This is a genomic window from Nocardia sp. NPDC057455, assembly GCF_042802775.1.
GTDB lineage: Bacteria > Actinomycetota > Actinomycetes > Mycobacteriales > Mycobacteriaceae > Nocardia.
This window is the reverse complement of the sequence record NZ_JBHVDM010000038.1, coordinates 1-56461: the sequence shown is the minus strand read 5'-3', so window position 1 is coordinate 56461 and position 56461 is coordinate 1. Positions and strand designations below refer to the sequence as shown.

Genomic DNA, 56461 nt, shown 5'->3' with positions numbered 1-56461 from the left:
GGAGAACGAGTTGCCGCGCCGCATTCCCGACGATCCGGCCCAGGAGGCCCACCGCAGATTGCTCACCACCGCCGTAGCCGCCATCGCCGCCGACCATCCCCTCTCCGTCGCCGAGCTGGCCACGCACCTCTCGGTGAGCGAACGACAGCTCCGTAACCTTTTCACCAGCGGAATCGGCGTCTCCCCCAAGCACTTCGCGCGCATCGACCGCGTCCGCCGAGTCTTGTCCCAGGCCGAAGACACACCATTGGCCGACATCGCCACCGGCACGGGCTACTACGACCAGTCCCACATGACGGCCGATTTCCGCAGCCTGATGGGCGTCCCACCTGCCTCCTTCCTCCGAGGTGAGCTGCCCACTCCTTCCCCGTGCCGCGCCCTCACCCGTCTCCGCTGATCGACGTTCCGTCAGCCGAACCCCTGCCCTCCCCCAGCCGCCACCACGAACGCTCGCAATACAGGCGTTCGCAAGGGAGACGGGGCAAACCCTCCGCACCGTCCGGGAGGATTTCGACCGCGTCTGGGTAATGGGTGTGCCGCCATTCCCGCGCGAACGTCATCGCTGCCGTGACGCACGCGGCGAAATCCATCCGCAGGCCATGTAGGAACACACTCACGTGAACGTCGTCCGAGGGATTCATGGAGCGATCGCCGCACATCATGCACCTGATCCCGAAGTTGTGAAATCGTCTCGACCCCCTGCGTCGTTCATTCCGGCGCGGCGAAAGTATCGGTAGTCCTCGCGGCTGACAATCACCGCCGCGACGAGCGTGGCGCAGGACAAAAAGTCGCAGGCGTAGTGCAATTCGACTGCTTTCCTCGCGTTTTCGGGGTCGGAGACCGCCCAGTGCGGGTTGTCATGCGCTCGCCGGGACCGCCACTCGTCGACACGGGGGATCCGACGGGCGCCCGAGTCGTCATCCGGCATGAGTCATTCCCGACCTACGCCGAGTGCGCGGCATCTGGTCCGCCCACGCCCGGACGGCTTCGACGACGGCTGCGCCGGACGGACGGAAGCTATTGCGCGGCGGCACTATCCAACGCCTGATCGCTCCGACCGACGCGGTGGGCGACGGCAGCGCGATCGTCGCTCCGGATCGCGCGACTGCCACGTCGTGCCGGAACAATTCCGCGAACAACCGCACGTCATCGGGCAGGTCCGGCCGGATGAGGAACGTCCATCGGCCCGAACGTGGATGCGCCACAATCGGTCCGAGCGGAACTCCCCTGTTCTGCATATGCGCCTTCACTGCCTGCCCCAAACGAGCGGGCATGGTCATCGCCCACACCGATCCGGCCCGCATGACGATCCGCCCGAGTTCCGGCGGGTCGACCACGGCGGGCAGATCGCACTCCCGCCGATAGAACAGGCAGCGCGATCGGGGCGTATCCCCACACGTTTCCATCTTTAACCCCCACTGTCAGTCGAAGACGTTCGGTCGTTTACTCGGTTCGGCCGGGCCGCTCGATCAGCCCAGCCGGTCCGAGGCCGGGAATTGGCCTCCGGGCACAAACGCCGCTACCGGGTGCTACGGAGTAGTCTCGAATGAAAGGCGCAGGTGGGGTTTCGATTTGCTGTCCACAAGGATCCACAGAATCGGGAGTGCGTTGGTTCGATGGAGAATCCCGGATCTCTGCTCAGGGACGCCCGGCGAAGCCGAGGGGTCAGCCTGGCCGCACTCGCGGTGAAGACGAACTACAGCAAGTCGTTGCTCGGGATGCTGGAAAACGGGCAGCGCACTGTGAAGCAAGAGCACATCATCGGCTACTCCCGCGCTCTGAATATCCCGGTGAACGCCCTCATGGCACCGTCGCCGGACCCGGTCCGCGTCGCACACGAATGGTTGGTGTCAGACCGGGCACCCAGGACGCACGCCTCCGCCGGTCGGAAGGTCGGCGATTCGCTGGCGACCGAGATGGAACAGCGCGTAATCGAACTGCGGCACCTGGACGACAGCATCGGCGGCGGCGAATTGTTTCCGCTGGTTGTGCGCGAGTTCGAAAGCGCGCGAAACGTCATCACGGAATGCAGCTATTCCGAACGAGTGGGCAAGCGACTGTTGATCGTCGCCGGTGAGCTCGCACAACTCGCCGGCTGGGTGGCGAGCGACGCAGGCAGGTACGACGACGCACAACGTCTGTATCTGAGTGGCGCGGCGGCGGCCGACGATGCCGGAGACCGCGTCTTGACGGCGCAGCTTCTGTCCTGCCTGAGCTACCAGATCGCCAACGTCGGCAACCCCGGCGAGGCAGCGCTGCTGGCTCGCACCGCAGTCAAGGGAGCAACCCACGCGCCTCCGATAGTGCGGTCCTTGCTCACAGATCGCTTGGCATGGGCATGCGCACGTTCGCGCGACCGCGACGAAGCGGAGCGCGCACTCGATGCGGTGGACGAGGCGTACGAGTGCCGCTCCCCTGACATTCCCGAGCCCGAATGGGTGTATTGGTTGGACCGCACGGAAATCGACGTGATGGCAGGGCGATGCTTCGTCGAAATGGACGAGCCCGCAAAGGCAAGCCTGCTGCTGTCGGGCGCGATCGACCAACTCTCCCCCGACCGAGTCCGTGAAGTAGCCCTGTATCGCACCTGGCTCGCGGAGTCGTACCTGAAGACCCGCAACCTGGACGCGGCACGCGCCACCATCCGGGAGGCGAAGACCGCAGCCGAAACCGCGCACTCGGCACGCCTCGACCGTCGCATTTCCGAAATCCAAGGAATGCTGGCCTGAGCACCCATGAGCAATCGACGCGACTACTACCCGATGACCACACGCCTTACACCACCGCGTGCGGGCGGGTCTCAACCGGTCGCGTCGATCAGCAGTTTCGCAGCCACCGTCGCCCCGTCGGAGCGGATCATGCCGGCCACTACGTTCGCGCGCTCGCGGGTGGTTGAGGCCAATGCGATGTCGAGAGCGGCAGACAATGACGCTGTGCTGGGATCCGCGTCCTCGCATGCCGCGCCGATGCCGAGATCGACCACCCTGCGCGCCCAGTACGGCTGGTCCATCATCTGGGGTACCACCACTTGCGGCGTGCCGGCCCGGGCGGCGGCCGTCGTCGTGCCCGCGCCGCCGTGGTGGATGACGGTGGCGACCCGGGCGAACAGCGCTTGATGATTGACGTCACCGATGGCCATGCAGTCGGCGAAGTCGTCGATCAAGGCCAGCTCGGCCCAACCACGAGAAAGGAGCACACGGCGGTTACGCGCGCGAATCGCTTCGATCGCCGTCCGGGCGATGCCGGGGCGCATCGGCATACTGCCGAACCCGACGTACACCGGTGCTGTGCCCGCGTCCAAGAACGCCGACAGCGCGGCGGGCAAGGGACGTTCGTCGGGCACGATCCAGGCGCCGGTCTGCACGACGTCCAGACCCGGCGATTGCGACCATGGACCCAGAACCGGGTCCGCGGCCAGCCATGGGCTCTCGGTGATCACGTGGTCGCGTACATCGGCTACCGGCGGTAGGCCGAGCGCTGCCCGGCCGGAGTTGAGCGCGAGGCCGAACTCCGCGTTCCAACCGTGGGTATCGATTTCCCACAGCAGCTGGTTGCCGATCCCGTCCGGTGCGGGTCGATCGCCCGGCAACGGCATCGGTGGATGGTGTGGCGAGGGCAGAGTGGTCGGCTGGTAGCTCACGTACTGGTAGTGGCTGCCCAGCTGCTCGGCGACGGACCGGGCCGCGAATTGCGTCACGCCGGTCGCTACTACGACGTCGCATCCTGCGGCCGCTGTGGAGATCGTGCCGAACTGAATCGCGGGCCAGTCGGTTACGTACTGCGACAGCTCGGCCCGCGACAGTCTTCCGGCTCGCGAGGCGGTCTTCAGCGGCTCCAGCGGCAGGCCGAGGTCAGCGCAACGCGGGGCGATGTCCGGTGGCGCGCACACCTGCACGTGGGCTCCGAATTCCCGCAACCGCACGGCGAGGCCCAACATCGGCTCGATGTCGCCGCGCGACCCGCTCGCCGTCAGCAGCACCCTCAAGTCGTCACCGACGCTCGACTGATCCACCCGGCCTGAACGAGGTCATCGATGCCGCCCATACCGACCATCATCGAGCCGAACCACCCCCTGCGACGCCACCGCCGTTCCCACTCCGGAGAACTTCCCGGTCACCGCCGCGCTCTGCTGATCTGCGGCGAGCGTCGTTTCAACGCGCCTTCGCCCGCCGCCGCCGCTCCATCTCCTCCCGCTCCAGCACAGCCGCCTCCGCAAGGGTCGGGGCGGTCCCGCCGAGTCGCGCGGGCACCCAGCGCGCACCCTTGTCCATCGGGTAGTCCTGTTGCGCGCGGTCCAGTAGTTCGCTCATCCGGGTGCGGAGGGTGGCCGTCAGTTCCTCCGTCGGTGCGTCGGGGGGTATGGGTGCGCCGATGCGGATGTCGATCGGGAAATGATGACGGCCCAGCTGTCTCGGGATGTCTTTGGTCCAGATCCGATGCGCGCCCCAGATGATCAGGGGAACGATCGGGACGCCGGCTTCCACGGCCATGCGCGCCGCGCCGGACTTGAATTCCTTCAGCTCGAAGCTGCGGCTGATCGTCGCCTCGGGGTAGACCACCACCAGTTCGCCGTCGCGCAGCGCGGTCACCGCGTGGGCGTACGACTCGGCTCCCGCCGTGCGATCGACGCCGATCGCCTTGCAGCGCTTCATGAGGAAGCCGACGATGCCGTGCTCGAGTTCGGCTTTCATCATGAACCGGACGTTGCGGCCGGACTTCCGCCCGACCAGTCCGACCTCCATGAAATCGAGGTAGGCCGTGTGATTCACGGCCAGCACCGCGCCGCCGGAGCGCGGAATGTGCTCCTGTCCTCCGACATCGAAGCGCAGACCCTGTGCGAAGAAGATGGCGCGGGCCAAGCCGGTGAGGACGTCGTAGACCGGTTCCCGCGCCATAACAGCTCCCGTTACTGCCCCGCCGCGTTCTTGCGCGCGGCCTTGGCCTCGGCTTCGGCGGCATCCATCGCGTCCGCCTCTTCCAGGGTAGGAGCGCTGCCGCCGAGCCGCGCCGGGACCCAGTACGCGCCCGGCTCGTGCACGTAGTCCTTCTGCAGATCCAGCAGCATGTCCTGCATGGTCGAGCGCAACTCGGCGGTGAGTTCGGCGGCGGGCTCGTACGGCTGGATCGGTTCGCCGACCGCGATCGAGATGGGCGTGTTGGTACGGCCGAGGCGCTTCGGGAAACCCTTGGTCCAGACTCGCTGCGCTCCCCAGATGACGATCGGGATGATCGGCACCTCCGCCTCGATGGCCATGCGTGCCGCGCCGGACTTGAATTCCTTGATCTCGAAACTGCGGCTGATCGTCGCCTCGGGGTACACGCCGACCAGCTCGCCCCGGCGCAGGTATTCCACAGCGGCCTTGTAGGAGTCGGCGCCCGCCGAACGGTTCACTGGGATGTGCTTGAGCGCACGCATGATCGGGCCGGAGATCTTGTTGTCGAAGACGTCTTTCTTGGCCATGAACCGGACGTAGCGCTTCGGGGTGCGCACCGGCAGGCCCGCGTAGGTGAAGTCCATGTAGCCGGTGTGGTTCACCGCCAGCACGGCGCCACCTCGGGCGGGGATGTGTTCATCGCCCTTGACGGTGAACTTCAGACCTTCGACGAAGAAGACGGTACGGGCCAGCCCGATGATCGTCCGGTAGACGGGTTCCACAAGTCCGCTAGCGTAGTCGCTGCTCGTCCCCATCGGCAGTGCGCGCCACCGCGCGCCGCACCGGAGCGAGGACGCACGAGCAGTCCCGACCACACGCCTGAGAGAAGAGGATCGCCGAAGTGGAACGCGCCCGATCGGCACCGCGCGAGTACGACCGCAGTGCAGCACGCGAGCGGAATCGGGCCTCGGGTGGGCGAGTGACCCGCGCCGCGCTGGTCGGCGGCTCGGTCCTGCTCGCAGCGATCGCGCTGTCCGGTTGCGACTCGGTCGTCGGCATTCCGGAGGAGAGCGCGCCGCAGGCGGCGGTGCGCACGACGCTCCCGGCCGCCGTCGCGGCCACGCCGCCACCCAGCACCTCCGCCCTGCCACCGGTCCCCGCGGACGCTCCGCCGGTCGGCGTGGTCGCCGGGCTGCCCGCCGCCGCCCCGGTGATGCAGCGCTGGGCCGCCGACCTGCGCTCGCACACCGTCGCCGAGATGCAGGACAAGTGCTGGACCATCGCGCCGAAGAACGTGGCCGACATGTACGCAGACCAGCAAGCTGTCCTCACCGCCTTGGCCCAGCCGGGCACGACCACCGAAGACGCCGTCGTCTGGAAGAGCCAGGACACCACGGTCGCCGTCCAGCGCGCCGAGATCGCGAGCGGTTACGCCTGCCCACGCGTCGCCGCGGAGGGCGCGGAGATCGCCTACAACGACGCCGATGCCCGCCACACCGTGCGCCGGTACCTGTCCCGGTTCGTCGGCACACCGCTCGACCCTGCCGACAAGGAGGGCGACTACCCTCTGATCTGTAAGGCGTCCCCGGCGACCTGGGACCCCAAAGGCACCGGGCGTCCGAGCGTCGCGCCGCTGGCCAACAACCAGGGCGTGCTCACCGGGGTCACCGAGTTCGCCGACCAGCAGATCCGGTCGGAGCAGGTGAACACCGACTACATCGCGGTGCTCGTACCGGTGACCAACTCCTCCGGTGTGACGCAGACCCGCACCTTCACCTTGCACTCCGGGCCGGACGGCTACTGCATCGGCGACATCTCGCCGTAACTACTACCCTGGTTGGCTGGTAAACAGCAGGAGGAGCAGCTAGTGCAGATCACCAGCGTCGGACACGCCGGATTCCACATCCGCACCGCGGCCGGGTCGATCCTTTGCGATCCCTGGGTGAACCCCGCGTACTTCGGTTCCTGGTTCCCCTTCCCCGACAACACCGGGCTGGACTGGGACGAGCTGGGCGCGTGCGACTTCCTGTACGTCTCGCACCTGCACCGCGACCATTTCGACGCTCAGACGCTGACCGAGCACGTCAACAAGGACGCGACCGTCCTGCTGCCGGACTACCCCGTGCCGGACCTGCGGCGCGAGCTCGAACAACTCGGCTTCCACAAGTTCTTCGAGACCGAGGACTCGGTCAAGCACACGGTGACCGGCCCCGGCGGGGATCTGGACATCATGATCATCGCCCTGCGCGCGCCCGCCGACGGTCCGATCGGCGACTCCGGGCTGGTCGTCTCCGACGGCTCGACCACCTGCTTCAACATGAACGACGCCCGGCCGGTCGACATGGACGTGCTGCACGACGCGTTCGGCCACGTCGACATCCACCTGCTGCAGTACTCGGGCGCGATCTGGTACCCGATGGTCTACGACATCCCGGCCCGCACCAAGTCGAACTTCGGCAAGCAGAAGCGTCAGCGCGGCATGGACCGCGCGCGTAGCTACATCGAGCAGGTCGCCGCGACCTGGGTGGTGCCTTCGGCCGGTCCGCCGGTGTTCCTGGACGACGAGTTGCGCTACCTCAACGACGATCGCGGTGACGAGGGCAACATCTTCCCCGACCAGAAGGTGTTCCTGGAACAGATGGAGATCCACGGCAACGCCGGCGGCATCCTGATGATCCCCGGTTCGGTCGCCGACGTGCGCGGCGCCGAGCTGACGTTGACCCATCCCAGCGACCCCGCCGAGATCTACGACAACAAGGCCGAGTACATCGAGCGGATGGCCCGGCGCCTGGCGCCGGTGCTGGAGGCCGAGAAAGCGACCTGGGAACGCGGCGACGGCTCCCTGCTGGAACCGCTGCGCAAGCTGTTCGAGCCGATCATGGCGCAGAGCGACGTGATCTGCGACGGCATCGGCTACCCGGTCGGGCTGGTGATCGGGGAGGAAACCGTCGTGCTGGACTTCCCCAAGCGCACGGTGCGCGAGCCGATCGAGGGCGAGGGCCGCTACCGCTACGGTTTCCGCATCGCCCCGGAACTGGTGCGCACAGTGCTGCGCGACCGGGAGCCCGACTGGGTGAACACCATCTTCCTGTCCACCCGGTTCCAGGCCTGGCGGATCGGCGGGTACAACGAGTTCCTCTACACGTTCTTCAAGTGCCTCACCGACGAGCGGATCGCCTACGCCGACGGCTGGTTCGCCGAGGCGCACGACGATTCCGCCTCCACCGAGCTCAGCGGCTGGGAGGTGCAGCGGCGCTGCCCGCACCTGAAGGCGGACCTGTCGAAGTTCGGTGTAGTGGAAGGCAACACGCTCACCTGCAACCTGCACGGCTGGCAGTGGGACCTGGAGTCGGGACGGTGCAAGACCTCCAAGGGGCACGAACTGCGCTCACGCAAGCTGGACTGACCGCGACTTCCGGCCGGCGCGTCCACGCCGGCCGGAAGCAGTTGCCAACTAATTGCTATCGGTCGGCAACCTCACGGGTCAGCTTCGACGACCACGGGCACCACATACAGCCGGGCAGGAACGCGCCGCACGCCTCGTCCAAGTGGTCGTTGACGTACATGATGCTGGCGTCGCAGACCTCGATCGCCATGGTGAAGAAGGTGATGGTGTCAGGGTCCAGGTGGAAGTCCCAGCCCGGGTTGTAGGGCGCCGGAAGCTTCCGGATCCGGCCCATGACGTGCACAGACATCTGCTCGTCACCCGACAGGATGCGGCGGGCTTCGTCGATCCGCTGTTGATTGTTCAGCTGGATGATGAACTCTTTGCCCGAGTAATCGGTGAACGCGAAGAGCGCCATGTGTTTCCCCTCTTGTCGATGGGTCCTCTGGTCGATGGATGGCGAACTCGCACCGGTGCGACTCGATCCTATCGGCGGAATCCAGTCGATTTGCTGAGAATTCGCTAACCAGTGCATAACCAGATGCCAGTCGGTCTCGGAGGCGGAAAAGAGGTACGCCCCGAAACTAACGGGAGGCCCCGGCCGGGATCCGATCGCGCGCTGGCACGCGCGGCGCTTTTCGCACTGCGCTGATCAACTCGCGAATCGCGATACCGCCTCTGGCCACCGGCGCTGCGACACGCCCCTCGGAGTCGATCAGCACGGCGGACGGCGTACCGCGCACCCGGTAACGCAAGGCTGCTTCGTTGCCCTGCTGCACGAGCGCTGGTATGTCACCCAACCCGTGTTCGAAACCCCAGGCGGCTTGCTCGGCGGCGTCGCCGTTGCCGACCGCCACGATGGCCAGGGCGTCACCCGTCCGCGCCCGCCAGCGGGGCAATTCGCGGGCCAGCGCCGCGCACAGTTCGCAGCCCGGGTGCACGAAGACCAGCAGGACCGACTTCGCTCCGGTCAGCAGATCCTCGAGCGTGGTCTTCGCTCCCTGCGGGTCGAACAGTTCGAACTCCGGCGCTACCGCGCCCACCGGCAAGCCCTCGGCGCCCAGCGTGGACAGCGCCTGCTCGTCCACACGCCTGCGCAGAGCACGCAGCTGCCCCGCCAACCACACCAGCACCGCGACCAGCGCGGCCACCACCGCGCAGCCGATCGCGTTATCGGCGGGCAGGTCCATCGGCACGCGCGGATGCGTCTGCGCGCCGATACCGGCCAAGACGGCGAGCACTGCGAAAAGACCGTTGCGCATCAAAATCTTCGGCCCGATCGGCGTCGCGCTCGCAGCGCCGAAGCAGGAACAGGAGGGATGCTCGCCACGCCGCAGCAAGCGCACGATCACCGCCGTGAACACGGCGAGCAACAACAGCGTCGCCAGCGCGGCCGGGCCGGAAACCCACGGAAGCAGCACGCCCACCGCGATGATCGCCTCGGTGATCGACAGCCCCGAGGCCACCGCGGGCACCCAGCGCAGCGGCACCCCGAAATCCCCCACCGCCTGCCGCGTCGCGCTCCGATCCGCCAGCTTGCCCCACGCCGACAACCCGAACACGACACTCAGCCCGAGCCGCGAAACCCACACCCCGTATTCGATCAGCATGAGCGCACCATCCCACACTCATGCGCTTCGAGTATGAATGGCGCGGCGAGTGTCCTCAGGACTGCGATCGAGTGGCGATGGCGACCGCGACCAGAGTCAGCGCACAACCGATGACTGCGGTGACGGACAGGCCCGCGCTGGTCGGGGTGAGCACGTCGAGGATCACGGAGACCAGCAACTGTCCCGCCACGGAGGTGAGCCCGAGCAGAAGGACGCCGATCCAGCGAACCGTCAGCGCGGCCAGAGCGATGAAAGCGACCCCGATGAATCCGCCGAGGTACAGCCAAGGCTCGGTCGGGAATTCGGCCGGTCCGCCGGAAGACGCGACGATCACGGCCTCGATGACGAGCAGCGCGGCCAGACCGGCGCAGAAATTCACCATGGCCGCCGAGAGCGACCCGCCGACGACGCCCACCTTGCCGTTCACCGCCTGCTGCCAAGCCAGCCCGATGCCCGCCAGCGCCGGTAGCACGATCAGCAAAGCGGTAGGCGTGCCGCGCAGCGCATCGGGCACCGAGAGCCCACCGGAGGCGTGAGTGTGCCCGAAGCCCGCGACGAGCACCGCGGCCACGCCGAGCGCCGCACCCACCAGGCGCACCGTGGTGACCGGCGTGCGTCCGCTCGGGCCGAGGCCGAGCCGATCCACCACCAGACTGCTGAGCAACTGCCCCGCGACCGCCGCCACGGTGAACGCGGTGACCCCGATCGCCGCGACGGTCAGCCCCTGGCACGCGACGAAGAACGCACCGCACAGCCCGCCGAGCAACTGCCAAGGCCGCAGCGCGCCGTCCGACAACGCCCGCCGTACCCGCCGCCCGCCCTCCCGCAGCCGCCCGCTGACCGCGAAGGCCACCACGAGCACCACGAACCCCGCCCCGAAACTGACCACCGCCGCGGCAACCCCATCCTCCAGCCGCGCCCCCAACGCCCCATTGATCCGAGCCTGCACCGCCACCCCCGCACCGATCCCGAACCCGAAAACCAGCCCCGCCCTCGCCTCCGCACTCACCTTCCGCACGCTACCCAACCGCGAGTGGCACATGGTCGCGGCATTTCCCGAGAAGCGCTCTCGATGGTGTGCCACTCGTCAGTCGGCGCGGGGCGGGAGCCAGCGGGGGGTGAGGGTGGCTAGGGCGAGGATGGAGGCGCCGAGGAGGGCTAGGAGGGTGGATATGGAAAAACGGAGCGTGACCAGCGCGGCGAAGGCGAAGACCGCTAGGGCTATCACCTCACCCAAGAGCCCGGAGACCGAGGTGACCGTCGCGCGGGCAGGGCCCTCGATCGCGTCTTGGAGGCGAGCGCCCGCGACGATCCCCGCGTTGTAGACGATGCCGTAGGACACGCCGATCGACGCGAAACCGAGGCCGGTCAGCAGGTAGATCGCGTCCGGACGACCGGTCGCGAGGCCGGCGATCAGCGCGCCGCCGAGGAACAGCACGCCCGCGACGCCCACCGCGATCGACATCGTGCGGCCCGACATTCCCTCGGTACGTCCGGCCAGCACGGAACCGGTCAGCGAGCCGAGCACGGTCAGCCCGACCAGCAGCGGCACCACGGCTGTCGAGACGCCCGATTCCGCTGCCAGCAGTGCGAAATACTCGTCGAACGCCGTGATCCCGAACAGCAGCGCTTCCAGCAGCACGCCGTGGCGCACCACCCGCACGCGGACCGCCTCGCCCACACCGGCCTTCAGCATGGTGAGGTATCGCGCGAACGGACGGGGTTGCGCCGCATCGTCTTCCGTCCCGGTTCGCGGGGAAAGTTCCCTCCTCGGGCGATCCGTCGAGCCGGCCTCCGGCGGGTTCGCGTGATCCACGGAAGACTTCCCGAGAGCGCGAGCATGGGTAGCGCCGAACGGAGCGGCAGCCGATACCGCGACGATCTCCGGTCTCCGACCACCCTTGACGTAATTCCCGGTGAACGCCGCCTCGTCTTTTTCGTCGCGACCGCCGGACACCGAGACGGAACCACGTCCGTCCGCATCCGCGCCGGGCGCCCTACCGAGCGAGTCGCCCACGGAGTCGAAGAGGGACGTGTCGTCCCCCGCTGCCGGGTCGTCGGCCGACGTAGAAGTCCGCGCGGAGGATGCCGGCTCTTCCTCGTCCAGATCGTCGATGTCGGCGGCCGACACCGCCTTGGGCGCGGTGGGCAGCGAGAGCGCGATCAACGTGTGCACGGCCGCGACGGCAACGCTGGACCAGCCGACCACGGCATAGCCGCCGTAGAGATACAGGGGTGTCGCGGCGACGATCGCGATGACGACGGCCGCTTCCGCGCCGGCGCGGGTGTAGCCGAGGATGCGCGGGTACGCCGACGATTCACCCCGGGCGGCGAGGTCGTCGTACAGCAGCGCCTCGAAGGTGCCGGAGGCCAGCGCCCCCGAGGTTCCCCACAGCACGAATCCGGCGGCGAAACCCGCGAACGAGGGCGCCACCGTCCACAGGGCGAATCCTGCCGTCAGCAAGACGCCGCTGAGCACGAGCAGACCCCGCCGCGACACCGTATCGGCCCACGCACCGGAGGGCACCTCGAGCAGAAACGAAGTGGCCGACCAGATGGCGAACAGCAAAGAGATCTGCCCCGTGCTCATGCCGTGGTCGGCGAACAGCAGGGCATACAGCGCGTACAGCGGAATCAGTTCACCGATGCTCTTGAAGAGCACCACCCGAACCGTCAGCGAGCGCAGGCCGAGGGTACGTGCGCCACCCGCCCGAGGGGCGCGCAGCGATTCAGCGAATCAATAGGCGTAGACAAGCAACCGCATGCCGATCAGCATGCTCACCCTCGGCCCGTACGGTCAAGCGATTTACGGCAGCGGTACCCAGCCGTTGGCGGGTACCGAGTCCCCGTCGCCCAGTTCCCGGTCGGTGACGCCATGGCCGATCCGGCCTTTGTTCTCGTTGAGGTCGCTGATCAGCTCCGATACCGGATGCGAATCGCTGTAGTGGTAGCCCTGCGCGAGCGCGAAGCCGAGTTCGGTGAGCACAGCGGCTTGGTACTCGGTCTCCACACCCTCGGCGATCACCTGCAGATCCAGCGCACTGGAGAGGGCGGCGATCACGCCGAGCAAGGGCGGCGCGGGCGAATCGGAGCGGATCGCGGCGACGAAGGATTGATCGACCTTGAGAATGTCGCTGGGCAGGGTGGCCAGCCTGCTGAGCGAGGAGTAGCCGGTGCCGAAGTCGTCGATGGCGATGCGCACGCCCCGGTCGCGCAGCACGTGCAGGTTCTCGATCGCGGTCTGTGATTCGGCGGCCAGCTCGCTCTCGGTGACCTCGAGCACCAGTTGATCGGCGGGCCATCCGGTACTGGCGAGGATGCCCGCCACCCGGTCGGCGTAGCCCGCCTCGGCCAGCTCCAGCCCGCTGACGTTCACATTCAGCGTCAGATCCAGCTGGGCGAAGGTTTCCTGCAACCGCGCGGCATCCGCGCAGGCCCGGCGCAGCACCAGCTCGTCCAGGTCGGCGATGAGGTCGTACTCCTCGGCGACGCGGATCAGGCCCTCGGTGGTGACGTCCGGCTGCGCGCTGGACGACCAGCGCAGCAGCGCCTCCACGCCGACCGCCTTGCCGCCGCCTTCGGTCAGGCTGACGATCGGTTGGTAGTGCACGTCGAGGGCGCCACGATCGATCGCCTCGCGCAGCTCCACCGCCAGCGGCAACTGCCGGGAGGACTCCAGCACCGTCCGGTTGCGTCCGGCCTGCTTGGCCCGGTACAGGCCGACGTCGGCGCGGCTGACCAGCAGCGACCCGGACTCGCCCGGCTGCCAGGAGGTGACACCGGCCGAACAGCCTGTGGTCACCGCCGCGCGCAGCTGTTCGGTGAGCAGTATCGCGGCCTGCTCGGTCGTGTTCGGCAGCAGCAAGGCGAACGCGTCGCCGCCGTAGCGTGCCAAGCGCTGATCGGGAGCCAGCAGTTTCGACCAGGTGTCGGCCACCCGTTGCAAAACCGCGTCACCGGCGCGATGACCGAGATGGTCGTTGATCTTCTGGAAGCGGTCCAGGTCGACCAGCACCAGCGCGAGCCCGTGCCCGGACCTGGTGGCCTGCTGGATCGCGGTGTTCAGCGCCCGGTCGAAGCCGCGCCGGTTGAGCAGGCCGGTGAGCACGTCGATGTCGGCCTCGGACGCCATCCTGGTCAGGATCCCGACCACGACGCCCACTCCGAAAGTCACGCCTGCCGGGATCAGGCCAGACCACCACGGCAGTCCGGGAGTCACCGGCCGCGCGGGCAGCACCCACAAGCACAGCGCCAGTGCGAACGCGATATGGGCGGCGGCTTGCGACCAGGCGAAGAACAGGGCGGCATCGCAGGCGATGAACACGTAGAACGCCGCGAGGCTGATCGCCCCCACCGTGTTCGGGAACGAGTGCACCGCGATCGTCACCAGCACCGTCGCGATCGCGACATACACGTGGTGGATCGAGTGCGGCAGCCGCGGTCCCCACGCGAGCAGCGTGAGACCGAGCACCAGCGCTACCGCTGCTGCCCCGCCGACCAGCGGCCGATTACCCTCGTCACCAGGGGCGATGGCGGTGATCAACAGACCGAGCACCCCGCCCATGACGTAGAACGCCCCGGTGGTCCGAGCCATGACCATAGCCGTCGCCAGCGCAGACGCGGCCCGCACCCGGGTTCGGGTATCGCCGCGAGACCCGATTCCTCGCACGACGAACAGCCTATCCACAAGGAATCCCGCCGGTTGCCACATCCCGGGAATCCGACATGGCGAACCAGTAGCTATTCATCTGAACGTCGTTCGCACGTTGTCAGTTCGACCGTCGAAGCACGTCGGTCCCGACGAACGGGATGAGGGCGGACGGAACCCGGACCGACCCGTCGGCTTGCTGATGGTTCTCCAGGAGGGCCACGATCCAGCGAGTGGTCGCGAGGGTGCCGTTCAAGGTGGCGGCGATCTGCGGCCGACCGTTCTCGTCTCGATAGCGCACAGCCAGCCGCCGCGCCTGGTACGTGGTGCAGTTGGAGGTCGAGGTGAGCTCGCGGTAGGTCTGCTGCGTGGGCACCCACGCCTCGCAGTCGAACTTGCGCGCGGCAGAGCTGCCGAGATCACCGGCCGCGACGTCGATCACCCGGTAGGGCACCTCGATCGCCGCGAGCATCTCCTGTTCCCAGGCCAGCAGGCGCTGGTGTTCGGCGTCGGCTCGGTCGGGCGTGGTGAAGACGAACATCTCCACCTTGTCGAACTGGTGCACCCGGATGATGCCGCGGGTGTCCTTGCCGTAGCTGCCCGCCTCCCTGCGGAAACACGACGACCAGCCCGCATACCGCTTGGGCCCGCCGCTCAAGTCGAGGATCTCGTCGGAGTGGTAGCCCGCCAACGGCACCTCCGAGGTGCCGACCAGGTAGAGGTCGTCGTCGGCGAGGTGGTAGACCTCGGCCGAGTGCTGGCCGAGGAACCCCGTGCCCGCCATGACCTCCGGGCGCACCAGCACCGGCGGAATCATCATGGTGAAGCCGTTGGCCACGGCCTTCTGCACGGCCAGCTGCAGCAGCCCCAGCTGCAGCAGCGCGCCGTAGCCGGTCAGGAAGTAGAACCGGGCGCCGGAGACCTTCGCGCCGCGCTCCATGTCGATCAAGCCGAGCGACTCGCCGAGTTCGAGGTGGTCCTTCGGCTCGAAGTCGAATTCGGTAGGTGTACCGACGGTTTGGAGAACGACGTAATCGTCCTCGCCGCCCGCGGGCGCGCCCTGCTGCACCACGTTGGAGATGGCGCGGTGCGCCGCGTCCAGGTCCGCGTCGGCGGCGTGCTGCGCGGCCTCGGCCTCCTTGACCTTGACCGACATCTCCGACGCCTGCGCGAGCAGCGCGGAACGCTCCTCCTTGCTCGCCTTGCCGATCAGCTTGCCCATCGCCTTGTGCTCGGCGCGCAGATTGTCCGCGGTGGCCACCGCGGCACGCCGCGCCGCGTCCGCCTCGAGCAGCGCGTCGACGAGAGCGGGGTCTTCGCCGCGGGCGCGCTGCGAGGCGCGGACCGCATCGGGGTCGTCCCGCAGGAATCGGAGGTCGATCATGGGCCACCAGCCTAGTAGTCGCTGCGCCGATCTTTCACGCCGATATCCCAGGATGCGGTACATCCACGCGAGATCGCGCGCATAGTGGGCTTGTGGGCACTCCGTTCGACGAGACAGCCATCGACAACGCGCTGGCCGACCTCACCGCGGGCGAGAAAGCGTGGGCCGCGACCTCGCTGCGCCGCCGCCGCGAGCTGCTCGACGAGATTCACGCCCGGACGGCCCGCTTCGCGGAGGACTGGGTGCGAGCCGCGTGTGTCGTCAAAGATCTCGCCCCGGATTCCCCGCTGGTCGGCGAGGAATGGATGTCCGGCCCGCTCACCATGCTGCAAGCCACGTCCGCGTTGTCGGCGACCCTCGCCGCGCTGGAGTCCGGGCGCAGCCCACTGACCGGCATCACGTTGCGCGAGGCGCCGGGCGGACGGGTCGCGGTGCCGGTATTCCCGCTCGGCGTCTACGACCGGCTGCTGCTCAACGGTTTCAGCGGTTCGGTGTGGCTGCGACCCGGCGTCGACGCGGAGACCGCCCGCAGGCGAGCCGGACTCGGCCAGCTGGATCCCACCGCGACGAACGGGATCGGCGCCGTACTCGGCGCGGGCAACATCACCTCGATTCCGCCGCTGGACGCGCTGTACGAGCTGTACGCGCACAACCGGGTGGTCGCGTTGAAGCTCAACCCGATCACCGACCCGCTGTTCACGGCGTTCGAGATGGTCTTCGAACCGCTGCTGGAGCTCGGCGTACTGCGGATTCTCACCGGTGGCGCACAGCAGGGCGGGTACCTGGTGGGTCATCCCGATGTCGCGCACGTGCACATGACCGGCAGCGCGCGGACCCACGACGCCATCGTGTGGGGTCCCGGCACGGAGGGCATGCAGCGGAAGAAGGACAACCGGCCATTGCTGGACAAGCCGATCACCAGCGAACTGGGTGGCGTCTCGCCGACCATCGTGGTGCCCGGCGACTGGTCCGACGCCGATCTGCGCTACCAGGCCGAGCACGTGGCGACGCAACGGCTGCACAACGGCGGCTACAACTGCGTGGCCGCGCAGGCAGTGGTGATCGGCGCGGAATGGGACCGCAAGGACCGATTCCTCGCCGAGCTGCGCCTGGCCATGGAGCGGGCGCCACAGCGCACGGCGTACTACCCGGGCAGCGACGCGCGTGTCGCCGACGCGCTGGCCTCGTATCCGGAGGCCGAGCGTCTCGGCGCGGGGCGGGTGCTGGTCGACGGATTGCCGCCCACCGCCACACCACTGCTGCGCACGGAATACTTCTCCCCCGTGCTCGGCGTGGTCGAGCTGCCCTACGCGGGCGGCGAGTTCCTGCAACGCGCGGTCGACTTCGCCAACGCCGAGCTGACCGGGACGCTCGGCGCGAACGTGATCGCCCATCCGACGAGCATCCGCAGGCTCGGCGTCGCCTTCGACCGCGCGATCGAGCGGCTGCGCTACGGCGCGATCGCGGTGAACACCTGGACCGGGCTGGCCTTCCTCGCCCCGCGGGCCGCCTGGGGAGCCTTCCCCGGGCACACCCTCGACGACGTGCAGAGCGGCATCGGCGTGGTGCACAACGCGCTGCTGCTCGACGACGTGGAGCGCACCGTGGTGCGCGGCCCGTTCCGGCCCGCGCCGCGCTCATTGCTGGGCGGCGAACTCGCCCTCTCCCCGAAGCCGCCGTGGTTCGTCGGCAACGCCACCGCCGCGACCACCGGGCGCAGGCTCACCGAGTTCTACGCCGACGCCAACCCCGCCCGGCTGCCCGGCGTCTTCCTGTCGGCCCTGCGCGGCTGAACCACCTGCGCCTCGTGCCGCGCCGATCGGGGCAGGTCGTGGCACCACGGCACGGACGCTGCCATGATGGACCGCGATGTCCTCCGAACCCGTGTCCCGGTCCCCGCAGGCGCCCAAGCGCGGCGCATCGTCGCGTGCCGACTCGGTACGCCGCTCGTTCGACTCGGCCAAGGCCGCTCTCGCCGAGAGCAACCTGCGCGATGTGCACCTGTCGGCGCCCACGTTGCGCTGGGGTCTGCTCGCGGTGGCCGTCGGCGCCGTGGTCGCAGCCCTGGTGACGCTGTCCATCACCGGCTTCGACAACGGGAAGAACCTGGAGGTGCACAATCCGGGCGCCCCGCCGCAGCCCGTGCTGGACAAGGAATTCGGCACCGCCGCCAAGGGCGACTGCCTGAGCTGGACCAGGCCCGACCGGTCCGATCTGGTCAAGGTGAACTGCTCGAGCAAGCACATGTTCGAGGTCGCGGCCGACGTCGATATGAGCAGGTACCCGGGCAAGGAGTTCGGTCCCGGCTCGCGCTTCCCGGACTCGCTGCGGCTCACCGAGCTCAAGGAAGAGCACTGCGTGCCCGCGGTGCAGAAGTACATGTCCGGCCGCTTCGATCCGCGCGGCAAGTACATCGTCGGGCTGATGTACCCGAGCCCGGACGGCTGGCAGCACGGTGACCGCACGCTGCGCTGCGGCCTGCAGGTCGCGGCCAGCGTCGGCACCCCGCCTTCGGTCGGCAGCGCCACCGAGCACGACCAGTCCAAGGTGTACGAGCAAGGCGTGTGCCTGGGCATCAACCAGAATCTGCCCACCGATCCCGTGGACTGCTCGCAGCCGCACGCCGTGGAGATCGTCTCCACCGTCGATCTCGCGGGGCACTTCACCGGCGGCCCGCCCGCGAAAGAGGCGCAGGACAAGTTCGTGGAGGAGGAGTGCACCCGCACCTCGACCGACTACCTGGGCGGGCCGGACGTCATCCGCAACAAGACGCTCACGCTGTTCTTCGACTACATCGATGCCCGCAGCTGGATGGCGGGCAGCCGCAGGCTGGACTGCATGATCGGCAAGGGGGCCGATCAGGAAGGTTTCGCACCGATCACCGGTTCGGCCAGGGGCGACATCCTGATCAACGGCCAGGCTCCGGTGCCGCCGCCGAACAACGGGCGTTCCACGCCCGCACCGCTGCCCGGCGCCGCGCCGCTGCCGCCGCAGCCCCAGCCGAGGTAGCCCAGCGCCGATGCCTGTAACGATGTCCGACGACCGGTTCGAGGAATTGGTCGGGGACGCATTGGATCTCATTCCGCCGGAACTGACCCGCGCGATCGACAATGTGGTCGTGCTGATCGAGCCGCGCAATCCGGAGGATCCGCATCTGCTGGGCCTGTACCACGGCATCGCGCTGACCGAACGCGACAGTCATTACGGCGGAGCGCTTCCCGACACCGTGACCATCTACCGCGAGGCGATTCTCGAACTCTGCGCCGACGAGACGGAAGTGGTGGAAGAGGTAGCGATCACCGTGATCCACGAGATCGCACACTATTTCGGCATTGACGAAGACCGCCTGCATCAGCTGGGATGGGGATAGTCTTGACCGAGCTGTATTGCGCACCCCGAGCGGTGGGTGTGTAATCGGCACGGAGATCGAAAAGTTGGGGATTCGATGGAACCGATCGCGTTGCTGTCGCGTCCTATCACTCGAAGGGGGAATTCTCGTGGTTCCGCCCCACAGCCACTAGAAGGAGTCGAGTCATGGTTGGACATGTACTGATCGCACCCGAAGCCATACTCGCCGCCGCGGCCGAACTCGACCTCGTCGCCGAACGTCTGGCCGCCGCCGCGGCGATCACCGCGCCCGCGACGCACGTGCTGCCCTCCGGCGCCGAGGAGGTCTCCTTCCTCGGCGCGAGCCATTTCAACCAGGGGGCGATGTCGCACGACCGCGCCATCGCGCAGGCGATTCTGGAATGCCACCACGCCGCGGCGACGCTGCGCATGCAGCTGGCACAGCACGTCGCGGGCGACGTGGTGCGCGCCGCGGGCATCAGCGCCATCCAGGTGTAGTTCCGGGACCGAGATCATCAGCAACGTATAAGCAGGGGAGAAGTCGAACATGGTTGCAGGAGTCACCGGGGTGATCTGGGCGGCGCGCCCGTCGGAGATCAATTCGGCCACCCTTCACGCGGGCGCGCACGCGATTCCGATCTCGGCCGCGGCCACCGCCTGGGGCGGGCTGACCGCCGCCTGGGTCGACGCGACGACGACCGTCGCCAGGGTGATGGCCGAACTCGGCGTCGGGATGCAGGGCATCAACGGTATCGCCGCGCTGAGCAAGCTCACCGGCTTCCTCGGCTGGTCCGAGCAGCAGGGCGTCCAGGCGGCCGCGATGGGTGCGAAGGCCGCGGCGAACGCCACCGCCTACACCGTCGCCTCGCTGGCGATGCCGAGCCCGCCCGAGATCGCGGCCGTCAACGCCGCCTTGGCCGCGTCGGCGAATCCGCCTGGTGTGCTGAGCGGTGCGTTCGAGGTCGCGGAAGTCGCCAGGAACGCCATGGACATCCGTGCGGCGTTGGTCATGGAGACCTACGAGGCCGCCACCAGCGCCATGGTCGCCACGCCTGCCGAGTTCCTGCAGCCGCCGGCGATCGCCAAGGGCGCCGGAACGGCCAGCCCCGAACAGGCGGCGGATACGACCGCCACCGAGGTCCCGGCCGATCCGATCCAGGCTGCCGTGGCCGCCACGCAGGCGTTCTTGAGCAATCCCGGTGTGGCGAGCGCTGCCACCCAGGCCGCTCAGGCCGTCGGCTCGATCGCCACCACCGGTGTCTCCACCGTCGGAAATGTCGCGGGCAGCGCGATCGCGGCGGCGACCACCACCTCCGCGCCCACCTTCTCCGGCATGGCTCCGATGGTTATGGGAGCCGGTGCGGCGGCCACCGCCGCAGGCGCCACGACTCGCGCGGTGTCGTTCTCCGGCCTCGGGTCGGCGGCGAGCATCAGCAACGGCTCGCTCAAGCTTCCGGAAGGCTGGGGCTCCACCGGCACGATCGGTGGCTCCGCCCCGGTACAGGAGACCGTCGCGGTCAAGCCCGTCGACGCGGCACCGGTTCGTCCGGCGAACAACGGCAACGGCAACCCGCTGCTCGGCAACCAGGCTCGCAGCGACGAGGACGACGAGACCGAGCACAACGGCCTGGACTACCTGCGGTCGACCGAGCACTTCAACGACGGCCGCTTCACCGCCGATGGAGTCATCGGCGGTGACTTCAGCGGGACGGTTAGGTGACCGTACTCGGTGCGGGTCGCGACCCGTCGACGCTCGAGGCGGTCGTCCTGTCGCTGGACGAGATGCAGTTTCTCGTAGAGAAATTGCAGATCGAAGTTCCCGTCGTCTTGAACGCTCGGGCACGTTACGACAACCTGACCGATCACAAAGCGGCGATGGACGCGGCCGCCGAGTCTCTCGCCCAGCGGGAGCTCCTCATCGACGATGTGCTGCATCGCGATCTGGAGAATCGGCTGCGCGCGCTGAACCGGCCACACTGGATCATCGCGCTGCGGTTGATCGTCGACGGTTGGGTGAGCCGCTTCTGTCTGGCGAAGGGCGTCGACCTGCCGGTCGTCGCCCTTCGGGGACAGGACTCCTACGTCATCGACGAGGCAGGAATCGATCTGCCCGGCACGGTTCTCGCGGCGCTCGGCTACGCCGAGCCGCTGGAGCTGTACGGCATGAACGCCCCGACCGAAGAGCTGGCCACGATTTTCGGCGACACCGGTGACGCCGCGGCCACCGCGCAACGACTGACGAAAGTGGGTAACCCAGCCCACGATGCGAAGACCTTGGCGGCGGCTTTGGTCGAGATCCACTCGTATGCCGAGATCGTCGGCGTGATCTACGGTGACGGCACCAGAGAGATGGCCGACAACCACATCGCCGTCTTCGACACGCGCGCAGGCCGATTCATCGCGACCGCGAGCAAGTCCGACGACGGCGTCAAGTGGACGTCGCTCAGCAGCGGAACCCCCGCGCGACTGCGCACGGCGGTGCACGATCTGATCAACTCCCTGCCGGAACGCGAAGAATTCCCACGGAATCCGAAGCTCTCCTGAGCAAGCGTCGCTAACCCATGGGATCGTCGGAGGTCGGTGCGACGTCGTAGCCGAACGGCGGCGTGAACCGGCCCCAGCGAGTGCACTCCCACCCGCCATCCGGCACAGGCACCAACTCGATGGTCTCGGTGTTGTCCAGGTGGTTGTTGGTGGTGAACGGCGGTCGCACATCCGCGAGCGTGCGGCCGACGAGGCGCATAGCCGCGCCGTGACTGACCACCATCACGTCGCCGTGCCCGTGGTCGTCCGGCGTCAAATAGGTGTTCCGCAATTCCGCGACCACCGGCAGGAATCGATCCAGCACGTCCTGGGCGGACTCGCCGCCGGGCACCCGCAACGTGAGATCGCCTTCGTGCCAGGCGCGATAGATTTGCTGGAACGTCCGGTGCGCGTCCTCGCTGTGCTCTCCCTCCAGGTCCCCGGCCTGTACCTCGTGCAGTCCGTCGAGCACCATGGCGGCGACACCGGTCGCCGCCTCGATGTAGCTCGCGGTCTGGCGTGCGCGCAGTGCCGCCGAGGAGAACAGCACCTTCGGCGGGCGGAGCAAGTTCTCACCGAACATCTTCGCTTGTGCCGCACCGCGTTCGGTCAGCGGCAGTCCTGGGATCCTGGTGTCCAGCAGCTTGGCGACATTGCCTTCGGTCTCCCCGTGCCGGACCAGAATCAACCTCCCGGTCATAGGTCCGCCATCCCCTTTCTCAGCTGAATCAACCACTGCGCCGCGGATTCGTCCGACGGTGGCGGCGTGCCGGTCGCCGAAGTCGCCGGCCAGGACCCGAGAAAACGGATCCGCGCGGTGCGGTGCAGTGCCTTGAGCGCCTCGCCCACGGCCGTGTCATCGATGTGCCCGACGCAGTCGAGATAAAAACGGTAGGTGCCCATGCCGGTTCGGGTGGGGCGGGACTCGATCCTGGTCAAATCGATGCCGCGCGTGGCGAATTCGGCGAAAGCGCGCATCAGCGAGCCCGGTACGTTCGGCAATTCGAGCACGATCGAGGTGCGGTCGGCGCCCGTGGCGGGTGGCGCCACCGTGGGCGGGGTGCACAGCACGAACCGCGTGATGGCTTGCTCGTGGTCGGCGACCCCGGAGGCCAGCGCGATCAATCCCAGCCGTTCACCCGCCAGGGCGGTCGACACGGCGGCATCCGCGTGGCCGGCCACCACGTCTTCCGCGGCCGCGGCATTGGACGCCGACGTGTAGGGCTGTGCCTGCGGCAGATGCCGCGCAACCCACTGGCGCACCTGTGCGGCGGCCACGGGGTACGCGGCGAGCGTGCGCACATCCGGAAGCGCCGTGCCCGGCCTGCCGAGGATCGTGAAACTCACCTCGAGTTCGGTCTCGGCGACGATCTGCAGACGCGGACCGATTGCCAGGGAGTCGAGCGTCGCCGATATCGACCCCTCGACGGAACTCTCGATCGGCACCACCGCGCCGTCCACGTCGCCGGAGCGGATCAGGTCGAGCGCGGCCCCTTGGCTGGGCGCGGCAATCCGCTCGACGGGTCCGTCGAAGGCTCCCGAGGATTCGAGTTGGGCGAGGGCCATCTCGGTGAAGGTTCCGGACGGCCCGAAGTACGCGATTCGCGGCACGGTTACGAGATTACTTGCGCGCTCGCCCCGGCTCCCCACCAATTGCGGAAGCCCTGGCCACCGCGCGGCCTATGTTCCACGGCCGCCCGAGCGCTGTTCAACCGGCGTTGAGCACCCGCAACGCGGCGTTCACCCGGTCACCGGCCTCGGTTTCGATGGCGAGCAGGACGGATCGGACCGCCTCGACGGCCGGCGCTTTCAGCGACGTCAGGAAGGCGATATCGGGGTTGCGCAGAGCGGCGCCGATGTCTTCGCCGCACAGGGCGGCGACCGTGGCGGCGACGATGGCCACTGCGCGCTCGCCGGAGGCGGTGCGCGCGACGAAGCCGGTATCGGAGTGCGCGACCTGCGCGAGAAACTCGGCGATCTCGCTGTCCGGCGCGTTCAGTTCCACGGTCGGCGCGGCGGGGCTTGCGCCGATGTTGCGGACCAATCCCTCGGCCAGACTGCGCCGCGGGGGCGTCGACAACGTCACCAGCACCGGTTCTCCGGATTCCGTCCCTTCCGACACGCCCTCACCGTAACAACCCTGTTCAACCCCGGATCGGCTGCCAGCGCGGGACCGGATGTCCGCGGCGAGCAGATCGTGCTGCTCGGCGATGCTGCGCAGCTGAACTGGCTCAACATTCAGATGCTCGTGCTGTTCGCCGCGGCCGACCGCGATGCACAGTTCAGCTCGCTTCGATTCGGCTCGATCGGAACGCTTGCGGAACCACGCGCCGTCACTTAGCTTAGGGTAACCTAATCAACACTGCGCGCCGCCCGCTCCACGGAGGTTTCTATGCCGCGTCCGTCCTCGACCGTCGCACCGTCCACCGCTGAGCGGGTGCGCAGCGCGTGCGCCCACGCGGAGCAAGCGGTGCTGGCCATGCCGGGCACCGATCCCACCCCCGCGTCGGTGCACCACGTACGCCAGTGCGGCGACGCCGTGATCGCGGTGCCCACGGCCTCGGTCGCCGCCATCCTGGCCGGCAATTCCGGCGAGCAGGGCGCGCCCGCCGTGCTCGAACTCACCGACCACGCCCCGCTGCCGCTGCGCGAGCCGGTGCGCGCACTGGTCTGGCTGCGCGGCTGGGTGCGCGCGGTGCCGGCCCGAGCGCAGCGCGCGCTGGCCACCGAGGTGGCAAAGGACCATCCGCATCCCGCGCTGCTCGACATCGGCTTCGGCGCCACGCTGCTGCGGCTGGTGATCGACTCCGCGGTGGTGGCCGACTCGACCGGCGCGGAATCGGTGAGCAGCGACGAGCTGCGGCTGGCACAGCCGGATCCGTTCTGCGCCATGGAATCCGCGTGGCTACAGCACATGCAGGCCGACCACGCCGATATCGTCGCCCAGTTGGCCAGGCACCTGCCGCCGCACCTGCAACGCGGCATCGTGCACCCGCTCGCCATCGACCGGTACGGGCTCACCCTCCGGGTGGAAGGGCACGACGGCGACCACGACTTCCGCTTGCCGTTCAGCGCACCGGCCGACGACATCGAAGGGCTCAGCCGGGCCGTACGCACCCTGGCAGGTTGCCCGTTCCTCAACGGCCTGCGCCGCATCTGATCCGGCTCGACGACGCACCCGGCTCCGTCCCCAGCGCCGCCGCTCGCGGACGCAAGGCCCGACGCTTCGGCACGGAACGACTCGCTACTCCGGGATGCCGCGTCCCGATCGCGCAGTGACGACCGCGCGATGCCGAAATCCGCTCTCGAGGCCGCCTCGGGCTCGACCGGTTGGCCGCGTGCACAGACCGAGTCGATGCCGCCCCATCGGAGGGTGACCTCGTCCACCGAGTCGGACCGGGTGGCCTCCAGCCCGTCGCGGGATTCCGTCGGCGACGCGACGCGCGCCGGGGCGCGCGAGCGCAATAGATTCGAGCCATGCGTGCGGATGTCCAGGGGGACGAGGCCGAGCCGACCGATCAGGAGCGGCTGGCTATCAAACTCGAGATCACCGTGGTGCTGCTGGTCACGTTCGGGCTCAGCGGGCTCAGCGCCGCGCTCTCGCTGGTGGAGAGTACGCTCGCGCCGGGCGGGATCGGTGGGCGGACCGTCGCGCTGAACCCGTCGCGATCCACGCAGTCCACCATCGACCTGCTGTTCCAGTTGCTCAGCGTGCTGCGCCTGGCCGGGTGGGCGGCGTTGGGCCTGTATCTGCTGTGGCGCGGCGGCATCGGACCGCGACTGATCGGGCTGGCGAATCGGCTCCGGTGGCGAACAGACGTGCTACCCGGCTTGACGCTCGCCGCGATCATCGGACTGCCGGGGCTGGGACTGTATCTCCTGGCACACGAGCTGGGTTTCAGCGTGACGATCGTGCCCGCCTCCCTCGGCGACTACTGGTGGCGGCTGCCCGCGCTCATCCTCTCGGCCTGTGCGAACGCCCTGGCCGAGGAGGTCATCGTGGTGGCGTTCCTGCTCACCCGGCTGCGCAGGCTCGGATGGTCGGCGAACTCGGCACTGCTGACCACGGCATTGCTGCGTGGCAGCTATCACTTGTATCAGGGTCTGGGCGGCGGGCTCGGAAATTTTGTGATGGGCGTCATATTCGGTCGCTATTGGCAGCGCACGAACCGGCTGTGGCCGCTGGTGCTCGCGCATGCGACCATCGACGCGGTCGCTTACATCGGCTATACCGTTCTGCGCGGACATGTTTCGTGGCTCCCGTGACGCAACCGTGCCCTCCGGAACGCTAACAACGCGGCACCGCCTGCGAATTAGGTAGCAGCGCCGCTTCCGCGTGCGCCCGGTGTCCACATGCGACACCTCACAACCGCCCGATAAGTAGAGTTCCAGTGATGAACGGCGACGACCCCCAGCGCAACGCGCACAAGCGCCGGATGCCGCCGCCAGGCAGGCCCGGTGAGCCTCCCATGCGCCGCCGCATGCCGCCGCCCGGTTCCGGCGCACCGCCACCGATCGAGCCGACCCAGGTGATGCGGCGCGACGGAACAGCCGGTCCGCACGGGCAGCCGCTGGCATATTCGCAGGTCCCTCCGGAACAGGCTCGGCGAATGCCACCGCCTCCGCAGGCTCGCAGGCACGCGCCCACGCAGCGCCCGGCGCCACATCACGAAGCTCCCACGCACGCGCCCACCCAGCGGCCGGTGCCCTATCACGAAGGTCCACCGCACACGCCGCCGCGGAAACCACGGTCGTCGCGCGAGGGTCCGCCGCCCGTGCCGCCGCGCGGCGAACGCCCGCCGCGAGCGCCGCGACCGCGCCGCAAGCGCCACCCGTTCCGGTGGTTCCTGGTGATCGTGCTGGTTCTGGTGATCGCGGCCGTCGGCGCGGTCATCCAATTGGACAACTCGCTCAACCGCATCCCCGCGCTGACGAACTACGCCGAGCGCGTCGGCGACACACCCGGCACGAACTGGCTGCTGGTGGGCTCCGACGGCCGCGGGGGACTGACCCCCGAGCAGGAGCAGGAACTCGCCACCGGCGGCGAGGTTGGTCCCGAGCGCACCGACACGATCATGCTGGTGCACGTGCCGAAATCGGGCAAGACCACCCTGGTCAGCCTGCCGCGCGACTCGTACGTCAGCATTCCCGGCCAGGGCAGGGACAAGCTGAACGCCGCGTTCGCCATCGGCGGCCCCGCGTTGTTGGTGCAGACCGTGGAGATCGCCACCGGCCTTCGCATCGACCACTACGCGCAGATCGGTTTCGGCGGCTTCGCCGGCGTGGTCGACACCCTCGGCGGCATCGACGTGTGCGTCCCCATGGCGATCGACGACCCACTCGCCGGCATCGACCTGCCCGCGGGCTGCCAGCGATTGAACGGACCACAGGCGTTGGGCTTCGTCCGCAGCCGGGCGACCGCGCTCGCGGACATCGACCGGATGAACAATCAGCGGCTCTTCATGGCCGCCCTGCTGAAGAAGGCGACCAGCGGCGCTACGCTGGCCAATCCGTTCAAACTCTGGCCACTGGCCTCCGACACCGCGAAGTCACTGAAGGTCGACAACGGCGACCACATCTGGAACCTCGGCGGGCTGGGCTGGGCGCTGCGGGGCGAAACCGTCGCCACGACGGTGCCGATCGGCGGATTCGACGACACCGACAGCGGCAACGTCCTGCTCTGGGACAAGGAGAAGGCCGGCCGGTTCTTCGACGCACTGGCCCGCGACCGTGCCATCCCGGAGGATCTGCTGACGCGGTAGCGTCGGTGCCATGCCGGACACCGACGAGTCCTTCCCCGACTTGCTGCGCACGCAGATCCGTCACGAATTCACCGCTGCCCAGCAAATTCTCGCCGCCGCCGTGTACTTCGACTCGCACAGGCTGCCGCAATTGGCCGGTCACGCCTACGGCCGGTCACGCGAGCACTACGGCAATGCGCTGCGCATGGTGCAGTACCTGCTGGACCGCGATCTCCCGGTGCAGATCGGCGGGCCGGAGGAGATCGTCTCGACTTTCGAAAGCCCGCGCGGCGCAATCGGCCTGCTGCTGGAGATCGAGCAGGATCGCAGTACCCGGATCAGCGATCTGGCCCGTGCGGCCCGCACCTCAGGGGACTTTCTGGGCGAACGATTCGTCCGGTGGTTCCTCGAGGAGCAGGTGAAGAACGTCGCCCGGATGACCACGTTGCTGGCCGTGATCGACCGCGCCGACGGGCAGTTGTTCGACGTCGAGGAGTTCGTCGCCCGGGAGATGCGAGCGCGGCCGCGCACCGATATACCGGCGCCGAAAATGGCTGGAGCGGCGCGGAATTAATTAGGCAACACTAGCCTCAATAAGGCTGCACTTGGATGACACACGACCTGACCAGCGCTAATGTCGATGCCATGTCAAGCCATCCGGACGCACCTCGCAGCAAATTTCACAGCCTGTTGCACGATCAGATCCGGCACGAATTCAATGCCGAGCATCAGTACATCGCGATCGCGGTGTGGTTCGACAATGCGGACCTGCCGCAGCTGGCCAAGCGGTTCTACAAGCAGTCGGTCGAAGAGCGCAATCACGCGCTGATGATCGTGCGGTACTTCCTGGACCGGGATATCAGCATCGAAATCTCCGGCATCGACGCGGCGAAATCGCATTTCGAGAGCGCTCGGGAGCCGATCGCGCTCGCGCTCGCCCAGGAGAAGACGGTCACCGAGCAGATCATCCAGCTGGCGAGCACCGCGCGGGAAGAGGGCGACTACCTCGGCGAACAGTTCATGCAGTGGTTCCTGAAGGAACAGGTCGAGGAAGTCGCGAACATGACCACGCTGCTCACCATCGCCGATCGCGCCGGGTCGAACCTGTTCGACCTGGAGGAATTCGTCGCTCGGGAAATGAGCTGCCCGAGCGACACCTCCGGCGCGCCATCGGTGGCGGGCGGCTCCGTCTGACGGAGTTCGCGTCGAAAGGTGATCAGGCCCGGTTCCACACCAGGAACCGGGCCTGACGCTGTTCATAGTTTTCCACCGACCACCGAAACGGCGCGGGATGCTTTCGGCATATTTCGCCGAAGGTTCGGTGCGACTTCCCTATCTTTCAGCGATATCAGCGGAAGCCGAAAAGCTTCGCCGCGAATCAATAGGGAATTCACATGAAACCCGCTCAGCGCAGTGTGACCTGACGCGACCGCAGGCCGTCGCGGGAGCGGCGCTCGTCGGCCGTCAATGGGGCGTCGACGGCCAGTGCCTCGGACAGGCGCGCACCGAATTCGGTTGCGGGCTTCACCCATTCGTCGGGGTGCCGCTCCCGGTCCAGGTCGAACACCGGGACCAGCACGCCGTGCGTACGGAACGACCCGGCGAATCGGGAGCCCTCGCCGAGGTGCAGACCGCCGGAGGCGTGCAGGCGAGCCAGCGCCAGCATGAGCGCATCCTCGTCCTCCGGCCGCACCCAGCGGATGTGTGCCTTCTCGCCCGCGTCCACCCACCAGGCCGCACCGATCGCGTCCGCGTCCAGCCCGAGCCGCGCCGAAGGCATGATCGCCTGTTTGGCCTGCTCGATGGTGGCGGCGACCTGCGGGTCGGGCTCGACTCCGGCAGGCACCCACCAGTCGAAGTCCTGGTGCACGGTCAGGTCAAGGCGCGCGGCGGGATCGATGACATCGGCCAGCCGCGGGCCGCCCGCGACGCTCGCCACGGAGGTCAGCGAATCACCGGGCTCGGCGGACTGGGTCCACAGGATCGCCGCGGCCAGATCAGCGGCCGGGTCGGCGCTCTGGGACTGCGTCTGCGCACCCACGTATCCGCTGGGCTCGTCGCCGGCCCGCACCAGCGCGGCCACCGCACCGGGCAGCACCGTGGCGAGCACGACCGGCCGCTCGGCCGCGATCGAAGCCGCCGGCGTCAACTGCGCGGTGGCCGAGGGAACGAACTCACGGAGCGCGACCAGATCGCACTCCGCGGCCAAGCCCTCGAACGGACGCGTGACGGCCTGTGCCGCTTGCTCCTGCGCTGCCCGCCGCTCGGCGAGACGCTGGGCCCGGTTCCCCCCGGGCTTAGGACTGTTGCGCTTGCTCTTACCCACGAGGGGTCAACCTACACAGTGTTCGGTTTGGCGCGCCTTCGGCGCGGCGTGTTCGCGACTGTGTTGTTTGGCCAGCGCCTACGGCGCTGGGTGTTCGCGGCCCTTTCGTGGCCACGAACGGCGCATGCTCGGTCTCACTTCGCGCGAAACCGGCTCGAAGGGGTGCGCTGGGCGATCGAGTTCCGGCATGGGGCACGCGACTCGGTACGGCGAGCGGGCAATGAGCGGTCTCGCGACTGTCGAAACCCATGGTCGAGGTCGGCGCACAGTCCCCGCGCAGCCGATTCAGGCCGCGGGAAGCAGCGACTTGGTGCGGCCGGGGTGGTTGGTGGCGATCCAGCTGACGCCGAGGTCGGCGCACAGTTGAACGTCGTCGGGGTCGTCGACGGTCCAGCAGTAGGTGGCGCGGCCCGCGGCGGCGGCCTTGTCGACCAGATCGGGGTGCTCGCGCAAGGTCTTCACCGAGGGGCCGACGGCCGTGGCGCCCACGGTGGTGGCCGCGGAGCCGCCCAGGTAGCGCGACGATTCGCCGAGCAGAACGGTGGGCAGCAGCGGAGCGGCGCGCCGGATGCGCCAGACCGCGGTGGCCGCGAACGACATCACGACCGCCCGGGAATGGTCGGCGGAGGCCGGGGTGGCGATGCCGAAGCGCTGGAGTTCGGCGAGCAGCTTGTTCTCCACCAGCGCGCCGTAGCGGACCGGGTGCTTGGTCTCGATGAACAACTTGGTCGGCCTGCTGCGCCAGTCCAGCACCAGGCTGATCAGCTCGCTGAGGGTCAGTACCGAGGCGGACGAGCCGTCGCCGCCGAAATCGAGGGCCCGCAGTTCCTCCAGCGTCATCTCGCTGACCAGTCCGCTGCCCGAGGAGGTCCGGTCGACGGTGCGATCGTGCACACACACCAGATGACCGTCCCTGGTCAGCCGGACATCGCATTCGACGCCGTCGGCGCCCTCCTGCAGCGCCAGCTCGTACGCGGCGAGCGTGTGCTCGGGGCGCGCCGCCGAGGCGCCTCGATGCGCGACGACGAATGGCGCGCGACTGCCCTGGCTCACTTGGCCATAACCTCCTCCTGCTCACGGTCCTCAGCACCGTTTTCCTCATGGGCCGGCTCGGCGCCCGCCGGTTCGGCCGTGTGCCCACCCCCGCCGGGATGCACCGGTTCGATCACCGGCACCGCGGGGTCGACCGCGATCAGCCAGCGGCGCGCGGTCCGGTGACGACCGAGCAGGTCACGACCCTCGATCGTGCGCAGCACCCAGAGAGTCAGCAGCGCGACCGCCGCGGCGACCACGTCGGTCGACGCGGTGAACAACACGCCGTCCGCCTCCGCCTGCAACGAATCCGCGGTGCGCCACAGTAGCGCGGCCGCGGCCACGAGGCCGCCGAACACCCACGCCGCCCACCAGATCCGGACCGCCCGGCGCGCCCGGGGATCACCGTGCAACACGGCTACTTCGCTCAGGAAGATTCCGGGCCACAGCAAGTTGACCACCGGGATCAGGCAACCCAGAACCAGCGTTCGTGGCGAACGCGGGTCGCTCCGGCCCACGGCGGCGTAGGCCGCCTGCCTGATCTCGATCAGCCTTCCGACCGCGGACGAGGCCGCCAGCAGCGAGAGCAGGATCGCGAGCACACCGGCACCGATCACGAATGCGTCGGAGACGGCGAGTACGGCGGGGTGGATCAGACGGGTCCGGTTGTGCAGCAGAAGTCCATAGCGCGCCAGTTCGGCGACGGCTGCGAGCCCGAAGACACCCGCGGCCGCGACGAGCACCACGGCCACCGAGTCGGTCAACCTGCCGAGCGGGCGGCGTACCGCGCCTCCGGCCTGTGGTGGCGGGTCGATCAGACCCCAGCGCGGGATCTGCGCGTACCGAGGCGTGCGGCTCTGCGTGGCCGACCGGGCGCGCGGCTGCGTCCTGCGGCCGCGATGATCCGGTTTGCGCGCCACCCAGCGGTAGTTGCGGCGGTCGGCGGGCGCATCGATCGGCGCCGGCGAGAGGAGCACGCCGCGGCAACGCGGGCACCAGTGCATCGGCGCCCCTTGCACGGCCCAGCGCGCACCGCAGCGGGCACAAGGTTGTACCACCGTACTCACCCGCGCACCTCGTTCTTTCGTCAGTAGATCTTCGCCTCGTGGTCGCCTTCCGCGACCAGCGGGCGGCCGGCTTGCTGCCACGCCACCATGCCCCCGCGGACCTGAACGGCCTCATAGCCGATGTGCGCGAGATATTCGACCACCTGCAGGGACCGGCCGCCCTGCCGGCAGATGACATAGAGCTCCGCGTCGTACTCCAGCTCGTCGATCCGGGCGGGGACGTCGACCATCGGGATGTGGGTCGCCCCCGGGGCGTGCCCGAGCCGCCACTCGTCGTCCTCGCGGACGTCGAGCAGGATCGGTCGCGGCGTGTCGGCCGGCGCGGGCGCACTGTCGAATTCGGCAGGCACATTCTCCACCGTGACCGACGGAACGTGGGGGCTCGTCACAGATTCGATCCTGCCATGGGCGGCGGACCACCGTGCAGTTCCGTGCCCGGGAGCGGCCTCGACAGCGAGCTACGACTTCAGGTATGTTCTCCCCTCCGGAACTCGACCGGCACCCCGCTCGATGCGGGTTGTGCATAACTCGGGCGAAGTTATCCACATAATCCACAGCCTGATCCACAAGCCGCAGGTGTCAGAGGCATTTTGCCGCGTTCGCGCGGCATTTCCGCAACTAATCAGCTACCACTTCGAGGTCGTTCCGTACCTTTGGTCCGGTTCAGAACCCTCCGGCCTGATGGGTGACAGGATTCACCCCCTAAGAGCCGTGCGGTGCGAATGACCGATCCGGGACTCCCCTCCTGACGATCCCGGAGCGGCCATTCGTCGCCGACTTCGGAACCCGCGGCCGAGGGGGTTCCGACAACTACTTGGACGGGGCCGGGACGCGTTCGGTTCCATGAAATTCAGAACGCCGCCGAAATGCCGTGATCCGGCGGTGACGATCGGTAGCCTGGGCGCATGAACGTGAGCAGGGGGCTACGCCACGGAATGGACACCGAAGGTCTCAACGTCGCGTTGTCCGAGGCCACGTGTCTCGGGCTCGCGGTCGACGAGACCACCGACGAGCTGCGGCTCGACCTCGAGGTATTGACCCTCCCCGAACAGGGGACGGCCGCCGAGGACTCCCGGGTGCAAGTGCGGTTCACCGGCGTGAGCCGGGTCGCCGCGTCCCTACGCACACAGCACTGGGACGACCTGGAACCACAGGTACTGCCCCTGCAATTGGACGGCCTGGACGAGGCGATCCGCAGTTTCGGCGGCGGGCGGCTGCACGGCTGGGAGTTCATCGATCTCGACGACAGCAGCTGGGCGTTGTGGAGCGAACTGCTCAGTTTCGATACCCGGATCGATGATCACGAGTCCGCGCACGTTCTGGAGTTCTCCCAGGAGGAGGGCATCGATCCGCGCGAGCTGGATGTCCGGGTGTGGTTCGACGACATCGTCGTATACGACACGCGGGGCAAGCAGATCCCCCTCGCGGACTTCGTCGCGGGCGGAGCGCGGTGGTGGCGGGCGCACGATGCGGGTGATCCACGAGCGATGCGTCCAGGTATCGCTCCGCCGCTGTGAGCGCCGCACCCGAGATCCATCGCGGGCGAACCGCACATCCGCTGACCGGATGTGCGGTTCTTCGTGTCGCTGCGCTCAGGCGCCGGTGCCCACCGGGCAGCTCACTCCGGTGGCGTGCACCGGGCAATACCCGCCCGGGTTCTTCGCCAGGTACTGCTGGTGATAGCCCTCGGCGTAGTAGAAGGCCGCCAGGCCGGGGAGCGGCACGAATTCCGTGGTGATCCGCCCGTATCCCGCCGTGGCCAGGCGCGTGCCGTATGCCTCGGCTGTCGAGCGGACGAGATCGGCTTGTTCCGCGCCGAAGGTGAAGACGGCCGAACGGTACTGGGTACCGCGGTCGTTGCCCTGCCGCATGCCCTGGGTGGGATCGTGGTTCTCCCAGAAGTGCCTGAGGATGCCCGCGTAGTCGATCACCGCGGGATCGAACACGACGAGTACGGCTTCGGTGTGGCCGGTCCGTCCGCTGCAGACCTCTTCGTAGGTGGGATTGGGCGTGTACCCCCCGACGTATCCGACCGCCGTGGTGTAGACGCCGTCGAGCTCCCAGAAACCCTTCTCCGCGCCCCAGAAACAGCCCATCGCGACGACCGCGAGCTGTAGCCCGTCGGGAAACGGCGGGTGGATCGGGTGACCGTTGACGTAGTGGGTATCCGGCACGTCGAGCGGTCCAGCCCGCCCCGGCAGGGCTCGCTCGGGAGCGACCATGACGGGGTCGGGGAGGCTCAGACGCCCCACTAGTTCGTCGTACCACGACATGGTTCGATGCTACGCGTGCGTTTCCCGTGGGGCCGATGTGCGTGATGTGACGGTGCGCGACGCGCAGGCTGTGAGCGGCGTCACCGGAATGCGCGGGCGTGGGCCCGAGTTGGAATCGACCGGGTGTACGAATGATGGTTGGCTGTGCTCGGAACAACGGGCACAACCGGCCCGACATAGGAAGGGACATCGTGGCTGAGTACACGCTGCCAGATCTGGATTACGACTACAGCGCCCTGGAGCCCCACATCTCCGGGCAGATCAACGAGCTTCATCATTCCAAGCACCACGCCGCGTACGTCGCCGGTGCGAACACCGCGTTGGAGAAGTTGGAAGCCGCTCGCGAGTCGGGCGATCACAGCGCCATCTTCCTGCACGAGAAGAACCTCGCGTTCCACCTGGGTGGCCACGTCAACCACTCGATCTGGTGGAAGAACCTCTCCCCCAACGGCGGCGACAAGCCGGTCGGCGAACTCGCCGCGGCGATCGACGACCAGTTCGGCTCGTTCGACAAGTTCCGCGCGCAGTTCACCGCGGCGGCCAACGGTCTGCAGGGCTCGGGCTGGGCGGTGCTCGGCTTCGACACCCTCGGCCAGAAGCTGCTGACCTTCCAGCTCTACGACCAGCAGGCCAACGTCCCGCTGGGCATCATCCCGCTGCTGCAGGTCGATATGTGGGAGCACGCCTTCTACCTGCAGTACAAGAACGTCAAGGCCGACTACGTGACCGCCTTCTGGAACGTCGTCAACTGGGCCGACGTGCAGGAGCGCTTCGCCAAGGCCACTTCGCAGGCCAAGGGCCTCATCTTCGGCTGAGCCGGATCGACGCACCGGAACCGGGTCCGCGAATCCGTCCGCCACGCGCGGCGGGGTTCGCGGGCCCGTTCTGGTTTCCCGCGACGCGGACCCGTTGCCGCATACCCCGCCCAGCCGGTGCGAATTCGGGCTCGGCGAGGTGGGACCGGATCCGCCGAGTACGCAGCCCGATTGCCCGCCTATCGTCGCCGGATTGTCCGATTGGCACTCTTTGGTACTTGTGTGCCAGGTGACTCGTGGTTCATATTCGGGAATCCACACTTAAAGGGACGGGCAAGGTCGCCCCCGGGTTCGACAACGGGAGGCAGGAATGCGCACGAACGAACCGATCGGCATCACGCCGTTCCATTCGCGCGGATCACTGCGTGGTTTCTTGATCTCCGGCCGCTGGCCGGACACGACCAAGGAATGGGCTCAGGTGCTGGTCCTGGCCGTGCGCGTGGCCACGCTACCCGGGTTGTTGACCACCTCGACGGTGTTCGGTGTCCGTGAGGATCTGCCCGACGATCCCGCTCCCGGCACGGTCGGCCTGGTGATGGCCGAAGGTCCGGTCCTGGGCGAGGAAGCCGTCGAGCCGGGCCATTTCGCCGAGCATGTGCCACCGGCGCTGCTGATGTTGCATCCTCCTTCCGAAACCCGTCCTTCGCTGCCCGAATGCGCCGGCGCGGCCTCCGGATGCGTGCTGCTGCCCGGCGTGCCCCATCTGGGGCTGGAGCACCGTGCCGCCTGGGTGGAGGCGGAGTCGGACGGAACGATCACCTCGCTGGTCAGCCGGGTCGGACTGGACCCGATCAGCGATCCCGATACCGCGGTTCTGGCTATGCTGCTGGCCGCGTGAGGGTAACCGAAATTCACCGGTTGGATCACCAAACTTATTGTGCGCATAGCGATTTCGCTTACCGCGGGTTGGCAGGAGCCGATCCCGCGGGTAGAGTCGGCTGCAGCGAAGGGGAGTAGCCCCCAATCGCACAGTCGACATACTGACCCGCCGGTCTGCCAGGGCCCGGGTCCGGCTGTGTGAACCGGCATCCGTCCGGTGGGCGAGACCTTCGGCCTGGACAACCACCTCGTTGTCGGCCGGAGCCTCCGTATCTCCGACCGGCAGGCCGGAGACCTGGGAGAACCGCCACACATGATCGCCACCGTCTTGCTGAGCATCGGCATCGTCTTTCTCGCCGAACTGGGTGACAAGTCCCAGCTGATGGCGCTGACGTTCGCGCTGCGCTATCGCTGGTGGGTGGTGCTGGGCGGCATCGCGACGGCCTCCGCCGCGGTCCATCTGATCTCGGTCGGCGTCGGCCACTTCCTCGGTGCGGCACTGCCCACCAGGGCGATCGCGCTGGTCGCCGCCGTCACCTTCCTGGCCGTGGGCCTGTGGACCCTGCGCGAGCACTTCGGCTCCGGCGATGACGATCCGAAGCCGAAGACACCGAAGGCCGCCGGTGCGCCGTTCTTCGTGGTGCTGTCCGCTTTCCTGCTCGCCGAGCTGGGCGATCGCACCATGTTCGCGACCGCCGCGCTGGCCACCGACTACGACTGGGTAGGCGTCTGGCTCGGCTCGACCATCGGCATGGTCGCCGCCGACGCGCTCGCCATCGCGGTGGGCATTCTGGTCGGCAAGCATCTGCCGGAGCACGCCATCGGCATCGGCTCGGGTCTGCTGTTCCTCTACTTCGGCTCGGCGACCCTGCTCGGCGCGGCCACACCGGCCCTCGACGGCGGCGCCGTCGCGGGGTTCGCGGCGCTCGCTCCCGCGCTGGCCGGTGCGGCGCTGCTGCTCACGCGGATGGGTCGCCGCACGAGCCCAGTGCGGCCCCATACAGTCCGCCACCCCGGCGCACCAGATCCAGTAGCGGTTCCCGCAGCGCAGGCAGCCCGTCCACGTCCCCTGCCGCGATCCGAGCGGTGACCATCGAACCGACCGCCGCGGCCAGGGCCTGACAGGCGAAGCGCTGCTGCTCGGTCCGCGCGTCGAGCACGGCGGCGATCAACTCGACGAACCGCTCCAGCAACTGGGCCCGGCGCGCGATGGCCGCCGACCCCACCGCGAAGACCTCGACCAAGAACAATCGCGCACTGGCCGGGTCGTCCACCAGATACTCGAGATAGGCGCGAAGGATCCGGTCCATGCGAGTAATGGCGTCCGCGTGGTCATCGGTCCGGGTGGCCTCGGCGATCCGGTCGAGCAACAGCTGCACCGCACGCTCGTAGGCCGCCTCGAAGCAGTCCTCTTTGGAGCGGAACTGCTCGTAGAACGTCTCCCGCGACACGCCCGCCCGTTTCAGGATCGCCGCGACGGACGTTCCGACGTACCCGCTCTCGGCCATGGCCTCCGCCGTCGCGACGAGGATCCGCTCGCGCTGCGAGGCGATCACCTGCTCCCGCGGCAAGCCGTGCCTGCCGCGGGGCAGGCGTGCGCTGAGGGCCGATTCGGTCATACGGTGACTCCGGTGTTCGGTCGAGCTGAACTGGGCTGCTTCATTCTGCGCGGTCGGCTCCCCCGGCCGGTCGGAGAGGGTGCGCGCCGGTAGCGCTGATCGGGAACGAGTCACGGGAGCCGTGCAGGGCCGCGCGGTGAGCACCGGTTAGGGTGCAATTGACGAAAGGCCAACTGGCTGTCACGAACGAGAGGACCATCGTGGAGATTTCGGGTTCCGCCGCCATTGTCACCGGAGGCGCATCGGGCCTCGGCGCCGCCACCGCCAAGCGCTTCGCCGACCTGGGCGCGACCGTCTTCGGGCTCGATGTACCGCAGTCGATCGAGCGCGCAGGCGACAACGTGCCCGCCGGGGTCACCCTCATTCCCGCCGATGTCACCAGCAACGACGAGGTCGCCGCGGCGGTCGCACAGGTCGTCGAATCCGGCGCGCCCCTGCGCATCGTGGTCAACTGCGCCGGTGTCGGCTGGGCGGGCCGCATCCTGTCCAAGAACGGCCCGCACGACTTGGAGCTGTTCCGCACCGTCATCACGGTGAACCTGCTCGGCACCTTCAACGTCATGCGGCTGGCCGCCGACGCGATCGCCAAGACCGACGCCGTGGACGAGTACGGCCAGCGCGGCGTCGTCATCAACACCGCCTCCGTCGCCGCGTTCGAGGGCCAGATCGGTCAGATCGCCTACTCGGCCTCCAAGGGCGGTGTGCACGGCATGACCGTTCCGGCCGCGCGTGACCTGGCCCAGTTCGGCATCCGGGTGAACACCATCGCCCCCGGCATCATCGACACTCCGATGCTGGCCGGCGTCACCGAGGAGTACCGCAAGGGCCTCGAGGCGGGCGTGCCCTTCCCGTCCCGCCTCGGCCGTCCGGACGAGTACGCGCAGCTGTCGCAGTACATCGTCGAGCACGACTACCTGAACGGCGAGACCTTCCGCATGGACGGCGCGCTGCGCATGGCGCCGCGGTAATCCCGCTCCGCTACTCCGGCAGCGCGCGGCCCTTCCGGCGAGGGTCGCGCGCTGCCGTCTCTCACGTCTGCGGCTTGTGCCCGATGCCGAGGTAGGCCGTAGTGGACAACGGGCAATTCGGCCGGTACTTCTCGGCGAGAAACGCTTTCATGACCGCGGCGCGCCGAGCCCAGACCTGCGCGTTCACACTGTGGCGCATGAGCTCCAGAGGCGCGCTGCTGCGCACCATGGCCTCCCACATCTCCTCGGGGCCCGCGAAGGTGAGCGCGATCGAATGCCGCTGGATGGACACGGCCTCGAAACCGGCGCCGCGCATCTCGGATTCGAAGACCTCGGGATTCTCCAGGCTCAAGAAGTTCGGTTGCGGCTCTTGAATATTCGGGTCGGCCGCGGTCAAGGCGCCGAACATCATCCGCATCAGCGGCGAGTCCGCGATCGGCGCCCAACTCGACACCACCGCCGTACCGCCCGGCCGCAGCACTCGGAACAGCTCGCCGAAGCCACGGGCGCGGTCCGGGAAGAACATCAGGCCGAACATGGAGAATCCGGCGTCGAACCGGTCGGACTCGTACGGCAGATTCTGTCCGTCGCCCACCCGCGCGCGGACATTCGTCCACCCGGCGGCAGCGGCGTCCTTCGCCAGGCGCGCGATCATCGGTTCGGAGAAATCGATCGCCTCGACCTCGGCCACGTGCCCTGCGGCCAGCAGACTGAGGGTGCCCGGCCCCGCCGCGACATCCACTATGCGCGACTGCGGCGACAGCGAGGCGAACTCGAGCGCCCGCGCCGAGAACGGTCGCATGATAGTGGGCGCGAACTCGGCATACCCGTCGGCGACGAGATCCCATGGCTCGGCGACGGCAAGCGGGTTTGCGGACATGTTGTGACGATCCTTTCAGGCATCCACATCTAACCGCGCCACCCGGGGGCATACTCCCCAGTCCTGCGAATATGCCACCTCGACGGTCACCGTAACCGAGAAATGGCCGAAACATCGCCCACCGCACCGGCCGCGACCGGAGAACCTCGACGTGGTCCTCCGGTCGCGGACCGGTTCACAGTGTGCGGGTCAGCCGATCGGTGAGGATGTGGGCGAAGTGCGCCGGATCCTTCAGCTCACCGCCCTCGGCGAGCACCGCCGTGCCGAACAGCAGTTCGGCGGTTTCCGACAGCTCGGTCGCCGTACCCGCGTCGGCCTCGTCCTTCTTGCCTGCGTACGCGTCGCGCAGGCCGGTGACCAGCGGGTGAGTCGGGTTGAGCTCCAGGATCCGCTTGCTCTCCGGCAGCGCCTGACCCGAGGCGCGATACATCCGCTCCAGCATCGGCGTGAAGTCGAACACGTCACCGACCAGGCAGGCCGGGGAGGTGGTGAGCCGGTTGGTCAGGCGCACCTCCTTGACGTTCTGCTCCAGCGTCTTGCCCAGCCACGTCAGTACATCCGCGAAGTCCTTGTCCTGCTGCTCACGCAGCGCCTCGGAGGCCTTCTTCTCCTCCTCGGTCTCCAGGTCGACCTCGCCCTTGGCGATGGACTGGAACGCCTTGCCGTCGAACTCCGGCACCGAACCGACCCACATCTCGTCGACCGGGTCGGTCAGGATGAGCACCTCGCGGCCCTTGGCCTTGAACGCCTCCAGATGCGGAGAACTCTCGACCTGGTGGCGGGTCTCGCCGGTCATGTAGTAGATCGTGTCCTGTCCCTCGGGCATCCGCTCCACGTACTGGGCCAGCGTGGTCAGCTCGGTCTCGGAGTTCGTCGAGGCGAACGAGGAGACCTGCAGGATGGTCTCCCGGTTGTCGAAGTCCGAGAGCAGGCCCTCCTTCAGGACGCGGCCGAATTCCTTCCAGAACGTCTGGTAACTGGTCTGGTCCTCGGCGCCCTGCAGATCCTTGACCGTGGACAGCACCTTCCGCACCAAGCGCTTGCGGATCATCTGGATCTGCCGGTCCTGCTGCAGGATCTCACGCGAGACGTTCAGCGACAGGTCCTGCGCGTCCACCACGCCCTTGACGAAGCGCAGGTACTCCGGCATGAGCTCTTCGCAGTTGTCCATGATGAACACCCGCTTGACGTAGAGCTGCACACCGCGCTTGTGTTCGCGGGTGAACAGGTCGAACGGGGCGTGCGACGGGATGAACAGCAGTGCCTGGTATTCGAATGTGCCCTCGGCCTTCAACGGGATGATCTCCAGCGGATCGTCCCAGCCGTGGCTGACGTGCTTGTAGAACTCCTTGTACTCCTCGTCGGAGACTTCGCTCTTGGGGCGCGTCCACAGCGCCTTCATCGAGTTGAGCGTCTGGTCCTCGATGATGGTCGTCTCTTTGGCGTCCTCGCCCGAGCCTTCGGTGACGGTCCGCTCCACCTGCATGCGGATCGGCCAGGCGATGAAGTCGGAGTACTTCTTGACGATCTCCCGCAGCTTCCACTCCAAGGTGTAGTCGAAGAGGTGATCCTCCTCGTCCACCGGCTTGAGGTGCAGTGCGACCGACGTGCCCTGCGGGGCCTCGTCGAGTTCTTCGATCGTGTAGGTGGAGCTGCCCGCACTCGACTCCCACCGGGTGCCGGTGGTCTCCCCCGCGCGGCGGGTGGTCAGGGTGACCTTGTCGGCCACCATGAACGTCGAGTAGAAGCCGATGCCGAACTGGCCGATCAACTCCTCGGCCGCGGCCTCGGACTTGGCCTCGTTCAGCTTCTTGCGCAGCTCGGCGGTACCGGACTTGGCGAGGGTGCCGATCAGGTCGACGACCTCGGCGCGCGACATGCCGATGCCGTTGTCCCGCACGGTAAGGATCCGGTTGTCCTTCTCGACCTCCAGCTCGATGTGCAGGTCCGAGGTGTCAACTTGCAGATCCTTGTCCCGGAAGGACTCCAGGCGCAGCTTGTCCAGCGCGTCGGAGGAGTTCGAGATCAGCTCCCGCAGGAAGGTGTCCTTGTTGGAGTAGACGGAATGGATCATCAGCTCGAGCAGCTGATGGGTCTCTGCCTGGAACTCGAGTTGTTCGACGTGCTCTGTCACGTCGCGATGGTACCGCCGCGCCCGGACTACGTGACCGAAGGTGGCACCGCCGCGTAACCGGGAACGGCCCCGTGCGATCGCGGACCGGTAACCGGCCGGAAGTCGGCGAGACCGGGAACCACTTCGTCGGCGCGGGTGGTCATCCATTCGCGCAGCACCTGGGTGGCGCGCACGTCGTCCTCGTTGTACTCCAGCAAACGGGTGCGCTGGGTCTGGTCGGGCGCGGCGCCGTCGTAGCCGACCGCGAGCCGATACCAGCTCATCGACGCCTCGCCGCTCGCCTCGGGATCGCGCCACGAGAACCCGGCGACCGGCGCTATCTTCTTCAGTCCCTTGCCGTTCGGGCAGATGAACTGGTCGGACACGGCTTGGAACATGTCCACCCATTGCGGCCCGTCCACGAACGCGCGCACCTGCTCCACCGTCGGCACGCCAGGGCGGCCCGCGAACCGGCGCGCCGATTCGTACAGCCACTTGTCCTCCGCCGTGCGCGAATAGCAATAGGCGGCGAACGTTCTACCCGTCGCGGCCGCCTCGGCGCGCACCGTCATCAGCCAGGTCCAGAACTCGCCGAACGAGCGGCCCTCGTCCTCGGTGGGCAACGGATCCCAGGTGACGAACGGGCGGTACACGCCGTTGAGCAGCGTTCCCCATAGGTACGCGCCGTATTCCTGGAAGCTCTCCAGGTCGACGTCGACCTCCACGTCCGCGCGTCGCACCCTTACCTGTTCGACCCGCCGCACCAGCGGCGCGCCCGCGATCCACGCCCGCGCCGTGACCACGGCCTCGTCGAACGGGCCGTGCTGCCAGTCCTCCGGATCCTCGCCCACCCAGGCGGCGAGTTCGTCGATGGTCTCGATGTCGTGCCTGCGCAGCACCTCGGCGCGCGAGCCGGGCGCCACCAAGCTGACGTCGCGATGTTCGATCAGCCAGCCCTCGCAGCTCGGCCCCTCGATCCCGCGCGTCCACCACGGGCACTGCCTGCACTCGGGCACCTTCGACGGGACGGTCGGCAGCTCGCCGCGCACCACCGCGATCCGGTCGGCGTAGCGGCGGTCGTAATCGGCCAGCAGCGGAGCCAGATCGTGCACCAGGATGCGATCGAAGTCGAAGCCGATCACACCGCCGACCAGCGCCGGACTGGCCAGACCGTGCCGTTGCAGCATCCGGTGCAGATGGGCGAGGCGCTGCTGGTCGCGAGGCTGTTGACGCAGCTTGCGATGCGGATCCGGTTGCGGATCCCAGTGATAGGGGTCGGAGGTGGTCGGGTGGAAGTCGGCCGGCTCGGGTTGACGCGGGTCGGTCACCTTGTGGTTCACCACGATGACCGGGATGTACCCGCCGCGGTCGGTGTCGCGCAGCAGGATCTCCGAACCTCCGCGCCTGCCGGTGTCCGGCTCCTGCGGTAGCAGGCCGCCCCAGATGTGCTGTGCACCGGTTTCGCACGCGCGCATCGTCGCTTCGGCGCGCTCGGCGGCGCGCAGTTCGGGATCGATCACCACCCAGGCACCGGGATCCGCGCCGGTCAGCGCGTCGCGCACCCGGGCACGGTGCGCCGCGGCGGCATCCCGGCGCTGACGCACGCCCGCGTCCTCGGAGATGCCAACCAACGCGTCGGGGTGCGTCGCGTCCAGACGCAGGCGATGGCGGCAGCCGATCAGCGCCCTGGCATCGATGAAGGCGGTCGGCGCGCCGGTGGCCCGATCGACGGCCGTCCCGTTGCGCTTGCGACCGTCTTGGTCACCGATGTCCGAATCCACGCTTAGCAGTATGGTCCCTACCCCCGACAGTGTTAAATTTCCAGCGCCTGCGGCGCTGGGTGTTCGCGGCAGCGCGGATCTCGAGGCGTCTGCGGGGGAAGCCACTTCGGACCGACCCGGGCGGCCGCCGGGCATGCTCGCTCGGGACGGGAGCGGGCCGATCGGCGACGATGGCGAATCGGCAGGTGCGAAGGGCGGGGGCCGCACTACCCTCGCAGCTGACACAGCGGACCCGATAGGGTAGCGGCAAAGCGTGTGACATGGGCGGACGGGCTTCCCCGGCGTCGTACTGCCATGGCGAACCAGCATGACGGAGGGCCTTCGATGGGGTTGTTCACGAAGCGCAAGCGGCGGCCGAGCCGCAGGGCCGAGGCGAAAGCCCTCAAGCACAAGGCCACGATCGAGGCGAAGCTCGCCGCGAAGAACGACCGCAAGGCGCGCCGCGCCGAGGCCCGCACCCAGCGCAAGGTCGCCAAGGCGCAGATCGCGGCGTTCCAGGCGGAGGAGAAAGCGGCCGTGAAGGTGGCGGCCAAGGCCGAGCGCGATCCGTTCAGCGCAGGCCAGGTGAAGAAGTACCTCGGCGTGGCGCGTGTGCTCATCCCGGTGCTCGCTCCGCTCGCCTACCGCGGCGCGACCTTCCTGCGCGGGCAGCTCGACACCCGCCGCGCCCAGCAACTCGGCGTTGGCGTCGACCAGCTCGGCGACTTCACCGGACACGGCGCCAAGTTGCAGGCGCGCATCACGAATGCCGAAGCGGCGCTGCTGAAGATCGGCGCGCAGAACGGCAAGGACAAAGGCGAGACGCAGAAATTCGTCGCCGCCACCAAGGACCGCCTGGGCAGTCTGACGGCCGCCGTGCACACCTCCGACCAGATGCCCGCCAACCGCCGCCGTTCGGTGCACGCATCGATTTCCCACGAACTGTCCGGGATCGAGTCCGACATCCTGGCCCGGCTCGGCGTGCGCTGACCTTCCCGCTGCCGATGCCACCGCACCCGATCACCGGCCACCTGCGTGGTGGCCTGGTCGGCGTGCTCGTCGGCGTACTCGCCGTGGCGGCGCACGGAGCAGCGGGCGGAGGTGCGCCGGGCTCCACCGAGCTGACGTTGCTGATGCTGATCGCCGCCGGGGCCGGCGCGGCCGCGGGAACCGTGCGGGCGTACCCGCGCCCGTCCGTCCTGGCCGGGCTGCTCGGTGGCGGTCAACTGCTGAGCCACGCCGCGCTGTCGGTTCTGCTCGGCCACGACCACCCCGGGACCGGCACCGCTACAACGGTTTCCCCACTGCCGACCGGATGGATGCTGCTCGCGCACACCGCCGCGACGGTCGGCTGCGCGGCATTGATCGTGCTCACCGAGCGGCTCTACGCCGCCGCCTCCGGTGCCCTGCGCGCGATATTCGCTCCGCCGCGGCGCATGCGGATCGTCGGCGCGCCGCTCTGGTCGGATCCCGGCCTCCTGCCCCCACGTTGTGCTCCGCTCGGGGCGCTCGGCCCGCGCGCGCCACCGGTGTCGGCCTGACCCCCGACACCCTTCCCCTTCGCACAGGAGGCCTGAGCATGCACAGCTCGATTTCGCGCGCCGTCGGAACGACGGTCACCACAACGGCACTCGTCCTGCTCGCAGGCGGCACCGCCGCGGCCCACGTCACGGTGGACGCTCCCGGCGCGGCGCAAGGCGGATACACCGTCGCCACCTTCCGGGTGCCCACCGAATCGGACACCGCGAGCACCACGGCGCTCACCGTCACCCTGCCCAACTCGAAATCGGCTCGCACCGAACCGATTCCCGGCTGGTCGGCCAAGGTCGAACGCAACGACAAGAAGGAGGTCACCGCGATCACCTGGACCGCCGACCCGGGTGCGCCGGGTATTCCGCCCGGTCAGTTCCAGCGTTTCGCGGTGTCCATCGGCCCGCTGCCCGCGCTGGATTCGGTCAGCTTCCCCGCCAAGCAGACCTATTCCGACGGCAAGGTGGTCAGCTGGGACCAGCCGGTCGGCAAGGACGGCGACGAACCCGAACATCCGGCCCCCTCGGTGACCCTGACCGCAGGCAAGGAGGACGCGGCGGACGGGCACAAAGTGAGCAGCGAAGCCGAAGACGACGACGACGACCACGACGACGAGACGGCCCGCTGGCTCGGCGGTATCGGTCTCGCGCTCGGCCTGCTCGGTGTCGCGCTCGGCCTCGGCAACGTGATCCGCGGGCGGCGCGCATGACCCGCCGTCTCCTCGCCGCCTTGGTGGCGGGCCTGTTCCTGCTCGGATTCGGCATCGCGGCAACGGGGGTCGCCGCCGCGCACTCCGCGGCCACCGGGAGCGTCCCGGAGGAGAATTCGAACGTCGACGCCGGTCCGGAGCGGGTGAGCGTCACGTTCAACGAGGAACTGCAGCCCAGCTTCCCGTCGCTCACCGTGGTCGGGCCGGACGGCAATTTGTGGTCGAAGGGTGATCCGGTGGTCGAGGGCAAGACCGTCAGCGTCGCCCTGGGCGAGCTGGGGCCGGTCGGTGAGTACACCATCGCCTACCGGGTGACCTCGGCCGACGGGCACCCGGTCAGCGGCAAACGGCACTTCACGCTCAGCAAGCCGGGCAACGGCACGCCGGGACCGAAACCCAATGCGAAAGCCAAGGACAGCTCGGACGGTTCGGGCGGGATTCCGCTGTGGGTGTTCGTCGTCGGTGCGGTCGTATTGTTCGGTGGCGGGCTGGCGTTCGCGTTGTTCGGCGGCAGGAACCGCGACTCGAAGCGGTGAACGAGGTGAAGATCGGGGGCCGGGGTGGCGCCCGGCGCGCCCCCGGCCGAATGCCTTGGCCCGCACTGCTGCTGACCATTCCGGCCGGGCTACTCGGCGTCGCGCTCGCCTGGGCTCTGATCCGGCCGGTCCCCTTGCCCGGGGAGGCCGTGGTCCGGGTGGTGGCCGACGGCGTCGGAGCGACCGCGCTCGGATTGGCCGCGCTGCCCAGGGTCGCGCCGCGCCTGCGGACACCGTGGCGGCTGCTGGCGGTGCTCGCCGGGATCTGGGCGGTCGCCGAGTTCGCCGTGCTGGTCTTCGAGGCGGCCGACGTGGTCGGCGTTCCGGTGCGTGAACTCGGGGCCGGGGAGTTCGGCATCTATCTGGTCGATGTCAGCGGTGGGCAGGTCGGGATCGCGATCCTGGCCGGCGTCGCGACGGTGGCCTGCGGCTCGGCGCTGGCTTTCCGGCGGCCCGGGTCCGCCTCCGCTGACCTCGTCCTGGTGTTCGCGGCGGTCGCGCTGGCATTGCGGCCGATCACCGGGCATATGTCGCAGCAGGCGTTCGGTTCCGTGATTGCGGCGGTGCACGCGCTGGCGGCGGGCGCCTGGTTCGGATTGCTGATCGCGCTGGCACTGGTCGTGCGCACCCGCGGCGAGTGGGCGGTCGTGCTGCCGAGATATTCGGCGGTGGCGCTGCCCCTGGTTGCGGTCGTGGCGGTGACCGGACTGCTCAACGGACTGATCCGGGTCGGCGGGTTGACTCCGTTCGTCAGCACCGGTTACGGCCGGATCCTGCTCGCCAAGACCGTGGTGCTGCTCGGGTTGCTCGCCCTCGGCTGGTGGTGGCGGCGCAGTTGGGTGCCGAAGGCGGCCGATCACCGGATGGACGCGAAGGACTCGTTGCGCCGTGCGGTTGCCGAGGTGCTCGTGATGGCGCTCGCCTTCGGGCTCGCCGCGACCCTGGCGGTGACAGCTTGAGCCGTACCGCCGGGTCCCGGTTATGGTCTGCGCATGACCGAAGTGAAGATTGTCGAGGATTGTGTAGCCTCGGCGGAGTCCGCGTTCGCCTACGTGAACGACTATCGGAACCTGTCGCGGTTCCTGTACGGCATCCAGTCCTTCACCCCGGTCGGTGCGCAGACCGAAGGTGTCGGTGCCACGTTCGACGGGCACATGAAGTTGGGCCCCGCCTCGCTGAAGTCGCGGATTCGAGTGGTCCGCTGGGAGCGGAACTTCGCGATCGGCGTGGAGTCCGTCAAGGGTTTCGACGTCTCGTCCACATTCCTGTTCCACGACAAGGGCGAGGGCTTTTGCACCGTCGACGCGATCGTGGACTACCGCGTGCCCGGCGGCCTGGCGGGGCGGGCCCTCGGTAAGACCATCGAGCCGTTCGTCAAGATCGCCGTGCAGCACACGACCCACAACTTGGTCACCCAGATCGCCGAGTTCCACGCGGACTCGGTCTGATCCGTTGCTCGATCTGCCGCGTCCGCGGCGCATCACCATGTCCGGGACCGACCGAAGAGGGATGCTGGAGTCGTGAGCGCTACACCCTCGTTCGGACAGCGGATCGGCTATGTCTTCGGCCGCACGCTGCCGGAATCGATGTCCGAATGGGTGCGGGAGGATCTGGTCGGGCCCGGTGCCACGCGGCGCTATCTGCTGCGGTTCCTGGTGCCAGTGCTCCCGGTGCTCATGCTGTTCCTGCTGCTGCCCGGCCCGATGTGGACGGGGTTGGCGATGATGGCGCTGCTGTACATCCCGCTGATCTACTTCACGGTGGCGTTGCTGTACGTCTACCGGCGTCATCGGCTGATCAAGCACGGCCTCGACCCCGCGCTCGCGGACGCCGGCACCCGCCGCCGCGACGAGCGCGACCGCCTCGACTACGAGCGCAGGCACGGACGCGCCTGAGCCGCAGCGAGACCTAGCGGTGACTTATACCACAGGCATAGCCTAGAGGCATGAAGACTCCCACACTTCGGCAGCGGATCGCCTACGATCTCGGCCGCGAGCTCCCCGAGGAGCTGCACGAGTGGGTCACCCACGACCTCGTCGGCCACGGGGCCATGGAGCGCTATCTCGTCCGTTTCATCGGTCCGATCATCCCGTTCCTCGCGTTGGTGCTGCTGTTCCCCGGACCGTTGCCCCTGAAGATCGGCTTGATCGTGATGATGATCGTTCCGCTGGTCGTCTTCACGGTCGCGCTCAGCTACGTCTGGCGCCGCTTCCGCTTGATCCAGCACGGCCTGAGCCCCGACTTGGTCGACCACGGCAAGTGCACCGACCACGACCGCGATCTATACGAACTGCGCTACGGCCACCGATAGCTCCGCCCACATCCGAGACGCGACGCGCGCGCCGAACGACCACCGCGACGGCGTCGCACGTCTACGTGAGCCCGAGACCGAGCATGTTCCGTTCGCGAGCCATAGGAGGGCCGCGAACACGCGGCGCCGCAGGCGCTGCAAAATAGCACCGTGACCGAATCGCAGAATGTAATCGCCACCGCCGACCTGGCCGACGAGATCGGCCCGGAGATCCGCAGCTGCGACACGCAGTTCATCCAGTTCGGCGGGCGTGCGGCCTTCTCCGGACGCATCACCACCATCCGCTGCTTCCAGGACAATCTGCTGGTGAAGCAGACGCTCGGCGAGCCGGGCGAGGGAAAGGTGCTGGTGGTGGACGGCGGCGCGAGTGTGCACACAGCACTGGTCGGCGACATCATCGCCGGGCGCGGCGTCGAGAACGGCTGGGCAGGCGTCGTCGTCAATGGCGCGGTCCGCGACTCCGCCATCTTGCGGACCCTGGATATCGGTATCAAGGCGCTGGGCACGAATCCGCGCAAGAGCACGCAGACCGGTAGCGGCGAGCGCGATGTGCCGGTGGAGTTCGGTGGGGTCACCTTCGTGCCCGGCGAGGTGCTCTACAGCGACCACGATGGCATCGTCGTGCGCGCCGAGGACTGAGCGGCTCGGCGGCGGGCCCGTATTTCCGGCCGCCCTGCCTGCGGTCAGGCGGACACGATCGCTTTGTGACCGGCAATCGCGACCACATCGCCGATGTGCAGTTGCCGCCCGCGCCGCAGTTCCACCTCGTCGTTCACCCGCACCAATCCGGCGGCGATCACCGTCTTCGCCTCCGAACCGGATTCGATCAGGTTGGCCAGCTTCAGAAACTGGCCGAGCCGAATAACGTCGTCATCGATCGGCACTTCGACTGGTTCCGACATGAAGTAAATACTTACTCCCCCATCCGAACTCACCGAACACCGCCCCATACCCTCAGCGATCTCAGGGCAACTCGAGCCGGACCTTCCGCGCCGCGCAGAAATCTTGCCGTCCGACCATATGCATCGAATTCATACCGATTTGATCGGCCACTCCGCCCAGGTCAGCGCGGAATCGGGAAAGTCGGCCTTCGGCTCTGACCGGCAACGAACCCGCCGCGAAGAAGTCTCGCCCGGACAAACACCGCACAAACACGCGCGCCGCAGGCTTGGCAAATCCGACACACTCACGTACACACTGGTTCCGTGACCTCCACGCAAGCCCAGCAACACCTCGACACCGCACCACGCGCGGATAAACCGACTCCGCCGGTTCCCCACCGGGGTCACGGACGACTTTCGGAAGTGCCGCATATCGCGGGGTTGACGCTCGGTGTATTCGCGGCGCTGTGCTTCCTCTGGAGCCTCTCGCCGGGACTGCGTTTCCTGACCCAGGTGCCGCGCCGCTATATCGATACCTATTACTTCGACGCGCCGGACACGAACCTGATGTGGGCGCTGGTCGTCGGTCTGACGGCGGGCGCGATCGCCAGCCGCAAACGGATCGCTTGGTGGTTGCTGACCGGTTATCTCGCGATCTACACGATCGTCAACGGCGTCACCTTCGCCGAGCGGGGCAGTATCCACGCGCTGGTGGCGATGGTGCTGCATCTCGCCGTGATCGGCGTGCTCATCGCGGCGTGGCCGGAGTTCTACACCAAGGTACGTCGCGGCGCCGGGTGGAAGGCGCTCGGTGTGCTGGCGGGTGGCCTCGCGATCGGCGCGCTGCTCGGCTGGGGCCTGGTGGAATTGTTCCCGGGCAGCCTCCCGCAGGGCGTGCAGCGACCGGGCTGGGCGATCTATCGTGTGACCGCGGCGGTGCTGGCGGACAACGAGCACTTCGACGGGCATCCGCCGCCGTTCGTGAATTTCCTGCTCGGCTTGTTCGGCGCCGTCGCGCTGCTGGCCGCGGTGGTGATCCTGTTGCGCTCGCAGCGGGCGGCGAACGCGATGACCGGCACCGACGAGTCGGCGCTGCGCGGGTTGCTGGAGCGGTCGGACGTGGAGGATTCCCTCGGCTACTTCGCCACCCGCCGGGACAAGGCGGTGGTGTTCGCGCCCAGCGGCAAGGCGGCGGTGACCTACCGGGTGGAACTGGGTGTCTGCTTGGCCAGTGGCGATCCCATCGGCATTCGCGAGGCATGGCCGCAGGCGATCGATGCCTGGCTCCGGCAAGCCGATCAGTTCGGCTGGGCGCCGGCGGTGATGGGCGCGAGCGAACTCGGTGCGACGGCGTACCGCCGGGCGGGTCTTTCCGCGCTGCGTCTCGGCGACGAGGCCATTCTGGACACCAGGAACTTCTCGCTGGCCGGGCCCGAGATGAAGCCGGTCCGCCAAGCCGCGAACCGGCTGCGCAAACACGGTGTGGTGGTCCGTATCCGCAGGCACCGCGATATCCCTGCCGAGGAGTTCGCCCGGATCATCGCCCGCGCCGACGCCTGGCGCGACACCGAGACCGAGCGCGGGTTCTCCATGGCGCTGGGCCGATTGGGCGATTCGCTGGACGGCGACTGCCTCCTGGCGGAGGCGGTCAACCCGCAGGAGCGGGTGCTCGGCATGCTGTCGCTTGTTCCGTGGGGCCGCACCGGTGTCTCGCTGGAGCTGATGCGCCGCGACCCCGGCGGGCCCAACGGCGTGATGGAGCTGATGATCTCGCAGCTCGCGCTGAGTTCCGAGCAGTACGGCATCACCAAGGTGTCGCTGAACTTCGCGGTCTTCCGCTCGGTGTTCGAGGAGGGCGGCCGGATCGGGGCCGGGCCCGTGCTGCGCTTGTGGCGCGGCGTGTTGCTGTTCTTCTCCCGCTGGTGGCAGCTGGAAGCGCTGTACCGCTCGAATGTGAAGTACCAGCCGTACTGGGTGCCCCGGTTCTTCCTGTTCGAGGAACGTAGGCAGCTTCCGCGCGTCGCGGTGGCCAGCGCACTGGCCGAGGGCTTCCTACCCCGGTTCGGCAAGGAGCCGGACACCGCGACCCACACCGGCGAGCACACGGCGGTGCCCGCCACCGTGACCGGCCTGCACGCGGACGGGAGCCCGCCGGACATCGCCGAGGTCGACGGTGCGGAGCAGCTGCCGCGCAGGCCGGAACAGGTCCGGGTGCGCATGGACAAACTGGCGCGCCTGGCCGAGTCCGGCATAGATCCCTATCCGGTGGCCTACCCGCCGACGCATACCGTCGCCGATGCGCGCCGCTCCCCGCGCGGCACCACGGTCCGGGTGTGCGGCAGGCTGCTGCGCATCCGCGACTACGGCGGCGTGATCTTCGCGGTGTTGCGCGACTGGACCGACGACATCCAGCTGGTCATCGATCGTGACCGGGTCGGCGCAGCGCGCAGCGCCGAGTTCGGCGAGTTCTTCGATCTCGGCGATCTGATCGAGGTCAGCGGTCAGATCGGTGCCAGCAGGCGCGGTGAGCTCTCCCTGCTCGCGGCCGACTGGCACATGCTGGGCAAGTGCCTGCACCCGTTGCCGGACAAGTGGAAGGGGCTGGCCGATCCCGAGGCCAGGGTGCGGCAGCGCTATGTGGACATGGCGATCAACACCGAGATCCGCGAGGTGCTGGCCAAGCGAAGCGCGGTGGTGCGCTCGCTGCGGGACTCGTTGAACTCTCAGGGTTACCTGGAAGTGGAGACGCCGATCCTGCAACAGGTACACGGCGGCGCCAACGCCACGCCGTTCGTCACCCACATCAACGCCTACGACCTCGACCTGTACTTGCGGATCGCGCCCGAGCTGTATCTGAAGCGGCTGTGCGTCGGCGGTATGGAGAAGGTGTTCGAGATCGGCCGGACCTTCCGCAACGAGGGCGTCGACTTCAGCCACAACCCCGAATTCACCATTCTCGAGGCCTATGAAGCGCACAGCGACTACGAGCGCATGATGCACACCTGCCGAAGGCTGATCCAGAACGCCGCGATCGCGGCCAACGGCGCGATGGTGGCGTTGCGCCCCACCGGGAACGGAACCTTCGAGGAGGTGGACATCTCCGGCGAGTGGCGGGTGCGGACGGTGCACGGCGCGGTGTCGGAGGCGATCGGAGCCGAGATCACCCCCGAGACGGGGGTCGAGGAGTTGCGCGAACTGTGCGAGAAGGCGGAAGTGCCCTATCAGCACGGCTGGGACGCGGGCCAGGTGGTGCTGGAGATGTACGAGCACCTGGTCGAATCCCGTACCGAGGAGCCGACGTTCTACATCAACTTCCCGACTTCGGTGTCCCCGTTGACCAGGCAACATCGCAGCATCGCCGGCGTCACCGAACGCTGGGACCTGGTCGCCTGGGGCGTCGAACTCGGTACCGCCTACAGCGAACTCACCGACCCGGTGGAGCAACGCCGCAGGCTCACCGAGCAGTCACTGCTCGCGGCCAACGGTGATCCGGAGGCGATGGAGCTCGACGAGGACTTCTTGCAGGCGCTCGAGCACGCCATGCCGCCGACCGGCGGGCTCGGCATGGGCGTGGACCGGATCGTCATGCTGATCACCGGACGCAGCATTCGCGAGACGCTGCCGTTCCCCTTGGTGAAACCACGCTGACCGGGGCTTCGTCGTGGAAGGGTCTCCTCGAGCGAATCGGGCCGCTACCCTTGGAGATTCGGCCCCGGGAGGAGGCCGCTACACCGTAAGGGGCTCGATATGTACCTTGACCTGCTGACGAACGCGAGTTTGCTGGACCACACCGTGTGGGCCAGCCCCGACACGTGGAACTCCGCGCTCGAGTTGGCCGCCAAAAAGAAGAAGGGCAGGGGCGGGGGCGGCCTGATCATCGGCGCGATCTGCTGCCTGCTGGTAGTCGCGCTGATCATCGGCGGCGTCTACCTGCTGGCCAAGCGCAAGAAGAACAACTAGCGGCAGACATCGACGGCCCGGCTCGCGCGAAGCGAACCGGGCCGTCGTTTCCCGTCGTCTACCGACCGCCTCAGAGTCGATCGATGTCGGTCAGATCGATGTCCATATCGAACGGCACGGTCAGCTTCAGGCGATCATGGTGAATCCCGGTGAGCGCGTACGTCTTCGTAGCCGGATCCAATTCGTAGACGTAGACGACCGGGCGGCCGCCCGCGTTCTCGACTCGCCAGAAGTGAGCGATTCCCGCACGCGCGTAAAAGCGGTTTGCGCTCCCGATCGCGCGTGCGCGATTCGGCGGCGACGACCTCCACGGCGAGAACGACGTCATCGGCTCTATACCGCGGGCCGGATGGAGTGAGTTATGGACATGCGGCAGAGTGGGGCGGGTGCAGTTGATTCTCGTTCGCCATGCTCAGCCCGTCCGGATGTCGAGTTCGAGTGGGCCCGCCGATCCGGAGTTGGCCCCGGTCGGGGTTGAGCAAGCCGAGCGGGTGCCCGCGGCGCTCGGTCATCACCGGGTTTCCCGGGTGGTGAGCAGCCCGCAGCGCCGGGCCAGGGAAACGGCGGCACCGACCGCCGCGAAGCTGGGTCTCGGCGTCGATGTCATCGATGGACTCGCCGAATACGATCGCGATCTGCCTGCCTACATCCCCATCGAGGACGCCAAGGTCGAATTCCGCGATGCCTATGACCGGATCAAGGCCGGGCATCTCCCGGTGCAGGTCGACGCTGCGGCGTTCACGTCCAGGGTGCGCGCCGCCGTCTCCGATATCGTCGCGGCCACCGATCCGGCGGACACCGTGGTCGTGTTCGCACACGGCGGTGTGATCAACGTCCTGCTGCAAGAGGTGCTCGGGCTGGAAAGGCCGCTGACCTTCCCTATCGACTACTGCTCGATCACCAGGATCCTGTTCTCCCGTACGGGACGCCGCACGGCCGCCACCGTCAACGAGAACGGGCACGTCTGGGATCTGCTGCCCCGCAATATCGGCCCGCGCTGAGCACTCCCAGCCGATTGCCAGGCCGGTCGCATCGATGTGCCAGTGACACGAATTGAAATAGGACACGTGAGCCGCTCCAACCGGCGGCCCACGGTCCGAAAGGAAGGAATTTCGTGTCGCTCTCCAAAACCGCTACGCCGCTGCGGCGTCTGGCCCGGGTCGCCGTGGCCGGTGCGCTGATCGCCGTCCCGCTCGCGGCCCTCGCGTCGACCGCATCCGCCGAAACCCCGGCACCCTCGGGCGTGGTACAGGTGGTGGACGCACCGCAGCAGATAACCGATCACGACGATTGGTCGCGCCGGTCCGCACATGACGAACGGCGTGATGATCCGGGCCGTGGGCCGAACGACGGTCCGGGGCGTGGGCCGGACAACGGGCCGGGCCGTGGCGCGAACGACGGCCCACGGCAGGATGGCCCGCAGCAGCAGTTCCTGCCGCCGACCGGGTCGAGCTAGCCCGACCTGCCACATCGAAGAGGGCCCACCTCCGAGCTCGGAGGTGGGCCCTCTTGTGCACTTGGACGGTGCTGCGCACGGCCGCCACCGTGCACGAGATCGGGCATACCTGAGATCTGTTGCCCCGCAATACCGGCCCGCGCTACGTCTTCCCAGCCGATTCCCAGGCCTGTCGCACCGGTGTCCCAGTGACGGAATCTTCGATAGGACCGGTGAGCCGCTCCCCGAACAGTGGTTCACGGTTCGAGAGAAAGGAATACCGTGTCGCTCTCCAAAACCGCTACGCCGCTGCGGCGTCTGGCCCGGGTCGCCGTGGCCGGTGCGCTGATCGCCGTCCCGCTCGCGGCCCTCGCGACGACCGCGTCCGCCGAGACCCCGGCCGACCAGGGCCAGGTACAACTGGTGGACGCGCCGCAGCAGGGCGCCGACATCGATGGCAGGCCACGCCACTTCGAACGCCACGAACGGCACGACGGCCCGCGCCGTGGTCCCGACGGCCGCCCGGGTGACGGCCCGTGGCGAGGTGGCCCGCCGCAGCAGTTCCAGCAGTTCCTGCCGCCCACCGGGTCGAGCTAGCCGGTCGGCCAGATGGAAAGGCCCACCTCCGAGAACTCGGAGGTGGGCCTTGCGGTTTCGGGGGCTGCTCAGGCCATGCCCGCGATCCAGTTGTGCATCCAGGAGATGGCCGTCTGGCCGCCGCCCACGGGGTAGCTGCCGTACAGGGTGTGGGACTGCGACTTGTAGAAGCGCTCCAGGTCCTTGGCTCGCTGCTGGTTGGCCGAGTCGGTCAGCTGCGCCTGCAGGACCGGGACACCACCCGAGGACATCAGATCGCCGAGGATGTTGCCCGCCTCGATCTGGTAGCGCCACATGTTGGCGGGGTTGGCGTCCGACGCCTGAGCCAGGAAACCGGCGAACCGCGTGACGAAGTCGTCGGTCGCGGTCGCGCAGTAGAGGTCGTCGAGCGCGCAGATGGTGCGGGTGCGATCGCTGACCCAGCCGAAACCGCCGACCCGGGGACCGCCCGCGCCCGCGCCCGCAGCGACCGGGCCGACCTGCACGTCGGTGGGCGAACGGCGTGGATCGGAGATCAGGCCGACACCGGCGACGCGATCGGCAGGCACGACGCTGAGACCGGTGCCGATCTCGGCGGCCAGATCACCGGCGGCGTCCGCGCCCTGGCTGTAGCCGATCAGCGCGATCTTGGTCGCGCCGCATTGCCGCGCCATGTCCGCGATCAGGCCGCGCGCGTTGTCGACCGCTTCTTTCTTGGAGTTGCCGTAGATCTCACCCTCCCAAGGGAAGGCGGTCGCGGCGTAGGTCACGTAGTCGACTTCCGTGGAAGCGGGCAGGCCCCGAGTGACGCCGGCGAGCATGCCGGGCTGCGGGGTCTTGTCCCGCCCGGTCTCCCAGGTACCCGGGATCGCCACCACGTACAGGCTCGGGCAACCGGGAGCGGCGCTGGCCGACCCACTGCCGAAAACCAAGCCGGACATCACGGTCGCGGACGCGCCCAGAGCCGCGACGACCTTCTTCCACTGCATACCGCTCCAAACCTCGCCCTCGTCGAACTTCCCGCCGAGTTGCCGCGTCAATGCTGAACTCACCGGATGTCGTTTTCGTGCACGCCGGGTGAACATCGCTCATCCGACCGGCATGACGTGCACCCAAAACCGCATCCCAAGATCAGCAGCACGCCGCAGATCACAATAAAGCCACGAACGCCGCAATGCCATTCGAACTCCGTAGTGTGTCGGATTTCCGTTGCCCGCGCGGGCGGGAGCACGGGTGCGGCGTTGGCCACCAACCCTCAGATCGCGAAAAGGCGCCTGTGGACGAGTTGTCCACAGGCGCCTTTCTTTAAGCACCGGTAAGAGAGGGGAACTAGCGCTG

58 protein-coding genes and 1 pseudogene (1 of these 59 cut by a window edge) are annotated in these 56461 nt (G+C 68.1%); 35 read left to right on the top strand and 24 right to left on the bottom strand.

Annotation, left to right across the window (positions count from 1 at the left end; genetic code table 11):
- Positions 1-397 carry the end of a helix-turn-helix domain-containing protein gene (locus ACFU5M_RS17560; protein WP_379050083.1) on the top strand. It extends 422 nt beyond the left edge of the window, so 397 of the gene's 819 nt are visible here — the last part of the coding sequence; its start codon lies beyond the left edge, outside the window; it ends in the stop codon at positions 395-397.
- Between the two features lie 1219 nt (positions 398-1616).
- Positions 1617-2729, top strand: a complete 1113-nt coding sequence (locus ACFU5M_RS17555) for a helix-turn-helix domain-containing protein (protein WP_379050052.1) — start codon at positions 1617-1619, stop codon at positions 2727-2729.
- A 71-nt stretch (positions 2730-2800) separates the two neighbouring features.
- Here the strand turns inward: ACFU5M_RS17555 and ACFU5M_RS17550 are convergent, their stop codons facing one another.
- From ACFU5M_RS17550 to ACFU5M_RS17540, 3 genes are all read right to left on the bottom strand, one after another.
- On the bottom strand, positions 2801-3985 hold the full coding sequence (locus ACFU5M_RS17550; RefSeq protein WP_379050049.1) for a glycosyltransferase: 1185 nt from the start codon (positions 3983-3985) through the stop codon (positions 2801-2803).
- A 166-nt stretch (positions 3986-4151) separates the two neighbouring features.
- Entirely contained in the window at positions 4152-4895 is a 744-nt protein-coding gene (locus ACFU5M_RS17545) for a lysophospholipid acyltransferase family protein (protein WP_379050046.1), read from the bottom strand.
- 11 nt (positions 4896-4906) lie between these two features.
- Entirely contained in the window at positions 4907-5656 is a 750-nt protein-coding gene (locus ACFU5M_RS17540) for a lysophospholipid acyltransferase family protein (protein ID WP_379050043.1), read from the bottom strand.
- Between the two features lie 197 nt (positions 5657-5853).
- Between ACFU5M_RS17540 and ACFU5M_RS17535 the strand changes: the two genes are divergently transcribed.
- Together ACFU5M_RS17535 and ACFU5M_RS17530 are read left to right on the top strand one after the other, a co-directional pair.
- Positions 5854-6699, top strand: coding sequence for a hypothetical protein (locus tag ACFU5M_RS17535; RefSeq protein ID WP_379050040.1), 846 nt, complete (start codon positions 5854-5856; stop codon positions 6697-6699).
- Between the two features lie 42 nt (positions 6700-6741).
- Complete coding sequence (locus ACFU5M_RS17530) at positions 6742-8280, top strand: Rieske 2Fe-2S domain-containing protein (RefSeq protein WP_379050038.1); 1539 nt, start codon at positions 6742-6744, stop codon at positions 8278-8280.
- 55 nt (positions 8281-8335) lie between these two features.
- Here ACFU5M_RS17530 and ACFU5M_RS17525 read toward each other — a convergent pair whose 3' ends face one another.
- The 6 genes from ACFU5M_RS17525 to serS form a co-directional block, all read right to left on the bottom strand.
- Positions 8336-8677, bottom strand: a complete 342-nt coding sequence (locus tag ACFU5M_RS17525; RefSeq protein WP_379050035.1) for a calmodulin — start codon at positions 8675-8677, stop codon at positions 8336-8338.
- A 166-nt stretch (positions 8678-8843) separates the two neighbouring features.
- Positions 8844-9869 (bottom strand): TlpA family protein disulfide reductase, encoded by a 1026-nt coding sequence (locus tag ACFU5M_RS17520; RefSeq protein ID WP_379050034.1) that lies wholly within the window; start codon positions 9867-9869, stop codon positions 8844-8846.
- A 55-nt stretch (positions 9870-9924) separates the two neighbouring features.
- A complete protein-coding gene (locus ACFU5M_RS17515) occupies positions 9925-10878 on the bottom strand; it encodes a DMT family transporter (protein ID WP_379050032.1) in 954 nt (317 codons plus the stop codon).
- A gap of 78 nt (positions 10879-10956) precedes the next feature.
- Positions 10957-12531 (bottom strand): MFS transporter, encoded by a 1575-nt coding sequence (locus tag ACFU5M_RS17510; RefSeq protein WP_379050030.1) that lies wholly within the window; start codon positions 12529-12531, stop codon positions 10957-10959.
- A 144-nt stretch (positions 12532-12675) separates the two neighbouring features.
- A complete protein-coding gene (locus tag ACFU5M_RS17505) occupies positions 12676-14469 on the bottom strand; it encodes a putative bifunctional diguanylate cyclase/phosphodiesterase (RefSeq protein WP_379050080.1) in 1794 nt (597 codons plus the stop codon).
- A 169-nt stretch (positions 14470-14638) separates the two neighbouring features.
- Positions 14639-15901: a serine--tRNA ligase gene (serS, locus tag ACFU5M_RS17500; RefSeq protein WP_379050027.1), complete on the bottom strand. Its 1263-nt coding sequence runs from the start codon at positions 15899-15901 to the stop codon at positions 14639-14641.
- 92 nt (positions 15902-15993) lie between these two features.
- Here serS and ACFU5M_RS17495 point away from each other — a divergent pair, with 92 nt between their 5' ends.
- The 6 genes from ACFU5M_RS17495 to ACFU5M_RS17470 all read left to right on the top strand — a co-directional run bounded on the left by ACFU5M_RS17495 (position 15994) and on the right by ACFU5M_RS17470 (position 21793).
- The gene (locus ACFU5M_RS17495; protein WP_379050025.1) at positions 15994-17694 is read left to right on the top strand and encodes an aldehyde dehydrogenase family protein; all 1701 of its coding nucleotides are present in this window, start codon (positions 15994-15996) and stop codon (positions 17692-17694) included.
- A 76-nt stretch (positions 17695-17770) separates the two neighbouring features.
- Positions 17771-18910: a septum formation family protein gene (locus ACFU5M_RS17490; RefSeq protein WP_379050023.1), complete on the top strand. Its 1140-nt coding sequence runs from the start codon at positions 17771-17773 to the stop codon at positions 18908-18910.
- Positions 18911-18920: 10 nt separating this feature from the next.
- Entirely contained in the window at positions 18921-19271 is a 351-nt protein-coding gene (locus tag ACFU5M_RS17485) for a metallopeptidase family protein (RefSeq protein WP_379050021.1), read from the top strand.
- A 164-nt stretch (positions 19272-19435) separates the two neighbouring features.
- Positions 19436-19747, top strand: coding sequence for a PE domain-containing protein (locus ACFU5M_RS17480; RefSeq protein WP_040864191.1), 312 nt, complete (start codon positions 19436-19438; stop codon positions 19745-19747).
- Positions 19748-19796: 49 nt separating this feature from the next.
- Entirely contained in the window at positions 19797-20969 is a 1173-nt protein-coding gene (locus ACFU5M_RS17475; RefSeq protein WP_379050019.1) for a PPE domain-containing protein, read from the top strand.
- Positions 20966-21793, top strand: a complete 828-nt coding sequence (locus tag ACFU5M_RS17470; protein WP_379050018.1) for an ESX secretion-associated protein EspG — start codon at positions 20966-20968, stop codon at positions 21791-21793. The genes ACFU5M_RS17475 and ACFU5M_RS17470 overlap by 4 nt, the downstream gene beginning before the upstream one ends.
- Positions 21794-21803: 10 nt before the next feature.
- Here ACFU5M_RS17470 and ACFU5M_RS17465 read toward each other — a convergent pair whose 3' ends face one another.
- The 3 genes from ACFU5M_RS17465 to ACFU5M_RS17455 all read right to left on the bottom strand — a co-directional run bounded on the left by ACFU5M_RS17465 (position 21804) and on the right by ACFU5M_RS17455 (position 23894).
- On the bottom strand, positions 21804-22472 hold the full coding sequence (locus ACFU5M_RS17465; RefSeq protein WP_379050015.1) for a histidine phosphatase family protein: 669 nt from the start codon (positions 22470-22472) through the stop codon (positions 21804-21806).
- Complete coding sequence (gene pheA / locus ACFU5M_RS17460; RefSeq protein WP_379050013.1) at positions 22469-23383, bottom strand: prephenate dehydratase; 915 nt, start codon at positions 23381-23383, stop codon at positions 22469-22471. Before pheA ends, ACFU5M_RS17465 begins: the two co-directional genes overlap by 4 nt.
- A 97-nt stretch (positions 23384-23480) precedes the next feature.
- Positions 23481-23894 carry a hypothetical protein gene (locus ACFU5M_RS17455; protein WP_379050010.1) on the bottom strand — a complete coding sequence of 138 codons (414 nt, stop codon included), beginning with the start codon at positions 23892-23894 and terminating at the stop codon, positions 23481-23483.
- A gap of 75 nt (positions 23895-23969) precedes the next feature.
- On the opposite strand from ACFU5M_RS17455, the gene ACFU5M_RS17450 reads away from it, so the two are divergent.
- The 6 genes from ACFU5M_RS17450 to ACFU5M_RS17425 all read left to right on the top strand — a co-directional run bounded on the left by ACFU5M_RS17450 (position 23970) and on the right by ACFU5M_RS17425 (position 28707).
- Positions 23970-24113, top strand: a complete 144-nt coding sequence (locus ACFU5M_RS17450; protein WP_379050008.1) for a hypothetical protein — start codon at positions 23970-23972, stop codon at positions 24111-24113.
- A gap of 51 nt (positions 24114-24164) precedes the next feature.
- Positions 24165-24932 (top strand): DUF2470 domain-containing protein, encoded by a 768-nt coding sequence (locus tag ACFU5M_RS17445; RefSeq protein WP_379050005.1) that lies wholly within the window; start codon positions 24165-24167, stop codon positions 24930-24932.
- A 317-nt stretch (positions 24933-25249) separates the two neighbouring features.
- Positions 25250-26038, top strand: coding sequence for a CPBP family intramembrane glutamic endopeptidase (locus ACFU5M_RS17440; RefSeq protein WP_379050003.1), 789 nt, complete (start codon positions 25250-25252; stop codon positions 26036-26038).
- Between the two features lie 128 nt (positions 26039-26166).
- The gene (locus ACFU5M_RS17435) at positions 26167-27534 is read left to right on the top strand and encodes an LCP family protein (protein ID WP_379050000.1); all 1368 of its coding nucleotides are present in this window, start codon (positions 26167-26169) and stop codon (positions 27532-27534) included.
- A gap of 10 nt (positions 27535-27544) precedes the next feature.
- Positions 27545-28087, top strand: coding sequence for a ferritin (locus ACFU5M_RS17430; RefSeq protein ID WP_379049998.1), 543 nt, complete (start codon positions 27545-27547; stop codon positions 28085-28087).
- Between the two features lie 71 nt (positions 28088-28158).
- Positions 28159-28707: a ferritin gene (locus ACFU5M_RS17425; RefSeq protein ID WP_379050078.1), complete on the top strand. Its 549-nt coding sequence runs from the start codon at positions 28159-28161 to the stop codon at positions 28705-28707.
- Positions 28708-28918: 211 nt separating this feature from the next.
- Here ACFU5M_RS17425 and ACFU5M_RS17420 read toward each other — a convergent pair whose 3' ends face one another.
- From ACFU5M_RS17420 to ACFU5M_RS17405, 4 genes are all read right to left on the bottom strand, one after another.
- Complete coding sequence (locus ACFU5M_RS17420) at positions 28919-29839, bottom strand: DUF5926 family protein (protein ID WP_379049996.1); 921 nt, start codon at positions 29837-29839, stop codon at positions 28919-28921.
- Positions 29840-30124: 285 nt separating this feature from the next.
- On the bottom strand, positions 30125-30892 hold the full coding sequence (locus ACFU5M_RS17415; RefSeq protein ID WP_379049994.1) for a glycerophosphodiester phosphodiesterase: 768 nt from the start codon (positions 30890-30892) through the stop codon (positions 30125-30127).
- A complete protein-coding gene (locus tag ACFU5M_RS17410; RefSeq protein WP_379049991.1) occupies positions 30889-31938 on the bottom strand; it encodes a DUF4328 domain-containing protein in 1050 nt (349 codons plus the stop codon). Before ACFU5M_RS17410 ends, ACFU5M_RS17415 begins: the two co-directional genes overlap by 4 nt.
- A 20-nt stretch (positions 31939-31958) precedes the next feature.
- A complete protein-coding gene (locus tag ACFU5M_RS17405) occupies positions 31959-32327 on the bottom strand; it encodes a rhodanese-like domain-containing protein (protein ID WP_379049989.1) in 369 nt (122 codons plus the stop codon).
- A gap of 516 nt (positions 32328-32843) precedes the next feature.
- Between ACFU5M_RS17405 and ACFU5M_RS17400 the strand changes: the two genes are divergently transcribed.
- Entirely contained in the window at positions 32844-33455 is a 612-nt protein-coding gene (locus ACFU5M_RS17400) for a hypothetical protein (RefSeq protein ID WP_379049986.1), read from the top strand.
- Positions 33456-33530: 75 nt separating this feature from the next.
- Here ACFU5M_RS17400 and msrA read toward each other — a convergent pair whose 3' ends face one another.
- Positions 33531-34211: a peptide-methionine (S)-S-oxide reductase MsrA gene (msrA, locus tag ACFU5M_RS17395; protein WP_379049983.1), complete on the bottom strand. Its 681-nt coding sequence runs from the start codon at positions 34209-34211 to the stop codon at positions 33531-33533.
- A gap of 191 nt (positions 34212-34402) precedes the next feature.
- Here msrA and ACFU5M_RS17390 point away from each other — a divergent pair, with 191 nt between their 5' ends.
- The 3 genes from ACFU5M_RS17390 to ACFU5M_RS17380 all read left to right on the top strand — a co-directional run bounded on the left by ACFU5M_RS17390 (position 34403) and on the right by ACFU5M_RS17380 (position 36935).
- Complete coding sequence (locus ACFU5M_RS17390) at positions 34403-35026, top strand: superoxide dismutase (protein WP_039794275.1); 624 nt, start codon at positions 34403-34405, stop codon at positions 35024-35026.
- 310 nt (positions 35027-35336) lie between these two features.
- A complete protein-coding gene (locus ACFU5M_RS17385; protein ID WP_062967044.1) occupies positions 35337-35864 on the top strand; it encodes a hypothetical protein in 528 nt (175 codons plus the stop codon).
- A gap of 294 nt (positions 35865-36158) precedes the next feature.
- Entirely contained in the window at positions 36159-36935 is a 777-nt protein-coding gene (locus tag ACFU5M_RS17380; protein ID WP_379050076.1) for a TMEM165/GDT1 family protein, read from the top strand.
- 313 nt (positions 36936-37248) lie between these two features.
- Here ACFU5M_RS17380 and ACFU5M_RS17375 read toward each other — a convergent pair.
- A pseudogene (locus ACFU5M_RS17375) lies at positions 37249-37464 on the bottom strand (TetR/AcrR family transcriptional regulator); the annotation flags it as partial.
- Between the two features lie 200 nt (positions 37465-37664).
- Between ACFU5M_RS17375 and ACFU5M_RS17370 the strand changes: the two are divergent.
- Positions 37665-38432, top strand: a complete 768-nt coding sequence (locus ACFU5M_RS17370; protein WP_379049978.1) for an SDR family NAD(P)-dependent oxidoreductase — start codon at positions 37665-37667, stop codon at positions 38430-38432.
- Positions 38433-38493: 61 nt separating this feature from the next.
- On the opposite strand, the gene ACFU5M_RS17365 is transcribed toward ACFU5M_RS17370, so the two are convergent.
- The 3 genes from ACFU5M_RS17365 to ACFU5M_RS17355 form a co-directional block, all read right to left on the bottom strand.
- Positions 38494-39312, bottom strand: coding sequence for a class I SAM-dependent methyltransferase (locus tag ACFU5M_RS17365; RefSeq protein WP_379049975.1), 819 nt, complete (start codon positions 39310-39312; stop codon positions 38494-38496).
- Between the two features lie 175 nt (positions 39313-39487).
- Positions 39488-41446, bottom strand: a complete 1959-nt coding sequence (gene htpG, locus ACFU5M_RS17360) for a molecular chaperone HtpG (RefSeq protein ID WP_379049972.1) — start codon at positions 41444-41446, stop codon at positions 39488-39490.
- A gap of 26 nt (positions 41447-41472) precedes the next feature.
- The gene (locus ACFU5M_RS17355) at positions 41473-43122 is read right to left on the bottom strand and encodes a TM0106 family RecB-like putative nuclease (protein WP_379050075.1); all 1650 of its coding nucleotides are present in this window, start codon (positions 43120-43122) and stop codon (positions 41473-41475) included.
- Positions 43123-43530: 408 nt separating this feature from the next.
- Here ACFU5M_RS17355 and ACFU5M_RS17350 point away from each other — a divergent pair, with 408 nt between their 5' ends.
- From ACFU5M_RS17350 to rraA, 9 genes are all read left to right on the top strand, one after another.
- Positions 43531-44175: a DUF6474 family protein gene (locus tag ACFU5M_RS17350; protein ID WP_379049970.1), complete on the top strand. Its 645-nt coding sequence runs from the start codon at positions 43531-43533 to the stop codon at positions 44173-44175.
- A 14-nt stretch (positions 44176-44189) separates the two neighbouring features.
- The gene (locus ACFU5M_RS17345) at positions 44190-44726 is read left to right on the top strand and encodes a hypothetical protein (protein WP_379049967.1); all 537 of its coding nucleotides are present in this window, start codon (positions 44190-44192) and stop codon (positions 44724-44726) included.
- Between the two features lie 38 nt (positions 44727-44764).
- Positions 44765-45424 carry a YcnI family protein gene (locus tag ACFU5M_RS17340; RefSeq protein WP_379049965.1) on the top strand — a complete coding sequence of 220 codons (660 nt, stop codon included), beginning with the start codon at positions 44765-44767 and terminating at the stop codon, positions 45422-45424.
- Positions 45421-45960: a copper resistance protein CopC gene (locus ACFU5M_RS17335; RefSeq protein ID WP_379049962.1), complete on the top strand. Its 540-nt coding sequence runs from the start codon at positions 45421-45423 to the stop codon at positions 45958-45960. The genes ACFU5M_RS17340 and ACFU5M_RS17335 overlap by 4 nt, the downstream gene beginning before the upstream one ends.
- A gap of 50 nt (positions 45961-46010) precedes the next feature.
- On the top strand, positions 46011-46919 hold the full coding sequence (locus tag ACFU5M_RS17330; RefSeq protein ID WP_379050072.1) for a CopD family protein: 909 nt from the start codon (positions 46011-46013) through the stop codon (positions 46917-46919).
- Between the two features lie 33 nt (positions 46920-46952).
- Positions 46953-47408 carry an SRPBCC family protein gene (locus ACFU5M_RS17325; protein WP_379049959.1) on the top strand — a complete coding sequence of 152 codons (456 nt, stop codon included), beginning with the start codon at positions 46953-46955 and terminating at the stop codon, positions 47406-47408.
- Between the two features lie 72 nt (positions 47409-47480).
- On the top strand, positions 47481-47855 hold the full coding sequence (locus ACFU5M_RS17320; RefSeq protein ID WP_379049957.1) for a DUF5313 family protein: 375 nt from the start codon (positions 47481-47483) through the stop codon (positions 47853-47855).
- 50 nt (positions 47856-47905) lie between these two features.
- The gene (locus ACFU5M_RS17315; protein ID WP_379049955.1) at positions 47906-48271 is read left to right on the top strand and encodes a DUF5313 family protein; all 366 of its coding nucleotides are present in this window, start codon (positions 47906-47908) and stop codon (positions 48269-48271) included.
- Positions 48272-48421: 150 nt separating this feature from the next.
- Positions 48422-48910: a ribonuclease E activity regulator RraA gene (gene rraA, locus ACFU5M_RS17310; RefSeq protein WP_040864167.1), complete on the top strand. Its 489-nt coding sequence runs from the start codon at positions 48422-48424 to the stop codon at positions 48908-48910.
- A 44-nt stretch (positions 48911-48954) separates the two neighbouring features.
- Here the strand turns inward: rraA and ACFU5M_RS17305 are convergent, their stop codons facing one another.
- Positions 48955-49173, bottom strand: a complete 219-nt coding sequence (locus ACFU5M_RS17305) for an RNA-binding S4 domain-containing protein (RefSeq protein ID WP_040864166.1) — start codon at positions 49171-49173, stop codon at positions 48955-48957.
- Between the two features lie 303 nt (positions 49174-49476).
- Here ACFU5M_RS17305 and lysX point away from each other — a divergent pair, with 303 nt between their 5' ends.
- Both lysX and ACFU5M_RS17295 read left to right on the top strand, forming a co-directional pair.
- Positions 49477-52800 carry a bifunctional lysylphosphatidylglycerol synthetase/lysine--tRNA ligase LysX gene (gene lysX / locus ACFU5M_RS17300; RefSeq protein WP_379049951.1) on the top strand — a complete coding sequence of 1108 codons (3324 nt, stop codon included), beginning with the start codon at positions 49477-49479 and terminating at the stop codon, positions 52798-52800.
- A gap of 99 nt (positions 52801-52899) precedes the next feature.
- Entirely contained in the window at positions 52900-53112 is a 213-nt protein-coding gene (locus ACFU5M_RS17295; RefSeq protein ID WP_379049949.1) for a hypothetical protein, read from the top strand.
- Between the two features lie 70 nt (positions 53113-53182).
- Here ACFU5M_RS17295 and ACFU5M_RS17290 read toward each other — a convergent pair whose 3' ends face one another.
- On the bottom strand, positions 53183-53440 hold the full coding sequence (locus tag ACFU5M_RS17290; protein WP_379049946.1) for a hypothetical protein: 258 nt from the start codon (positions 53438-53440) through the stop codon (positions 53183-53185).
- A 58-nt stretch (positions 53441-53498) separates the two neighbouring features.
- Here ACFU5M_RS17290 and ACFU5M_RS17285 point away from each other — a divergent pair, with 58 nt between their 5' ends.
- The 3 genes from ACFU5M_RS17285 (at position 53499) to ACFU5M_RS17275 (ending at position 55144) form a co-directional block, all read left to right on the top strand.
- Positions 53499-54113, top strand: coding sequence for a histidine phosphatase family protein (locus ACFU5M_RS17285; protein ID WP_379049944.1), 615 nt, complete (start codon positions 53499-53501; stop codon positions 54111-54113).
- Between the two features lie 113 nt (positions 54114-54226).
- Positions 54227-54568 (top strand): hypothetical protein, encoded by a 342-nt coding sequence (locus ACFU5M_RS17280; RefSeq protein ID WP_379049940.1) that lies wholly within the window; start codon positions 54227-54229, stop codon positions 54566-54568.
- Between the two features lie 261 nt (positions 54569-54829).
- The gene (locus ACFU5M_RS17275) at positions 54830-55144 is read left to right on the top strand and encodes a hypothetical protein (RefSeq protein ID WP_379049937.1); all 315 of its coding nucleotides are present in this window, start codon (positions 54830-54832) and stop codon (positions 55142-55144) included.
- 68 nt (positions 55145-55212) lie between these two features.
- Here the strand turns inward: ACFU5M_RS17275 and ACFU5M_RS17270 are convergent, their stop codons facing one another.
- Positions 55213-56112: a cutinase family protein gene (locus ACFU5M_RS17270; protein WP_379050069.1), complete on the bottom strand. Its 900-nt coding sequence runs from the start codon at positions 56110-56112 to the stop codon at positions 55213-55215.
- Between the last annotated feature and the right edge of the window lie 349 nt (positions 56113-56461).

Excerpts from the sequence above, each read along its gene's own strand:
- ACFU5M_RS17385 (WP_062967044.1), top strand. The coding sequence starts at position 35,337 with ATGCGCACGAACGAACCGATCGGCATCACGCCGTTCCATTCGCGCGGA.
- serS (WP_379050027.1), bottom strand. The coding sequence starts at position 15,901 with ATGATCGACCTCCGATTCCTGCGGGACGACCCCGATGCGGTCCGCGCC.
- ACFU5M_RS17330 (WP_379050072.1), top strand. The coding sequence starts at position 46,011 with ATGCCTTGGCCCGCACTGCTGCTGACCATTCCGGCCGGGCTACTCGGC.
- ACFU5M_RS17475 (WP_379050019.1), top strand. The coding sequence starts at position 19,797 with ATGGTTGCAGGAGTCACCGGGGTGATCTGGGCGGCGCGCCCGTCGGAG.
- ACFU5M_RS17270 (WP_379050069.1), bottom strand. The coding sequence starts at position 56,112 with ATGCAGTGGAAGAAGGTCGTCGCGGCTCTGGGCGCGTCCGCGACCGTG.
- ACFU5M_RS17480 (WP_040864191.1), top strand. The coding sequence starts at position 19,436 with ATGGTTGGACATGTACTGATCGCACCCGAAGCCATACTCGCCGCCGCG.
- ACFU5M_RS17400 (WP_379049986.1), top strand. The coding sequence starts at position 32,844 with ATGAACGTGAGCAGGGGGCTACGCCACGGAATGGACACCGAAGGTCTC.
- ACFU5M_RS17440 (WP_379050003.1), top strand. The coding sequence starts at position 25,250 with ATGCGTGCGGATGTCCAGGGGGACGAGGCCGAGCCGACCGATCAGGAG.
- ACFU5M_RS17520 (WP_379050034.1), bottom strand. The coding sequence starts at position 9,869 with ATGCTGATCGAATACGGGGTGTGGGTTTCGCGGCTCGGGCTGAGTGTC.
- ACFU5M_RS17425 (WP_379050078.1), top strand. The coding sequence starts at position 28,159 with ATGTCAAGCCATCCGGACGCACCTCGCAGCAAATTTCACAGCCTGTTG.
- ACFU5M_RS17525 (WP_379050035.1), bottom strand. The coding sequence starts at position 8,677 with ATGGCGCTCTTCGCGTTCACCGATTACTCGGGCAAAGAGTTCATCATC.
- ACFU5M_RS17305 (WP_040864166.1), bottom strand. The coding sequence starts at position 49,173 with ATGTCGGAACCAGTCGAAGTGCCGATCGATGACGACGTTATTCGGCTC.
- ACFU5M_RS17445 (WP_379050005.1), top strand. The coding sequence starts at position 24,165 with ATGCCGCGTCCGTCCTCGACCGTCGCACCGTCCACCGCTGAGCGGGTG.
- ACFU5M_RS17365 (WP_379049975.1), bottom strand. The coding sequence starts at position 39,312 with ATGTCCGCAAACCCGCTTGCCGTCGCCGAGCCATGGGATCTCGTCGCC.
- ACFU5M_RS17335 (WP_379049962.1), top strand. The coding sequence starts at position 45,421 with ATGACCCGCCGTCTCCTCGCCGCCTTGGTGGCGGGCCTGTTCCTGCTC.
- ACFU5M_RS17290 (WP_379049946.1), bottom strand. The coding sequence starts at position 53,440 with ATGACGTCGTTCTCGCCGTGGAGGTCGTCGCCGCCGAATCGCGCACGC.
- ACFU5M_RS17490 (WP_379050023.1), top strand. The coding sequence starts at position 17,771 with ATGTCCTCCGAACCCGTGTCCCGGTCCCCGCAGGCGCCCAAGCGCGGC.
- ACFU5M_RS17465 (WP_379050015.1), bottom strand. The coding sequence starts at position 22,472 with ATGACCGGGAGGTTGATTCTGGTCCGGCACGGGGAGACCGAAGGCAAT.
- ACFU5M_RS17340 (WP_379049965.1), top strand. The coding sequence starts at position 44,765 with ATGCACAGCTCGATTTCGCGCGCCGTCGGAACGACGGTCACCACAACG.
- ACFU5M_RS17545 (WP_379050046.1), bottom strand. The coding sequence starts at position 4,895 with ATGGCGCGGGAACCGGTCTACGACGTCCTCACCGGCTTGGCCCGCGCC.
- ACFU5M_RS17555 (WP_379050052.1), top strand. The coding sequence starts at position 1,617 with ATGGAGAATCCCGGATCTCTGCTCAGGGACGCCCGGCGAAGCCGAGGG.
- ACFU5M_RS17315 (WP_379049955.1), top strand. The coding sequence starts at position 47,906 with ATGAAGACTCCCACACTTCGGCAGCGGATCGCCTACGATCTCGGCCGC.
- ACFU5M_RS17350 (WP_379049970.1), top strand. The coding sequence starts at position 43,531 with ATGGGGTTGTTCACGAAGCGCAAGCGGCGGCCGAGCCGCAGGGCCGAG.
- ACFU5M_RS17345 (WP_379049967.1), top strand. The coding sequence starts at position 44,190 with ATGCCACCGCACCCGATCACCGGCCACCTGCGTGGTGGCCTGGTCGGC.
- ACFU5M_RS17380 (WP_379050076.1), top strand. The coding sequence starts at position 36,159 with ATGATCGCCACCGTCTTGCTGAGCATCGGCATCGTCTTTCTCGCCGAA.
- ACFU5M_RS17485 (WP_379050021.1), top strand. The coding sequence starts at position 18,921 with ATGCCTGTAACGATGTCCGACGACCGGTTCGAGGAATTGGTCGGGGAC.
- ACFU5M_RS17295 (WP_379049949.1), top strand. The coding sequence starts at position 52,900 with ATGTACCTTGACCTGCTGACGAACGCGAGTTTGCTGGACCACACCGTG.
- ACFU5M_RS17435 (WP_379050000.1), top strand. The coding sequence starts at position 26,167 with ATGAACGGCGACGACCCCCAGCGCAACGCGCACAAGCGCCGGATGCCG.
- msrA (WP_379049983.1), bottom strand. The coding sequence starts at position 34,211 with ATGTCGTGGTACGACGAACTAGTGGGGCGTCTGAGCCTCCCCGACCCC.
- ACFU5M_RS17505 (WP_379050080.1), bottom strand. The coding sequence starts at position 14,469 with ATGGTCATGGCTCGGACCACCGGGGCGTTCTACGTCATGGGCGGGGTG.
- ACFU5M_RS17430 (WP_379049998.1), top strand. The coding sequence starts at position 27,545 with ATGCCGGACACCGACGAGTCCTTCCCCGACTTGCTGCGCACGCAGATC.
- ACFU5M_RS17325 (WP_379049959.1), top strand. The coding sequence starts at position 46,953 with ATGACCGAAGTGAAGATTGTCGAGGATTGTGTAGCCTCGGCGGAGTCC.